The 57,671-nt window shown below is 48.0% G+C and carries 50 protein-coding genes and 1 tRNA gene (2 of these 51 only partly in view); 14 read left to right on the plus strand and 37 right to left on the minus strand.

Annotation, left to right across the window (positions count from 1 at the left end; all coding sequences use genetic code 11):
- On the minus strand, positions 1-97 hold the 5' end (the start) of the coding sequence (locus ACYVF1_RS23375) for a helix-turn-helix transcriptional regulator (protein WP_461083421.1). 938 nt of this gene lie to the left of the window's left edge; the window shows 97 of its 1,035 coding nt (coding positions 1-97); the start codon lies at positions 95-97; its stop codon lies off the left edge, out of view.
- 106 nt (positions 98-203) lie between these two features.
- On the opposite strand from ACYVF1_RS23375, the gene ACYVF1_RS23380 reads away from it, so the two are divergent.
- Entirely contained in the window at positions 204-1,730 is a 1,527-nt protein-coding gene (locus tag ACYVF1_RS23380) for an RtcB family protein (RefSeq protein ID WP_461083423.1), read from the plus strand.
- A 41-nt stretch (positions 1,731-1,771) separates the two neighbouring features.
- Here the strand turns inward: ACYVF1_RS23380 and ACYVF1_RS23385 are convergent, their stop codons facing one another.
- The 3 genes from ACYVF1_RS23385 to ACYVF1_RS23395 form a co-directional block, all read right to left on the minus strand.
- Positions 1,772-2,155 (minus strand): hypothetical protein, encoded by a 384-nt coding sequence (locus ACYVF1_RS23385; RefSeq protein WP_461083425.1) that lies wholly within the window; start codon positions 2,153-2,155, stop codon positions 1,772-1,774.
- Positions 2,156-2,188: 33 nt separating this feature from the next.
- Positions 2,189-3,064 (minus strand): extracellular catalytic domain type 1 short-chain-length polyhydroxyalkanoate depolymerase, encoded by an 876-nt coding sequence (locus ACYVF1_RS23390; RefSeq protein WP_461083427.1) that lies wholly within the window; start codon positions 3,062-3,064, stop codon positions 2,189-2,191.
- 227 nt (positions 3,065-3,291) lie between these two features.
- Positions 3,292-3,699, minus strand: coding sequence for an Hsp20/alpha crystallin family protein (locus ACYVF1_RS23395; protein WP_461083429.1), 408 nt, complete (start codon positions 3,697-3,699; stop codon positions 3,292-3,294).
- Positions 3,700-3,979: 280 nt separating this feature from the next.
- Here ACYVF1_RS23395 and hemC point away from each other — a divergent pair, with 280 nt between their 5' ends.
- The 3 genes from hemC (at position 3,980) to ACYVF1_RS23410 (ending at position 6,638) form a co-directional block, all read left to right on the plus strand.
- Positions 3,980-4,906, plus strand: coding sequence for a hydroxymethylbilane synthase (hemC, locus tag ACYVF1_RS23400; RefSeq protein ID WP_461083431.1), 927 nt, complete (start codon positions 3,980-3,982; stop codon positions 4,904-4,906).
- A complete protein-coding gene (locus tag ACYVF1_RS23405; protein WP_461083432.1) occupies positions 4,903-5,334 on the plus strand; it encodes a GNAT family N-acetyltransferase in 432 nt (143 codons plus the stop codon). The genes hemC and ACYVF1_RS23405 overlap by 4 nt, the downstream gene beginning before the upstream one ends.
- An 89-nt stretch (positions 5,335-5,423) precedes the next feature.
- Positions 5,424-6,638 carry an ABC transporter permease gene (locus ACYVF1_RS23410; protein ID WP_461083435.1) on the plus strand — a complete coding sequence of 405 codons (1,215 nt, stop codon included), beginning with the start codon at positions 5,424-5,426 and terminating at the stop codon, positions 6,636-6,638.
- Between the two features lie 239 nt (positions 6,639-6,877).
- On the opposite strand, the gene ACYVF1_RS23415 is transcribed toward ACYVF1_RS23410, so the two are convergent.
- The 6 genes from ACYVF1_RS23415 to ACYVF1_RS23440 all read right to left on the minus strand — a co-directional run bounded on the left by ACYVF1_RS23415 (position 6,878) and on the right by ACYVF1_RS23440 (position 15,980).
- Positions 6,878-7,351 (minus strand): hypothetical protein, encoded by a 474-nt coding sequence (locus tag ACYVF1_RS23415; protein WP_461083436.1) that lies wholly within the window; start codon positions 7,349-7,351, stop codon positions 6,878-6,880.
- A 76-nt stretch (positions 7,352-7,427) separates the two neighbouring features.
- A complete protein-coding gene (locus ACYVF1_RS23420) occupies positions 7,428-8,474 on the minus strand; it encodes an adenylate/guanylate cyclase domain-containing protein (protein ID WP_461083438.1) in 1,047 nt (348 codons plus the stop codon).
- Positions 8,471-8,851: a response regulator gene (locus tag ACYVF1_RS23425; protein ID WP_461083440.1), complete on the minus strand. Its 381-nt coding sequence runs from the start codon at positions 8,849-8,851 to the stop codon at positions 8,471-8,473. The genes ACYVF1_RS23420 and ACYVF1_RS23425 overlap by 4 nt, the downstream gene beginning before the upstream one ends.
- Positions 8,852-9,158: 307 nt before the next feature.
- Positions 9,159-11,351, minus strand: a complete 2,193-nt coding sequence (locus tag ACYVF1_RS23430; protein WP_461083442.1) for a sensor histidine kinase — start codon at positions 11,349-11,351, stop codon at positions 9,159-9,161.
- Between the two features lie 76 nt (positions 11,352-11,427).
- On the minus strand, positions 11,428-12,798 hold the full coding sequence (locus tag ACYVF1_RS23435) for a sensor histidine kinase (protein WP_461083444.1): 1,371 nt from the start codon (positions 12,796-12,798) through the stop codon (positions 11,428-11,430).
- Positions 12,795-15,980, minus strand: coding sequence for a cyclic nucleotide-binding domain-containing protein (locus ACYVF1_RS23440; RefSeq protein ID WP_461083446.1), 3,186 nt, complete (start codon positions 15,978-15,980; stop codon positions 12,795-12,797). The genes ACYVF1_RS23435 and ACYVF1_RS23440 overlap by 4 nt, the downstream gene beginning before the upstream one ends.
- 346 nt (positions 15,981-16,326) lie before the next feature.
- On the opposite strand from ACYVF1_RS23440, the gene ACYVF1_RS23445 reads away from it, so the two are divergent.
- Together ACYVF1_RS23445 and odhB are read left to right on the plus strand one after the other, a co-directional pair.
- Positions 16,327-19,077: a 2-oxoglutarate dehydrogenase E1 component gene (locus ACYVF1_RS23445; RefSeq protein ID WP_461083448.1), complete on the plus strand. Its 2,751-nt coding sequence runs from the start codon at positions 16,327-16,329 to the stop codon at positions 19,075-19,077.
- A 68-nt stretch (positions 19,078-19,145) separates the two neighbouring features.
- The gene (gene odhB, locus ACYVF1_RS23450) at positions 19,146-20,795 is read left to right on the plus strand and encodes a 2-oxoglutarate dehydrogenase complex dihydrolipoyllysine-residue succinyltransferase (RefSeq protein WP_461083450.1); all 1,650 of its coding nucleotides are present in this window, start codon (positions 19,146-19,148) and stop codon (positions 20,793-20,795) included.
- 118 nt (positions 20,796-20,913) lie between these two features.
- Here odhB and gpmI read toward each other — a convergent pair whose 3' ends face one another.
- The 4 genes from gpmI to eno form a co-directional block, all read right to left on the minus strand.
- The gene (gene gpmI / locus ACYVF1_RS23455; RefSeq protein ID WP_461083452.1) at positions 20,914-22,491 is read right to left on the minus strand and encodes a 2,3-bisphosphoglycerate-independent phosphoglycerate mutase; all 1,578 of its coding nucleotides are present in this window, start codon (positions 22,489-22,491) and stop codon (positions 20,914-20,916) included.
- A 91-nt stretch (positions 22,492-22,582) separates the two neighbouring features.
- Positions 22,583-23,098, minus strand: coding sequence for a low molecular weight protein-tyrosine-phosphatase (locus tag ACYVF1_RS23460; RefSeq protein WP_461083454.1), 516 nt, complete (start codon positions 23,096-23,098; stop codon positions 22,583-22,585).
- An 81-nt stretch (positions 23,099-23,179) separates the two neighbouring features.
- Entirely contained in the window at positions 23,180-23,491 is a 312-nt protein-coding gene (locus ACYVF1_RS23465; protein WP_461083456.1) for a septum formation initiator family protein, read from the minus strand.
- 45 nt (positions 23,492-23,536) lie between these two features.
- Positions 23,537-24,817 (minus strand): phosphopyruvate hydratase, encoded by a 1,281-nt coding sequence (gene eno, locus ACYVF1_RS23470; protein WP_461083458.1) that lies wholly within the window; start codon positions 24,815-24,817, stop codon positions 23,537-23,539.
- A 254-nt stretch (positions 24,818-25,071) separates the two neighbouring features.
- On the opposite strand from eno, the gene ACYVF1_RS23475 reads away from it, so the two are divergent.
- Together ACYVF1_RS23475 and recA are read left to right on the plus strand one after the other, a co-directional pair.
- Entirely contained in the window at positions 25,072-25,569 is a 498-nt protein-coding gene (locus ACYVF1_RS23475) for a hypothetical protein (RefSeq protein ID WP_461083460.1), read from the plus strand.
- Positions 25,570-25,744: 175 nt separating this feature from the next.
- Positions 25,745-26,839 (plus strand): recombinase RecA, encoded by a 1,095-nt coding sequence (gene recA, locus ACYVF1_RS23480; protein WP_461083462.1) that lies wholly within the window; start codon positions 25,745-25,747, stop codon positions 26,837-26,839.
- 98 nt (positions 26,840-26,937) lie between these two features.
- On the opposite strand, the gene ACYVF1_RS23485 is transcribed toward recA, so the two are convergent.
- The 5 genes from ACYVF1_RS23485 to galE all read right to left on the minus strand — a co-directional run bounded on the left by ACYVF1_RS23485 (position 26,938) and on the right by galE (position 32,499).
- Positions 26,938-27,978, minus strand: coding sequence for an SO2930 family diheme c-type cytochrome (locus ACYVF1_RS23485; protein ID WP_461083464.1), 1,041 nt, complete (start codon positions 27,976-27,978; stop codon positions 26,938-26,940).
- Positions 27,979-27,982: 4 nt separating this feature from the next.
- Positions 27,983-29,194 carry a parallel beta-helix domain-containing protein gene (locus ACYVF1_RS23490; RefSeq protein WP_461083466.1) on the minus strand — a complete coding sequence of 404 codons (1,212 nt, stop codon included), beginning with the start codon at positions 29,192-29,194 and terminating at the stop codon, positions 27,983-27,985.
- 163 nt (positions 29,195-29,357) lie between these two features.
- Positions 29,358-30,218: a glucose-1-phosphate thymidylyltransferase RfbA gene (rfbA, locus tag ACYVF1_RS23495; RefSeq protein ID WP_461083468.1), complete on the minus strand. Its 861-nt coding sequence runs from the start codon at positions 30,216-30,218 to the stop codon at positions 29,358-29,360.
- A 108-nt stretch (positions 30,219-30,326) separates the two neighbouring features.
- Positions 30,327-31,379, minus strand: coding sequence for a dTDP-glucose 4,6-dehydratase (rfbB, locus tag ACYVF1_RS23500; RefSeq protein ID WP_461083470.1), 1,053 nt, complete (start codon positions 31,377-31,379; stop codon positions 30,327-30,329).
- A gap of 70 nt (positions 31,380-31,449) precedes the next feature.
- Positions 31,450-32,499 carry a UDP-glucose 4-epimerase GalE gene (gene galE, locus ACYVF1_RS23505; RefSeq protein ID WP_461083472.1) on the minus strand — a complete coding sequence of 350 codons (1,050 nt, stop codon included), beginning with the start codon at positions 32,497-32,499 and terminating at the stop codon, positions 31,450-31,452.
- A gap of 130 nt (positions 32,500-32,629) precedes the next feature.
- On the opposite strand from galE, the gene ACYVF1_RS23510 reads away from it, so the two are divergent.
- Positions 32,630-33,505, plus strand: a complete 876-nt coding sequence (locus ACYVF1_RS23510) for a transglutaminase-like domain-containing protein (protein ID WP_461083474.1) — start codon at positions 32,630-32,632, stop codon at positions 33,503-33,505.
- A 122-nt stretch (positions 33,506-33,627) separates the two neighbouring features.
- Here ACYVF1_RS23510 and ACYVF1_RS23515 read toward each other — a convergent pair whose 3' ends face one another.
- Together ACYVF1_RS23515 and yihA are read right to left on the minus strand one after the other, a co-directional pair.
- Positions 33,628-34,137, minus strand: a complete 510-nt coding sequence (locus tag ACYVF1_RS23515) for a DUF5606 family protein (RefSeq protein ID WP_461083476.1) — start codon at positions 34,135-34,137, stop codon at positions 33,628-33,630.
- Between the two features lie 107 nt (positions 34,138-34,244).
- Positions 34,245-34,883: a ribosome biogenesis GTP-binding protein YihA/YsxC gene (gene yihA / locus ACYVF1_RS23520; protein ID WP_461083478.1), complete on the minus strand. Its 639-nt coding sequence runs from the start codon at positions 34,881-34,883 to the stop codon at positions 34,245-34,247.
- Positions 34,884-35,064: 181 nt separating this feature from the next.
- Between yihA and ACYVF1_RS23525 the strand changes: the two genes are divergently transcribed.
- Positions 35,065-35,547 carry a thioredoxin family protein gene (locus ACYVF1_RS23525; protein WP_461083480.1) on the plus strand — a complete coding sequence of 161 codons (483 nt, stop codon included), beginning with the start codon at positions 35,065-35,067 and terminating at the stop codon, positions 35,545-35,547.
- A gap of 68 nt (positions 35,548-35,615) precedes the next feature.
- Here ACYVF1_RS23525 and ACYVF1_RS23530 read toward each other — a convergent pair whose 3' ends face one another.
- From ACYVF1_RS23530 to tgt, 15 genes are all read right to left on the minus strand, one after another.
- Positions 35,616-36,818: a glycosyltransferase family 4 protein gene (locus tag ACYVF1_RS23530; RefSeq protein WP_461083482.1), complete on the minus strand. Its 1,203-nt coding sequence runs from the start codon at positions 36,816-36,818 to the stop codon at positions 35,616-35,618.
- Positions 36,815-38,284, minus strand: coding sequence for a heparinase II/III domain-containing protein (locus tag ACYVF1_RS23535; protein WP_461083484.1), 1,470 nt, complete (start codon positions 38,282-38,284; stop codon positions 36,815-36,817). The genes ACYVF1_RS23530 and ACYVF1_RS23535 overlap by 4 nt, the downstream gene beginning before the upstream one ends.
- Before the next feature lie 160 nt (positions 38,285-38,444).
- Positions 38,445-40,613 carry a bi-domain-containing oxidoreductase gene (locus ACYVF1_RS23540; RefSeq protein WP_461083486.1) on the minus strand — a complete coding sequence of 723 codons (2,169 nt, stop codon included), beginning with the start codon at positions 40,611-40,613 and terminating at the stop codon, positions 38,445-38,447.
- A 33-nt stretch (positions 40,614-40,646) separates the two neighbouring features.
- Positions 40,647-41,738: a non-hydrolyzing UDP-N-acetylglucosamine 2-epimerase gene (gene wecB / locus ACYVF1_RS23545; protein WP_461083488.1), complete on the minus strand. Its 1,092-nt coding sequence runs from the start codon at positions 41,736-41,738 to the stop codon at positions 40,647-40,649.
- Positions 41,735-42,823, minus strand: coding sequence for a Gfo/Idh/MocA family protein (locus ACYVF1_RS23550; protein WP_461083490.1), 1,089 nt, complete (start codon positions 42,821-42,823; stop codon positions 41,735-41,737). The genes wecB and ACYVF1_RS23550 overlap by 4 nt, the downstream gene beginning before the upstream one ends.
- A gap of 105 nt (positions 42,824-42,928) precedes the next feature.
- The gene (locus tag ACYVF1_RS23555) at positions 42,929-44,065 is read right to left on the minus strand and encodes a glycosyltransferase (RefSeq protein WP_461083492.1); all 1,137 of its coding nucleotides are present in this window, start codon (positions 44,063-44,065) and stop codon (positions 42,929-42,931) included.
- A 6-nt stretch (positions 44,066-44,071) separates the two neighbouring features.
- Positions 44,072-45,067: a glycosyltransferase family 4 protein gene (locus ACYVF1_RS23560; protein WP_461083494.1), complete on the minus strand. Its 996-nt coding sequence runs from the start codon at positions 45,065-45,067 to the stop codon at positions 44,072-44,074.
- The gene (locus tag ACYVF1_RS23565) at positions 45,068-46,375 is read right to left on the minus strand and encodes a hypothetical protein (protein ID WP_461083496.1); all 1,308 of its coding nucleotides are present in this window, start codon (positions 46,373-46,375) and stop codon (positions 45,068-45,070) included.
- Between the two features lie 25 nt (positions 46,376-46,400).
- Positions 46,401-47,648 carry a lipopolysaccharide biosynthesis protein gene (locus ACYVF1_RS23570; protein WP_461083498.1) on the minus strand — a complete coding sequence of 416 codons (1,248 nt, stop codon included), beginning with the start codon at positions 47,646-47,648 and terminating at the stop codon, positions 46,401-46,403.
- Between the two features lie 20 nt (positions 47,649-47,668).
- On the minus strand, positions 47,669-47,998 hold the full coding sequence (locus ACYVF1_RS23575) for a glycosyltransferase family protein (RefSeq protein ID WP_461083500.1): 330 nt from the start codon (positions 47,996-47,998) through the stop codon (positions 47,669-47,671).
- Positions 47,907-48,659: a CgeB family protein gene (locus ACYVF1_RS23580; RefSeq protein ID WP_461083502.1), complete on the minus strand. Its 753-nt coding sequence runs from the start codon at positions 48,657-48,659 to the stop codon at positions 47,907-47,909. The genes ACYVF1_RS23575 and ACYVF1_RS23580 overlap by 92 nt, the downstream gene beginning before the upstream one ends.
- Before the next feature lie 11 nt (positions 48,660-48,670).
- Positions 48,671-49,963 (minus strand): nucleotide sugar dehydrogenase, encoded by a 1,293-nt coding sequence (locus ACYVF1_RS23585; RefSeq protein WP_461083504.1) that lies wholly within the window; start codon positions 49,961-49,963, stop codon positions 48,671-48,673.
- An 8-nt stretch (positions 49,964-49,971) separates the two neighbouring features.
- Positions 49,972-51,060: a lipopolysaccharide biosynthesis protein gene (locus tag ACYVF1_RS23590; protein ID WP_461083506.1), complete on the minus strand. Its 1,089-nt coding sequence runs from the start codon at positions 51,058-51,060 to the stop codon at positions 49,972-49,974.
- A 4-nt stretch (positions 51,061-51,064) separates the two neighbouring features.
- A complete protein-coding gene (locus ACYVF1_RS23595; protein WP_461083508.1) occupies positions 51,065-53,386 on the minus strand; it encodes a polysaccharide biosynthesis/export family protein in 2,322 nt (773 codons plus the stop codon).
- 266 nt (positions 53,387-53,652) lie between these two features.
- Entirely contained in the window at positions 53,653-54,783 is a 1,131-nt protein-coding gene (tgt, locus tag ACYVF1_RS23600) for a tRNA guanosine(34) transglycosylase Tgt (protein ID WP_461083510.1), read from the minus strand.
- A 183-nt stretch (positions 54,784-54,966) separates the two neighbouring features.
- Here tgt and ACYVF1_RS23605 point away from each other — a divergent pair, with 183 nt between their 5' ends.
- The 4 genes from ACYVF1_RS23605 (at position 54,967) to ACYVF1_RS23620 (ending at position 57,469) form a co-directional block, all read left to right on the plus strand.
- On the plus strand, positions 54,967-56,160 hold the full coding sequence (locus tag ACYVF1_RS23605; RefSeq protein ID WP_461083512.1) for a glycosyltransferase: 1,194 nt from the start codon (positions 54,967-54,969) through the stop codon (positions 56,158-56,160).
- Between the two features lie 65 nt (positions 56,161-56,225).
- A complete protein-coding gene (gene rsmG, locus ACYVF1_RS23610) occupies positions 56,226-56,855 on the plus strand; it encodes a 16S rRNA (guanine(527)-N(7))-methyltransferase RsmG (RefSeq protein WP_461083514.1) in 630 nt (209 codons plus the stop codon).
- Between the two features lie 126 nt (positions 56,856-56,981).
- Positions 56,982-57,281 carry a hypothetical protein gene (locus ACYVF1_RS23615; RefSeq protein WP_461083516.1) on the plus strand — a complete coding sequence of 100 codons (300 nt, stop codon included), beginning with the start codon at positions 56,982-56,984 and terminating at the stop codon, positions 57,279-57,281.
- A 114-nt stretch (positions 57,282-57,395) separates the two neighbouring features.
- Positions 57,396-57,469 (plus strand) — tRNA-Asn (locus ACYVF1_RS23620).
- On the opposite strand, the gene ACYVF1_RS23625 is transcribed toward ACYVF1_RS23620, so the two are convergent.
- Positions 57,435-57,671, minus strand: partial view of a recombinase family protein gene (locus ACYVF1_RS23625; protein ID WP_461083518.1) — the final stretch only. The gene runs 1,311 nt beyond the window's last position; only the last 237 of its 1,548 coding nucleotides appear in the window; its start codon lies off the right edge, out of view — the gene reads right to left on this strand; the stop codon is at positions 57,435-57,437. The genes ACYVF1_RS23620 and ACYVF1_RS23625 overlap by 35 nt on opposite strands.

Raw genomic sequence — 57,671 nt, forward strand, 5'->3', positions numbered from 1 at the left:
TCTCAATCAGATCATCGAGTGTCCATTTGCGATGCCGATTTCGCAGGCACGCATCCAGTGTTTTATAACGTATCAGCGCGTTTCGATTAACTGGCATCAGGGTGTAGATTATAGTTTTTCAGAAAATTCGAGAAATTTTCTGAACTGCGCAAAAACATCGCGTAGTACGTTATAACCTTTGTGTCATACAAACTAAAATCCACATGGAAACCCTTATTTCGACCGAAGATTTATTACAGCTTGCTCCGATTCCCGACCACTTGCATGCTCCATTCCTGCGCGTAGCTAATGGTCTGATTCAACATGCTGATTACTCGAAAGAAAAAATCATGGGATTGCTGGCGCAGATGCTCTGGAATCCGAAAAAATGGGCTTACTCCCGAAATAAAGTCACGAACCTGGCCCGCGCCATTTATGACCTTAACAAGCAGGGAATTGCCGTACCATTAAGCGAAACGGGCAAAACATTTCTGCCAGCTGAACCGGCTCCCTACGTATTGGATACAGATGGAAAACAGTCTGAGCAGATGTTCGAACTACGGCCAGAAACGTTGCCTTACGCGATTTTCGGGCGGGAGTATATCGAAGAAGGCGCTCTGAAACAGATGGAAACGGCGGCTAGCTTACCGATTTCGGTAGCAGGTGCCCTGATGCCTGATGCCCATCAGGGTTATGGTCTGCCTATTGGAGGTGTGCTGGCTACGGACTCGAATACGGTAATTCCGTTTGCGGTTGGCGTCGATATTGCCTGCCGGATGTGCCTGTCGGTGTTCGATTTGCCGCCTGGGTATATGAAACGCGAGCCGCATCTGCTGAAAAAATCGCTGGTGGAACAAACCAAGTTTGGTATTGGCGGAGAAACCCGCGAAAAGTTTAATGAAAGCGTAATGGATCTGCCCGAATGGCAGGCTACCAAAGTAATTCGCAATCTTAAAGACAAAGCGTATCGGCAGTTGGGAAGCTCCGGTACTGGCAACCATTTTGTAGAATGGGGTATTGTGGACGTATACGAACAAAATACTCAACTGAACCTGCCGCCGGGCGAATATCTGGCGTTATTATCGCACTCCGGTTCGCGCGGATTTGGGGGCAACGTAGCAAATTATTATTCAAAACTGGCGATGCAGAAAACCCGTTTGCCGAAACAGGCGGCCCATCTAGCGTGGCTCGATTTGAATACGGAAGAAGGTCAGGAATATTGGATTGCTATGAATCTGGCGGGTGAGTACGCGTCGGCCAATCACCACGAAATTCACAATAAAATCTCCAAATCCATTGGGCACAAACCGCTGGTGATGGTTGAAAATCACCACAATTTCGCCTGGAAAGAAAAACTGGCCGACGGACGCGAGGTAATTGTTCACCGAAAAGGTGCTACGCCCGCCGGTCCCGATGTACTGGGCATCATTCCGGGGTCGATGACGCAACCGGGTTTTGTCGTAAGCGGTCGGGGAAATAGTGATTCGATTAATTCCGCATCACACGGCGCTGGTCGGCAGATGTCACGTACGCAGGCGTTCAACAATATTACTTGTTCGCAGTTGAACAAAGCGCTGCTAGAAGCTGATATTCAGTTGATTGGTGGCGATCTGGACGAAGCGCCGATGGTCTATAAAAACATCGAAACCGTGATTGGTGCCCAAAGCGATCTGGTTTCGGTACTGGCAAAGTTCACGCCTAAAATCGTCCGCATGGCCGACGCTAATCGGAAAGAAGGTCGTGAGGATTAATAAAAGCGAGAGTGGGTCAGTGCTCACTCTCGCTACGTTGTTTACGCATTATTTTGTCGCCGGCGCTCCCGGAATGTGTTTCGCATTTCCTCCCGAATTGCCTGATACTGTTTGAATTGATCGCTGGTCAGTACATCTTTCATATCTTTATTTTTGTTTTTCATAATTGACCGGGCTTCGCGTAGCGTTTTCAAATTTCGCCCGCCATTTTCCAGTAAGGGCTGCGCTTGCTGAGCGTATTTCAGGTTGATTTCCGACACGCTTTTCTCCTGATCAGGTGATAGGTTGAGCGCTTCTTTCATCCGAATCGTCTGCCAATTTGCCCGTTCTTCGGGTGTGCCAACCTGACGTTGCTGCGCTGAAGAAATTGTAGCAATAAAAAACAGAGAAATGCAAAGAATGAGCGTTGATACGTTGGTTTTCATTGATTTGGTGGGTTTTTGTTGGGAATTACGGCGTTAGTGAAGTGCGTATTTTTTGAAAAAATCCCAAATAATATCATTGTTCGCAAACGCTTCGGAAGGTGGATCACCAAGCATACGAACGCTTTTGTTACCGCCCGGCCACGAGTGACCACCATCAGACGTCAAATAATACTGAATCGCTACGTCGTTCTGGCAGCCTGTCCACTCATAAAACGTGTATTTATCCGACGATTTTGCTACTGGTTTTAGAGAAGTGCAGCCAGCCAATTGCGCGAAAACGGTCAGCGTACTGTCAGCCGACGGATTCCGTTGTTTGTTGATGCTTCTTGTGCCTACGCCACCGGCGGCTGGTACGTTCTTATCCTGTTGCGAGTGGATGTGCAAAACTGGCATTAAACGCGTTGGTTTACAGGGTTTCTGAAGTTGCATTGTCCCGGCATTGGCGGCAATGGCTGTTATTTTTTCTGAAAGCTCACACGCTAATCGGTAGCACAGCATTCCACCATTCGAGTGCCCTGTGGCAAACACTTTTTTCGAGTCGATTTGATACGTAGTGCTCAGTTTATCAATTAGTTTGCTAATAAATCCTACGTCGTCGATACGTTGTGTAGAAGCCACCTGTCCACAGCAAGCGCCCGCGTTCCAGGTTCGGAGACGTAGCACGCCCGGATTCTGAACACCATCCGGATAAACCACAATAAATCCCTCTCTATCAGCCTTATCGCTCCATTTTGATTGGATCGCAAACTGTTGTCCGCTGCCCCCGCCCCCATGCAGCGCAATAACTAACGGCAGCCTTGTTGTTTTCTGCGCGTACCCAGCGGGTAGATGGACCCAATAGATACGTAGCATACCATCGTGAAGCAACGTATCACGGATGTCTGTTTCAGCAGAATTAGCTTTCGTCAATGTTTTAAACGTAAGGCAAAAAAGAAATATAATAGCTAGTGAACGTAGTAAGTTAGGCATGCAAAGAAAGTGGAGATTGTAGTGATAACATTATCTTAAGCATTGAACAACAGGAGAGTAAATGGTTTAAAAGCTATAAAAATAAAAAAGTCGCTTCCGTGAAAGCGACTTAGTAATCATCTATAGGCAACAGGGCAAGTGAAGCCCCGGAAGGGAAATGAGGTACTCTACTCAAAAAGATTTTTTATATCGATTCGGCGGTGCATCTGCTCTTCATCTTTGAAGGGCAACGTAACGCGCACTTTACCATGTTCGTGAATAGCTTCAATCTGGTCAACATCCACAAAAGACGGAATATCTAGTACTCTCAGGAACATTGGCACAGCTAAACGTTGGGCTTGCCCATCCTCCTGCTGTTCTAATGTGCTGACCAGCAGCGTATATACAATAAGCTTATTGCCTTCTACCAATACGTTGAAGGAACTCGCCTTAACGCCGGGGGCCACCAGGGTAATAATCAGGCGATCCCCATCACGTTCTACGTTCATGGTTGTTTGACTCGAACCACCGTAGAGCGTGTTTAGCAGATCAATCTGACCGCCTGTTCCCTGAAACACATTTTCTATCGCTTTCATAGTGGAGGTTGTTTACTGTTCAACTACTAATCTTTAGACAAACCTCGTGCCTAAAGGTTTATTCCGCACTTTTACGCCAGCCTGTCAGGAAAAAAGCTGTAAGAAAACGGCTTATAATGCCGTTTTGACACTGTTAAGCAAGATTTCGGCATTTTTGACGTATACGCATAAAAAAATCAGACTGTTGCTTTTTTGGGGCTGAATGTGGTTGTCTTTCTACACTGCTATCTGTACAATTACACACGTAAAGCTGGTTTTCCTGCTGTATCTTTGTAATACCATGCACATTCGAATTGGAACACGGAGCAGTCGACTGGCCGTTTGGCAGGCTGAATACATTCAGGAATTGTTACGACGGGGCAACGTATCGTCGGAGTTAATATTTATTGAAACCAAAGGCGACGTAGTACTCGATCGTTCGTTGTCGAAAATTGGCAGTAAAGGCGTTTTTACGCAGGAACTGGAAGACCAGCTTCACGAGGGACGTATTGATATTGCCGTTCATAGCGCCAAAGATTTGCCATCGACGCTTCCTGCAGGTCTCGAAATCATAGCTTTTACCGAACGCGAACAGGCCAACGACGTATTGGTCAGCCGAACTAAAAATTTGTCATTAACCAGCGGGCAATCATTTAGAATCGGTACGTCGTCAACGCGCCGGGTAGCCATGCTACGTCACTATTGCCCGCATGTTACCACAGTCGATATGCGCGGGAACCTGCAAACACGCATCCGCAAACTTGACGAAGGACAGTGCGACGCCTTGTTGCTGGCCTACGCCGGGGTCCACCGCATGGAATACGACGATTTAATTGTGGAGCATTTGCCCATCGATCAATTTATTCCTGCTGTCGGTCAGGGCAGCGTGGCAATTGAAGCGGCTACGTCGCTGGATAAATCACTACGTCAAACGATTATACAGTTCATCAATCACGAACCAACGGCAGCCTGTCTGCGGGCCGAACGGGCATTTCTGGCCCGGCTCGAAGGCGGTTGTAGCATTCCTTCTTTCGCACTAGCCCATTGGTCCGACGAACGTAGCATCAGTCTGACGGGCGGTCTGGTGAGTTTGGATGGGAGTCAACTCATTCAGGAGACCCTAACTGGTACGTCGGCAGAAGCAACCCACCTTGGTCGTACGCTGGCGAGTAGTATTCTGGAATTGGGGGGCGACGCTATTTTACAGGAAATTCGTGCACAACTATGATCGCTAAAATTACCCAGTCTGATGCTGATATTCGGCGGTGCATACCCGCCATGCTGGCGCTACGTTCGCATCTGACGCCAGAAGAGGCTTTTGAACGTATCAAATTACAACAAGCCAGCGATGGTTTCGTGCTGGCGTTTATTGACAATGATGCCGCCGACGCGCCAGCCGTGGTAGGGTATCGTTACATGAATCTTCTGTATAGTGGCAAAACGCTGTATATTGATGATTTGTCAACCTTGCCCGAAGGTCGTGGGAACGGGTACGCTAGCGCTCTACTCGATTTTGTCATCGACGAAGCCCGAAAAGCTGGTTGCCAGTGTGTTTCGCTCGATTCTGGGCAAAATCCGGCCCGGTATGATGCCCACCGGCTTTATCTGAACAAACGATTCAATATTGTCAGTCACCATTTTAAACTGGACTTATAGATTGAAGTATGATGTAGAATGTATGATATATTCACCAGTCAGCATATATCATACATTCTACATCATACATTACTAACACTCTCTACACGATGAATCTGTTTCGAATCAGTTGGAGCAATCTGAAAGATAAGCCCTTAAGCAGTTTTTTAAGTGGCTTGCTGATGACGTTTGGTATTACCATTATTTCGTTACTGCTGCTGCTAAATAAGCAGTTGGACGATCAGTTTCGGCGAAATATTAAAGGCATCGACATGGTGCTGGGAGCTAAAGGCAGTCCACTTCAACTGATCCTGTCGAGTATTTATCAGATTGATTCCCCAACGGGTAATATCCCCCTCGACGAAGCCGAACGTTTGACCCGTAACCCGATGATCAAAACCGCCATCCCGATGGCGATGGGCGATAATTACCGGTCGTTTCGGATTGTAGGAACCAGTAAGCAATACCTCGATCATTTTGGGGCAACGGTCGGGCAGGGGAAACTCTTTGAGAAAAGTCTGGAAGTGGTGGTTGGTCCACGCGTAGCAGCTATTACGGGACTGAAACTGGGCGATACGTTCGCCAGTTCGCATGGACTCGATGGCGCGGGTGAGGAACACGGCAATACAAAATATAAAGTCGTCGGACTGCTGAATCCGACGAATACCGTTACCGACCAGCTCATTCTGACACCAGTATCGAGCGTTTGGGCGGTTCATGAACACGGCGAACATCACGAGGAAGGTGAAGCCCATGAAGAGGAAGATCATGAAGATGAGGGGCCACGCGAAATCACGAGTATGCTCATCAAATTTCGGAATCCGCTGGGTATGATGCTGGCGCGCGGTATTAACAACAACTCTAAACTTCAGGCGGCTCTCCCAAATATTGAAGTTAACCGTCTGTTTTCGTTATTGGGCGTAGGCGTCGAAACGCTACGTGGGTTAGCGATTGTGATCATGCTGATTTCGGGCATCAGTGTGTTTGTATCACTGTATAATTCGCTGAAAGAGCGGAAGTACGAAATGGCGCTGATGCTGTCGATGGGAGCGACTCGCCTGCAATTGTTTGGTATGCTCCTGCTGGAAGGGCTGGTGCTGGCCATCATTGGTTTTGTACTGGGCATTCTCCTGAGCCGCGTTGGTTTATGGCTGTTTTCAACCAGCGTTTCCGACGAATATCATTACAATCTGGCCGCGTTTGGCATTCTTCCAGAAGAATGGGGCTTGCTGGGTATTGCGCTTCTGGTTGGCCTGCTGGCCGCAGCTTTACCCGCGCTCGGCGTGTACCGCATGAACATCTCGCGAACGCTGGCGGAAGAGTAATTGGGGATGTAAGAAGTTTTAGGTATGATATATTTTTGTTCTTCCATAAAATAGATTGGATTATAATCATGCGGGCAAATAAAAAATCCACATTACAGATAGTCAAATCCACTGCTACTAAAAAGATAATTGTTTCGCGGCCCGACGGTAAACCCAGAGTCAAGATGGGTACTGGCAGAAATGTGCTCTTTATGTCGGATACTTTATTTGATGAGGATTTGAATTAATGGAAAGGTCTTTCAGAAATCTTCCTTACTTCGACTCATGACATTCTTGTAATATGCTTCCAACTCAGTGTACCAGCTGTTACTCTGATTTTTAACCTGAATACCTCTTCGTCTACCGTTACTTGCCCAAATTCCAGCGTTGACAAATAGTGCGGCTAATTGACTAGCAAGCTGAGCATTAGTATTACTCCACTTTAGATTTTCATAAAGAAATTTGCCTAGTCCTTCTTTCTCCTTTTTGTCCGGCAGTTTTGAAACGCTATTAGCCAAGACCGTCCATCCATTTTGTTGTACAAAATCTTGAATGGCCTGCAGATTATCAAATGATATTTTTTTAAAGTTGTCTCCTTTGAAGTCTCTTTGAATAGACAGTGAGTGATCTGGCTCAAGCTTCCACAAAAATTCTTTGCTTTTTCCGCCCAACGTATTATCTTGACACCACTCAGTAGATTGATTTTTTAGCTCATTTGACATAATTGTAGACATTTTTATTGACCTTCCAAATTCCAACAATTACTGAGCCAACAAAATACAATCTACATCACATATTCAGCATCGCACCTCACCCCACTACGTTATAAATTACCACTGGTTCGGCTTTATTTTTTAAACTCACTTCGCCAATACGTTCGCAGGTGAAAGATTCGGCGATTTGCTGCTGGGCTGATTCGGCAATGACGATCTGGCCGGGCTGCGCTACCGATTGGAGTCGCTGGGCCGTATTTACAGCGTCGCCAATGACGGTGTAATCCAACCGACGTAACGTAGTAGAACCAATGTTTCCCGATACCATTTCGCCACTGTTAATGCCAATCGATACTTCCGGGTGATACGTTAGATTATTCAGCAGATTATCTTCCAGTTTCGAAATCTGAGTACGTACTGCCAGTGCTGCTTCGATGGCACGGTCGAGGTGGTATTCACCCCGGAAAACGGCCATTACAGCATCGCCCATGAATTTATCGACTAGTCCTTCCTGGGCAATAATTTCCTTGACCATTACGTCGAAATAGCGGTTCACGAGTCGCACAACCGTATCAGGCGACTCGCGTTCGGAGATAGCCGTGAAGCCGCAGATATCAATAAATAGCACCGTAGCTACAACAACTTCACTAGCCGAAATGGCTTTCTCGAACTCGGGCCGTTGCATGAACGTCAACACCGATTCATCGACGTACATCCGTAAAATGTTGTTTTCCTTGATAGCCTGCAGCGTCTGGCGAAGTTGTGCTACGTATTCCATCGTTTTCTGCATGGTCAACTCCAGATCTTCGAAATTGACGGGCTTTGTCACGAAATCGAAAGCGCCCCGATTCATGGCCGTGCGGATGTTGTCCATGTCGCCATAGGCCGATACAATCACCGCTTTCAGCATCGGATTGTTTTCGTGCAGTTTCACCAATAGCGTTAGCCCATCCATACCTGGCATGTTGATATCGGTTAAAACCATGTCGATATCAGGCTGTTGCTCAAGCGTCTCGAGAGCCTCATGGCCGTCGTGGGCAAATACAAAATCATAGACCTTCTCCCGAATCTGCCGCCTGAATTTCTGTTTGATGAGTAATTCCAGGTCAGTTTCGTCGTCAACCACCAATATTTTCGCCGTCATGCCACCTCACGAAGTTTTTGTTTGAGAACCGCAAAATCGAGCGGTTTGGTCAAAAAGTCATTGGCCCCCATTTCCACGGCCTGATCGTGTGAATCAGCATCGCCGTAGGCTGTAATCATCATCACGACGGGCGGTGGGGGTTCCTGAAAATCTTCACGGATATGACGTAGCAGTTCAAATCCGCTCATACCCGGCATATTGATGTCGGATAAAATTAAAATGACTTCCGACGTATGATTGTTCAGATAATCTAGGGCTTCTTCGCCAGAATTAGCAAAGTCCAGCTCGAATTCACCGCTGCGGATTTCGCGACGAAATCGTTGCTCAAAGAGGTCTTTTACGTCTATTTCGTCGTCAACTACCAGTATTTTCATCATTATTTGGGGAGATGCCAAAGATAGAAAATTTACATAGTTTTCGATGTTATGTACATCTGTACTTTGCCAGCTGTACCTGACTGCTGCGTCGGTCGTCGAATGGACAGGCATGTCGTCATAGGGTTCTAAAAGTGTGGTAGACCGTTTTTGTTGAATGCATGTTCATGACAGATTTGTTGCGCAAATTCCTCTAACGTATCAATTGTAATTGTGGCGAATCTGAAGGCAAGAATTTTGACCCGGCGAGGCTTGGTTGTTACGTAAGTGGGTAATCAATACATAACAAAATCAATGTGTTACGTAGTGCTTAAGCTGGCAAGGTAACGGTGAAGGTCGTGCCCTGCCCCTCCTGACTCTCCACACTGATGGTGCCGTTGTGACCCTTGGTGATGATGTCATAACTCAACGACAAACCCAGTCCCGTACCCTGACCGGTGGGCTTGGTGGTGAAGAAAGGCTGGAAGATCTTCTGCTCGATCGCATCCGACATGCCTATGCCGTTGTCGCTCACCTGGATGACGGCCTGATTCTTCTCACAGCTGGTCTTAACCGCTACCATGGGCTGATAGCCGGGCTCTGGGTGGCTTTTCTGGCGTTGCTGAACGGCGTAGAAAGCGTTGGTGAACAGGTTGAGCAGTACCCGTCCCAGGTCTTGCGCCACGATGCTGACGGTGCCCAGGGATTGGTCGAAATCGGTGGAGAGGGTAGCGTTGAAGGTTTTGTCTTTGGCGCGCAGGCCGTGGTAGGCCAGTCGCAGGTATTCATCGGCCAGCGCGTTGAGGTCGGTGGGCTCTCGCTCTCCTGTCGACGTTCGGGAGTGCTCCAGCATGCCTTTTACGATGTTGCTGGCGCGCTTTCCATGCTGAGTGATCTTATGGAGATTTTGGTTTAAATCCTGGAGCAAATCACCCTCCAGTTCTTCGTCTCGATCAGCGCCTTTTGTCCGCTCTTCCTGCAACTCAGCCACCAGCTCATTACTCACTTCCGCGAAGTTATTGACGAAGTTGAGCGGGTTCTGAATTTCGTGCGCAATCCCCGCCGTCAGCTCTCCTAGTGAGGCCATTTTTTCCCGCTGAACCAGTTGATTTTGAGTTGCCTTCAGGTTCTCGAGCGAAGCTTTTAACTGCCGGGTACGTTCTTCTACCTGCTTTTCTAACAGTTCGTTCTGGCTGGCAATCAGGCGATTTTTTTCAATTTCCCGCTCTTTTTCGATTTGTTCCTTCTCAATGGCCTGCTGAACGATCTGTTTCCGGGCCAAATTATATCGGTTGAGTAAGGCTGCGGAAAAAACAATAATTAGCCATGTAAAACAGAACCCTTCTATATATTCGGACGAAGTTCCTAGGAATACGTGAAAATTGATCCCGAAATAATAGCCTAAAATTCTGGATGTCAGTGAGTAAAGCCAGTAAATCAGTAATGGTGTAATGGCCAGTAATGCATAACGGGCATCCACTACGTCCTTGTTCATCATTCTGATTGTCAGGGCAGTAAGTAGTATATAGGTAACACGAATTAAAATCTCAAGTATAATAGCAACATTGCTGAGTATCGAAACTGGAAAAGCGAACCGAAACAAAAGAATAATATCGAACAGAACGGTTACTATCAGGGCAACTGTAAGCGCTCGATTCAGTTTCAGAAACTTTATGGATGGCTGAACGAATTTTCGAATCGACTGAATGAAAAAGATAAAGAAAATAATGAAAAATAGATTACGAGCTATTATAAACGGCTGTGGGTATTCACTGAATAAAATTTCCTGAATTTGAGGGGACTTCCGGTCTAACCCGAAGAATAACAGACAGATGCTGAAGTATAAATAAACCTGGTCTTTTAGCGAGAAAAAAATCAGCAAATTATAACAAACGGCCAGCGCCAGAATGCCTAACGTAAGACCGTTTAAAAAATTGAACTGCCAATTTTCCTCCAGCAGCATTCTCTTGTAATACTCATTGGCGCGAGCCGTTTCTGTTTGCAATCGGGGTGAAAGATACAGAAGTGGCCACTGCCAAAAAGTATTGGCCGCCCGTTGATAAAGGGTAGTTTCCTGGCCGGGAAGTAACCGAAACAAAAGCCGATTACGTTCGATCTGGTATTGTTTCGTCAACTGACTTTTTGGCACCAGTTCACCCGTACGTTCGTGTATCCACTGCTGCTTGGCGTTCTGCCAGTATAAATCCAGGTAGCTACTGCTGAAATCACACAGGTAGAGATTCAGCGTATAAGGCAGTGTATTTCTGACCCGCATCCGAAGCCAGTACGTATATGACCGCCGATTTGGGTTATAAAATGAATCGTGGTAAAAGGACGTACTGCTTCGGACCTGATCAAACGATAAATTGCCGGTTCGGTCTTCCAGCAATTGAAAATACGTTGTGTCGAGCGTCAGCATCGACGTATCAGTTTTTATGTCAAACACTGGGGGCAGATTCTGCTGCGCCTGAAGTCCTTGGATAAAAGCAAAAAAGCCACAAAAAACGAGTAACCAGTTTTTCATGACTGATACTACGTCCACGCCTGTCTTCTGTCTGTTTCTTAACGATGAGTACACATTCTATACTTTAAAAGAGTGTTTACGCCGGCAAGGTAATGGTGAAGGTCGTGCCCTGCCCCTCCTGACTCTCCACACTGATGGTGCCGTTGTGACCCTTGGTGATGATGTCATAACTCAGCGACAAACCCAGTCCCGTACCCTGGCCGGTGGGCTTGGTGGTGAAGAAAGGCTGGAAGATCTTCTGCTCGACCGCATCTGACATGCCTATGCCGTTATCGCTCACCTGGATGACGGCCTGCTTGTGCGCACAGCTGGTCTTAACCACTACCGTGGGCTGATAGCCGGGCTCTGGGTGGCTTTTCTGGCGTTGCTGAACGGCGTAGAAAGCGTTGGTGAACAGGTTGAGCAGCACCCGTCCCAGGTCTTGCGCCACGATGCTGACCGTGCCCAGGGATTGGTCGAAATCGGTGGAGAGGGTAGCGTTGAAGGTTTTGTCTTTGGCGCGCAGGCCGTGGTAGGCCAGTCGCAGGTATTCATCGGCCAGCGCGTTAATATCGGTGGGCTCCCGTTGCCCATTACCCGCCCGCGAGTGCTGAAGCATCCCTTTCACAATAGACGACGCCCGGCCACCGTGATGCGTAATTTTCTGAAGATTCTGTTTTAAGTCTGAAAGTAAATCAGCTTCCAGTTCGGCGTCGCGTTCGGGTTTGGCTTGCTCTTCGGCTAGTTCGTCAATAAGTTCGATACTCACTTCCGAGAAGTTGTTGACGAAGTTGAGCGGATTCTGGATTTCGTGCGCAATCCCCGCCGTCAGTTCGCCCAGGGAAGCCATTTTCTCACTGTGAATCAGTTGGCTCTGCGTGGCTTTTAGATCGATCAGTGCTTTTTCCAGCTCCTCTTTCTGCTTTGTAATTTCGGCGGTACGTAGTGAAACCTGATATTCAAGTTCGTTCTTTTTCCCTTCAATAATACGGCGTTGCTCGGCTTCCTTCTCTCGCTCCAACTGGTCTATTTCCAGCGTTTTTTTCTGATTTCTGGCAATGATAATGAAGGTAATCAGCCAGATAAATACAAAAAAATTGGTGGCTTCAAGGTAAACAGAAATGGTCTTATAAAAACTCGGAATCAGAAATTTGATGACATCGCGGACGAAAATAAGGATTGCGTAGGGCGCAATGGCGATCAGAATAGTTCGGGCGGTGCGTAATTCGCGGAGTTGACGAGTGGTGTACGCAACGGCTCCGAAAACAATGAGCCAGAACCATACGCGCCAGGGGTCTGGGAAAATTTCGCCGAGTGCCATCAGAATGAACCCTGAAAGCCATACCTGTTTGAAATAATTATCCCACCTTGGCAACCGCGTCTGCGTGTCCAGAATCTTTCGAACCTGACCGATTAAAAAAGCGGCTGTTCCGATGGCTGCGTATGAATTCCAATCCGATAAGTTCATGCGCCCTGCTTGATTTGCTGGGTTGCCCCGTGGGTAATAACCTCATTTTGCCGACGGATACGGCCCGACAAACTCCGTACAATGCTACGTAGCACTTCACTACGTTCTTCCATCAGGTCGTAAAAGTCTTCCTGGTCGATACGTAGCAGTCGGACATCGGTAATGGCTTCGACGGTAGCCGACCGGGCTTCGGTATCGAGCAGGGCCAATTCCCCAAAAAAGTCGCCCCGGCTGAATCGGGCCAGTTCAGTTTCGCCGTCCAGAATAGCAACTTCGCCGGCGTAAATTACGTACATGCCCGTCCCCAGATCGCCTTTATGAAAAATCGTGTCGCCCGCCGAATGGGCTTCTTCCCGCATGATAGGCGTAATGCTGGCCAGTACGTTGTCGGGGGTTTGGGAAAACAGACTGGTACGTGCCAGCAACAGGACGCGGTCGTAGGCCGAAATCTGGTCGACTGATGAAGTTGAATGACTCATGAGCAAAGGTGGTAAGGTAGGAAAGCGTAACGCCAGCGAATCCTGGGCAGCCAGGGCTTCGTCGGCAGGCAAACTACGTAACACAACGCTGATTGTCCAGGCCGTAAAAACTGTTTCGCCGGTACGTAAGATAAAATCCCGGATGGATTCACGCTCGGCAAATGGGCTTAGTTCGGCATCGAGAATACGTATTTTTTCGGAACGAGGCAATTCATCGACAAGCACTTGTAATGTTTGATACGTTGCTCGGGGAATCAGATTATCAAGCATTTCGAGCGCATTGGCCCGACGCTCGCGTGCGGGATGGCTAATTCCCATCCGAGAGCCCGCGATCGTATCGGACGGATAGAGTTGCGTGAGAATATCGAACAAGCGCTGGATCAGTACGGATAACTCATAATCCAACGTTTCGGCCAACTCTGGACTGGTTAAGCTACCGTGTAACAAGCGTTGTGCCAGCGCAATTTCTTCGTGCATGAGCGCCCGAAAAATCGCATCATCGTTGGGCTCATCCGGAAACCGACGTAGTGCCCGTAGCACAGCTCCCCGCAATCGGAGGTCGGTACTTTGCGCCAACTGGTTCAAAAGCAGTCGGCTTTCGGGTGTGAAAATAGCTCCGCAGATAGCCGCGATACGTTCCAGCAACAATCGATTTTCGGGCGATTGCTGCACCTGTTTTCGGAGCATAGGAACCAGCGAAGGACCACGGTCTTTCAAGGCATCGAGCACACGCCGGCCCAGTGTTTTATCGGTGAGGTGATTGAGCAGATACGTAGTAAGTTCGGCATTAGCTAACCGCCCGGCAGCTCGGATGGCGGCTTTTGCTACGTCTGGATTCGAGCTCGTCAAACTATGGTTAACCTGCGGAGCCAGATCGCTTAAACGGAGCGAAGCAATCAGATTCAAGGCCATTTCCTGACGAGCAGGGTCTTTATCAGTAGCTAGTTCTGTGAGAGCACGCTGAGCAGTAGGATTATGCGGATTCAATTCCAGAATCCCTTTGATAACTCCCCGGCGAATGTGCAAATCAGAATGGTGCAGGAACGGCGCTAATTCGGCGGGTTCGACGTTAATTTGACGTCCTAGCAGGTAAGCAGCCTGCTGACGTAGCGCGGGTTCCGTATCGGTCAGGGCGATGAGATTCAGTTGCTTGTTAGGTACAAGATGTTCAAGACGGGCGGCTGCCAGCATGGTACGTTCCCGAACGCTCGCGCTGGTATGATTGAGGAGCATAGGCGTTTGCTGCGCTAGTTCAGCTGGATTATGCACACTCAGCCAGTCAATCGCCGTCACTACGTCGTCCGGGTTTGTGCTTTTTAATTGATGCACCAAACTTTTCTGAGCTGCGGTCGGCATGGCTAACTGATCGCGTTCCAGAAATCGTCGTCCAATGGCGTCGTTCAGTTCGGCCAGGTATTTACGGTACGTTTGCCGGAGCAGCCATATAGCGCTGACCATCAGACCAACCCACACCAGCGGCACCCATGAATCGAGCGTAGCGTGTAGGGCAAAAATCAGGAACCCGGCCACTCCCAGGCCGATTGGTTCGTACAAACCTTTAGCCAGCGTGTGCCCTTTAAGACGCTGGGGTGGCAACAGCGGCTGAAATAGCACCAGAAAAACCGGGTCGAACAGAGCACGACGTATCACCTCGAAAACCAGATAAAGCCCGCAGAAGTAAACCAGGAGCACGGTTTCGCTGGTGACAAACTGATTCATGACGGTTAAGCCAGCCAGCCCAACCAACGCCATCCAGGGAAGCACCAGTAGCGAACGTCGGACCCCAAACCGGTCGAGCGCCTGACGTGATAGCAGCAGTTTAGCCAGCATCGCCAGCCCATACGTCAGCGCCAGTACGTAGCTAACGTATTGAATGACATCGGTTTGGTTATGAAAGCGGTGCTTTACGTTAATGAAAAAATTATATTCTATTTCGGTTGCCACAGCAGCCAGCAGCGCCAGACTAAGGCACATATAGAACACGAGTTCGCTCCCGCCAAACCGCTTTCCAATCAATTGGGATGGCTCCCTTCCCACCGCTCGATTGCTCTGATGGGGCGCATGTACATCGTGCGATTGAATAGTCAGGTGCAACACGTAGAGGGCGGCCAAAAATGCGCCAAACGCCACAATCAGCAGACGTAGTACGTCGGCGTGGGCGTGTACCAGCGCGGCCAGAATCGCACCGGCGGCTTTGGCTGGCATATCGCCCGAACTGATAACACCAAACAGTCGCTTACTCTGCCGCGTATCGAACACCACCGCTGATACGCCCCAGAATTCGAGATTAGTTAATAGATAGATAATTCGATACCCCGTCATGATGGCAACGGCAGCTACCACCGAATGCCCTACCAGCACCAATATGGCTACAACAATGGTCATGACCACAGCCGCGATCAGCACCCGTACTGCCAGCTTACGTAGCACCAGGTGATGTTCGAAATAAGCGTAAATACGCCCTACCAAAATCATCGATCCAGCCGACGCTACGTAGGCGAGGGGCAGACTGGTTTCGGGATGATTTTCGAGCAGGATGGCGTTGGCTGCTACGTAGATCAGGATAGTGCCAATGCCTAGCAAAAAATTATGAATAAAAAACAGCCACACTGTCTGACCTTCTTCCGGTCGGATGCCCAGAGCACGCTGGCCCCGTTGTACGAGCGAAGAAGGCGGATAGGTAGAGTCAGGGCGAACGGTCATAAACTGGGTACTCGCACGATTTATCGTCAAATATAAGCAGTGGCCTAGCTTGACGATACGTTTTTGCCTTGTAAGTTATATTGAGAAGTTGTAGAGTAATGAAGTTGTAAGGCTATAAAGTGTTACGGCACATGAAACCAACTTTACAGACCTATACCCTTATAACTCTATAACTTCCCACACTTTAGGGCGGAGGTTTGAGCACTCAACTAAAATGCGCTTTCTGGTGTTGTTCGTGTAAGGGCGTCATTCCTGTAAGAAAAGCAAATAAAAACAGAACGTTTTGCAATAAACTGTTTGGGCGATACGCTACCTTTGCAGGTCAAAACAACGACGCGCCCCCGTCATGGATCAGTATTCATATATAGCCAATGCCGACGCGGCCTACGTGGATCAACTTTATCAGTCTTATAGGCAAGACCCTCAATCAGTTGACCCAAGTTGGCAGCAATTTTTCAAAGGATTCGAATTCTCATTAACCTACGGTGAAAAAGCCAACGGTGCTCCTACCAATGGCAACGGAAAAGCGGTTGCCAGTAAGCCAGTAGATGCTTCGCATGCCGAAAAGGAAGTGTCGGTAGCGAGTTTGATAAAAGCCTATCGTTCGCGTGGTCACTTATTGGCCAAAACCAACCCCCTGAAAGACCGTAAAGATCGTCAGCCACGTGTTGACCTGCCTGATTATGCGCTTTCTGACGCTGATCTGGATACCGTTTTTGAGTCGGGTAAGCTGCTGGGTATCGGGCCTGCTACGTTGCGGGTGATTATGGAGTCGTTACGTAAAATTTACGCGGGCGATATCGGTTTCGAATACATGTACATCCGCGAGCTGGACGTAAAGAACTGGCTGCGGAATAAAATCGAGAAAGAAGCGCTGGTTTTCGAACCGACGCTCGACGAGAAAAAACGCATCCTCGAAAAACTGAACGAAGCGACCGTCTTCGAAAACTTTCTGGCCACTAAGTACTTAGGACAGAAACGCTTTTCGCTGGAGGGTGGCGAAGTTACTATTCCGGCGCTCGATACGATCATCAGTCAGGCAGCCGACATGGGCGTTGAAGAAGTCATGATTGGCATGGCTCACCGCGGCCGGCTGAACGTGCTGTCTAATATTCTGGGCAAATCATACGAATCGATCTTCGATGGGTTTGAAGGTAACGTACCGGATCAGGTACATGGTGATGGCGACGTAAAATACCACCTCGGATATTCGAGCCTGACCGAAACCAAATCGGGTAAGCAAATCAGTGTGAAGCTGGCTCCTAACCCATCGCACCTAGAAGCGGTCAACCCGGTTGTGGAAGGCTTCGTGCGGGCGCAGGCTGACGAGGAGTATAACGGTGATTTTAAGAAAATTTTACCAATCCTGATTCACGGCGACGCAGCTGTGGCGGGTCAGGGTATCGTATACGAAGTGACGCAAATGGCTAAACTAGCTGGTTATCAAACCGGCGGTACGGTCCATTTTGTGATCAACAACCAGATTGGTTTCACGACCGATTTCGAAGACGCCCGTTCGTCGATCTATTGTTCCGACGTAGCAAAAATTGTTGATGCTCCGATTTTCCACGTCAATGGCGACGATCCGGAAGCCGTGATTTTCTGTGCTAAACTGGCCGTTGAATTCCGCGAGAAGTTCAACCGTGACGTATTTATCGACATGGTTTGTTACCGTCGTTATGGCCACAACGAGTCGGATGAGCCGAAGTTCACGCAGCCAACGATGTACAACATCATCGATAAACACGCCAATCCGCGTGAGCTGTACAAAGACCTGCTCATCAAACGGGGTGACGTGGATGCTGAACTGGCGCAACGGATGGACACCGAGTTTAAGCAGCAATTGCAGGACCGTTTGGACCGGGTGAAGCAAAAAGCGGAGATTCCGTATAAACCGCTACGTCTCGACCTCGACTGGGCTGAACTTCGTTTCAGCGAACCTAATGATTTCGAAAAATCGCCGGAGACGGGTGTCGCGGCTGATACGTTGGCAACGATCGGACAGGCGCTGGTGAAAGTGCCAGAGGGCTTTAAGCCGCTGAAGCAGATCGACAAGCTGCTGAAAGACCGCAAAACGATGCTCAACGACACCAAAATCGTGAACTGGGGCACAGCCGAATTGCTGGCTTATGGATCGCTTTTGCTGGAAGGTCGGCCCGTTCGATTGAGTGGTCAGGATGTGCAGCGCGGTACGTTCTCGCACCGCCATGCCGTTTTGCACGATGCTGAAAGTAATGCTACGTATTCGTCGCTCGATTTCATCAGTGAAGGCCAGCAGAAGTTTCAGGTGTATAACTCGCTGTTGTCGGAGTACGGTGTGCTTGGTTTTGAGTATGGTTATGCCATGGCGAACCCCCATGCACTGGTTATCTGGGAAGCGCAATTCGGAGATTTTTCGAACGGTGCTCAGTTGATTATCGACCAGTTTATTGCGGCTGCCGAATCGAAATGGGGTATTCAGAACGGCGTTACGTTGCTGTTGCCACATGGTTACGAAGGCCAGGGACCAGAGCACTCCAACGCTCGGCCAGAACGGTATCTGCAACTTTACGCTGAGTATAATATGGTGGTTGCGAACGTATCGACGCCCGCTAACCTGTTCCATATTATGCGTCGACAACTGGCGTGGCCGTTCCGTAAGCCATTGGTTATCATGTCGCCAAAGTCGTTGCTACGTCACCCAAAATGTGTTTCGCCATTGGAAGACCTGACCAAGGGTTCTTTCCAGGAAATCATTGATGACAGTTACGCGCAGGCTAAAAAAGTAAAACGCGTTCTTCTCTGTACGGGTAAAGTTTATTACGATCTGCTCGAAAAACAGCAGGCCGATCAGCGCGACGACGTAGCAATTGTACGTATCGAACAACTCGCTCCGCTACCGAAAACACAGTTGGAAGCGATATTGGCGAATTATAAAAAAGCTGAAGTGTTCTGGGTGCAGGAAGAACCCGAAAATATGGGCTACTGGACGTATCTGCTACGTGTAGGTATGAACTGGCCGATTATTTCGCGTAAAGCTGCGGCATCACCAGCAACAGGTTATCCCAAAATTCATACACAAGAACAAGCCGATATCGTTCGGAGAGCGTTTGAATAAAAAACAGTCGATAGTCGTCAGCTATTAGTTTCTATTGACTGACGACTATCGACTAAGAACTAACATCTATGGCCGTTGACATGAAAATTCCTCCTGTGGGGGAGTCGATCACTGAAGTAACAGTAGGCACCTGGTACAAAAAAGAAGGTGACCAGGTAAAAATGGACGAGGTACTGTGCGGACTCGACTCCGACAAAGCCACGTTTGAATTAACGGCCGAAGCCGATGGTATCCTGCACATTCTGGCTCAGGAAGGCGACGTATTGCCAATTGGTGCTCCGATTGCCAGTATTGAGACAGGTGATGGTGCGTCAGCTCCTGCTCCGGCGTCTGCACCCGCTAAAACTGAAGCTCCTAAACCAACTGAACCGGCGGCTCCAGCTCCAACGCCTGCCGCTCCGGTAGCGGCTGAACCAGCTAAGCCAGCCGCCAGTAGCACCCAAGTTATTGACGTAAAAGTGCCCGCTGTTGGTGAATCAGTTACCGAAGTGACCATTGCTTCCTGGAATAAGAAAGACGGTGACCAGGTTGCTCTTGACGAAGTTCTCTGCGAGCTTGAATCGGACAAAGCTACGTTCGAGCTTCCTGCCGAAGCTGCCGGAACGCTACGTATCGTAGCGCAGGCTGGCGAAACGTTGGCCATTGGCGCGCAAATTGCGAAAATTGAAGTAGGTGCATCTTCGCAGGCTGCGTCTACTCCCGCTACGCCATCTTCCCAACCGACAACTTCCAGCACACCTGCTTCTGAACCGGCAGCCTCGAATGGCCAGAACGGGTATGCTGCACATCATGCATCACCTGCTGCGGCCAAAATTCTGGCTGAGAAAGGAGTTGATACGCAGCAGGTGCAGGGAACGGGTCTAGAAGGACGTATTACGAAAGAGGATGCGATAAAAGCGACGCCTGCACAAACGGCTCCGTCGGCTCCTGCAACGCCAGCTACTCCACCATCGACACCTAGCGTTCCCGCAGCACCTAAAGCAGCTCCTGCCACTCCTGCGCCTGCCGCAGCGGGAAGCCGGAACCAGCGCCGTGAAAAAATGTCTTCACTACGTCGGACGGTAGCTCGCCGGTTGGTGGCTGTGAAAAATGAAACGGCCATGCTGACTACCTTCAACGAGGTAGATATGAAGCCGATCATGGATCTGCGGAACAAATACAAAGATAAATTTAAGGAGAAAAACGGCGTTGGTCTCGGCTTCATGTCGTTCTTCACGAAGGCAGTTTGTATTGCGCTGAAAGACTTCCCGGGTGTGAATGCCCAGATTGATGGCGATCAGATCGTTTACAACGATTTCTGCGATATTTCCATTGCTGTATCAAGTGATCGCGGTCTGGTAGTGCCCGTTATCCGAAATGCCGAACAACTGAGTTTCGCTGGTATCGAGAAAGAAGTCGTTCGCTTAGCTGGCCTCGCCCGTGATAACAAGCTGACAATCGAGCAAATGACGGGTGGTACGTTTACGATCACCAACGGAGGTATCTTCGGGTCAATGCTGTCAACGCCGATTATCAACGCACCTCAGTCGGCCATTCTTGGTATGCACAACATTGTAGAACGGGCTGTTGTAGTAAACGGCGAAATCGTAATTCGTCCGATTATGTACGTAGCACTTTCCTACGATCACCGGATTATCGACGGAAAAGAATCGGTTAGCTTCCTGGTACGTGTTAAACAAATCCTGGAAGATCCTGCCCGGATTCTATTTGATATGTAACGTAGCGTTTGGTACGTTACTAAAAAGCCGCTCTGGAATTTCCAGAGCGGCTTTTTATATGACAATAGAGCAGACGGTTAGTAAAATCAGATCCTCAAATCTGACTCGACATAAAGGACTACTTCTTAATTAAACTAACGCCACCCATTTCAGTGGGTTGCGGTATACCCATAAGTTCTAAAATAGTGGGCGCGATGTCAGCAAGCTTTCCGTCATTTAAAGCAGGGTGGTAATCGTTATCGACCAGAATGCACGGAACCAAATTCGTGGTATGGGCTGTATTTGGCGTTCCGTCGTCGTTAATCATGTATTCGGCATTACCATGGTCGGCGATGATGATGGTTGAATAACCGTGTTTAAGGGCCGTCTCTGTTACGTCTTGTGCGCATTTATCGGCAGCTTCGGCAGCTTTCACAACGGCTTCGAACACACCTGTGTGGCCAACCATGTCCGTATTGGCAAAGTTGAGACAGATAAAATCAGCTTCCTCTTTTTCCAGCTCTGGAATAATGGTGTTACGTATGTCGTAAGCCGACATTTCGGGAATCTGGTCGTACGTTTTTACCGGAATGGTCATTTCGACACCTTTATCATCACGTACCACCATTTCTTTGGGGGATGGACAAAGAAGTCGTTTTTCACCCGCGAACGGCTCTTCGCGACCACCGGAGAAAAAGAACGTAACGTGCGGATATTTTTCAGTTTCGGCAATCCGAATTTGCTTCCGTCCTACGCTGGCCACTACTTCGCCCAACGTATTGACCAGATTATCTTTATCGAAAATGACCTTTACACCAACAAAATCATTGTCGTAATTGGTCATGGTGATGTAATTGAGCGAGAGTTTTTTCATGCCCTGCTCCGGAAAATCTTTCTGTGTCAGCGCTTGAGTGATTTCGCGTCCCCGGTCGGTGCGGAAGTTGAAACAGAGCACTACGTCATTGTCTTCAATAACAGCTACAGGCGAACCGTCTGAATTTTCGACAATGATGGGCTGTACAAACTCGTCTGTTACGTTGGCGTCGTAAGAATCCTGTAATGCTTTTGTTACGTCGGTAGCGGCTACTTTCTTACCCACGCCCTGCACCATAGCATCGTAAGCTACTTTAACACGCTCCCAACGATTGTCGCGGTCCATAGCGTAGTAACGACCCACAACGCTGGCAATCTGGCCTGTTGTTGCAGCCATATGTGACTGTAGATCGGTGATATACCCAATACCACCTTTGGGGTCAGTATCGCGGCCATCGGTAAAAGCATGTACGAAAACGTTAGTCAATTCGTGCGCATGCGCAATAGAAAGCAAACCTTTCACATGGTCAATGTGGGCATGTACGCCACCGTCGGAAACCAGGCCAATGAGATGAACTTTCTTTTTGCTTTCTTTGGCGTAGTTCAGTGCATCGACCAGCACGGGTTCTTTATCGAGCGTGTGTTCCTCAACGGCTTTGTTGACTTTCACCAGATCCTGATACACCACTCGACCGGCCCCCAGATTCATGTGCCCCACTTCGGAGTTACCCATCTGGCCTTTAGGCAAACCAACGGCCAGCCCCGACGCTTCCAACGTACTGTGTGGATATTTTGGGTACAGCGAATCCATAAAGGGCGTGTGAGCCGCATTTAAAGCGGATACCTCCGGCTTGAGCGGAATGCCCCAGCCATCGAGAATAATGAGGATTACTTTTTTGTTCATAAAGAGTGAAAGAGCGAAAGAGCGAAAGAGCGAAAGAGCGAAAGAATGAAAGAATGACTGCTTATGAGATAACTTTCTCCGACTGTGGCAGTCACTCTTTCGCTCTTTCATTCTTTCGCTCTTTAAAGTTTTGTTCAACTAAATAGGTTAGCAATTGCCGGCAGCAACGTAGCGAAATCTGATAGACTTCTTCGAATACGTCGGGGCCTTCGTAATAGGGGTCTGGTACGTCGGGTTGGTCGTTGATGTCCGGGTCGAACTCACGTAGCAGAAAAATCGTGTCGTTTGTATATAATCCTGTACTTCGGTAGTTCAGTTTTTCGATGGCCTCCAGATTTTTTTCATCCATAGCCACGAAATAATCGAACTGCGCGATGTCTTCGCCCGTAACGCGTCTAGCACGATGTGTGAGCGTTAGCCCATGTTCAAGCGCATTCGCTCGCGTGCGATGATCAGGAAGCTGCCCGATGTGATACGATGACGTACCTGCCGAATCGCACTGAATTTGATCTTCCAATCCCGCTTCAGCTATTAACTGCTGAAAAACACCCTCCGCGACCGGCGACCGGCAAATATTTCCTAAACAAACGAAGAGAATACGTAGCATAATACAGAGAGCATGGGGAAGGGCAGAAGGCAGAAAGTTTGGCCGGAGTTTTACCCTCTGCCTTTAACCTTCTGCCCCACGCTACTTCTCCAGTGGCTCGTTGTTTTCATCGACAATCACAAATACGTCTTCGTCGGCTTTTTTCATTAGGTATTTCTCTCTGGCGAATTTTTCCCGAAGACGCGCGTTGCCGAATACTTCCCGCCGTTCTTTCTGTATTAACTGAATCTGATCTTTATAAAACCGGATGTCACTTTCCAGTTTACGTAACTTCCACCAGTTTCGCGCTTGCGTCGGTAGATCGTTGGCGTCAAAAAAAGTCATCCAGGCCAACAGGCTCAGGCCCGAAGCCACGTAAAAATTCCGACAGTAACGAAGCAGTTTTTGCAGCATGGGGCAGGGGACAGGGGGCGGAGATTCTACCCCCGCCCTCCTGCATTAAAACTTCACGCCTGGGAAATAAGCAGCCTCACCCAGTTCCTCTTCGATACGTAGCAACTGGTTGTATTTTGCCATCCGGTCAGAACGCGACGCCGAACCGGTTTTAATTTGGCCGGTGTTCAACGCAACCGCAAGGTCGGCGATCGTAGCATCTTCGGTTTCGCCCGAGCGGTGCGACATTACGCTTTTGTACGAATTGCGATGTGCCAGATTCACGGCATCAATCGTTTCGGTTAGCGAACCGATTTGGTTTACCTTCACAAGAATGGCGTTGGCGATACCTTTGTCGATACCTTCCTGAAGGCGCGTTACGTTCGTTACGAACAAATCATCGCCTACAAGTTGCGTCTTCTTATCTTTCAGCAGGTCTGTTTGCTCTTTCCAGCCGCTCCAGTCGTCCTCGGCCATACCATCTTCGATCGACAGAATCGGGTATTTATTAACCCATTCTTTCCAGTAATTTGCCATCTCACTCGAAGACAGTTTGTCGCCGGTCGATTTTTTGAAGTGATACATTCCACTTTCGGCATCATAGAACTCTGACGAAGCGGCATCCATCGCTATCCAAACATCTTCGCCTGGACGGTAGCCTGCTTTCTCGATAGCTTGAATAATGGTCTGGATGGCTTCCTCGTTCGATTTGATGTTTGGAGCAAAACCGCCTTCATCACCTACGTTGGTAGCCAGACCCATTTTCTTCAGAACGCCCTTCAGCGTATGGAAAATCTCGGTACCCATACGTAGCGCTTCCGAGAAACTAGGCGCGTTGGCCGGCATAACCATGAACTCCTGGAAATCAATCGAGTTATCAGCGTGCGAACCACCGTTCAGGATGTTCATCATCGGCACGGGCAACGTATTGGCATTTACACCACCGATGTAGCGGTAAAGCGGCAAACCTGCTTCCTGTGCAGCGGCTTTGGCAACGGCCAGCGAAACACCCAAAATGGCATTAGCGCCCAGACGGCCTTTATTCGACGTACCATCCAGTTCAAGCATAATTTTATCAATCATGCTCTGGTCGAAAACCGAAATACCGACCAGTTCTGGATAAATCAGTTCATTAACGTTGGATACGGCTTTCAGGACGCCTTTACCCATATACACTTTTTTGTCATCGTCGCGGAGCTCAACCGCTTCGTGGGTACCGGTCGATGCACCTGACGGTACGGCTGCGCGGCCAAGAAAGCCGGTTTCGGTACGAACGTCTACTTCTACAGTCGGGTTGCCGCGCGAATCCAGAATCTGTCGGGCATGAATGCTTTGAATGGTACTCATTTTTGAGAATAAGAAGGGGTTAACAACGAATTGCTCGTTTTATCAGGTTTGACAACCAAGCGCTTAGGTTAAGCGCCAATCGGGCGCAAAGTAACGAAATTGGGGGCAAACTTTAGAACAGGAATGCGAAAAGAGAGTTTCTAAAAGCGTGACGAATGGACTAATTTAAAGTCTTCCTATTGCCGAAAACGAACGTATTCAAAAAAATTTGTCTATTTGCGTGCCACTAAGCCGCAACTAAACCAACCATACTCATGCGAGCACTACTCTATTTTCTATTGTTTCTGTTAATTGTTTTTGGCGTGCTTTACGCGCTGACGGGCTGGAGCTACAGCGATGGCGAACGGGCCGGAACTGTATCGAAATTCAGCCGTCGGGGCTTTGTTTTCAAAACGTACGAGGGCGTACTGAACGTAGGCGGCTTTTCGGGCGAAACCGGTTCGCTGACACCCCAATATTTCGATTTTTCGGTGAAGGACGAGAACGTAGCAAAACAAATTACGGACGCCGTTAAAACCGGTCAGCGCGTGACGCTTCACTACGAAGAAAAAATCGTTAGATTTCCCTGGAACGGTGAAACGAAATACTACATCACTGCCGTCGAAATAATCGGTCCGCCCGCTCGTCCGTATGGTGATACGTCTGCTTATCCGGGCAATCAGCCTGGGCAGCCACAGGCTGGTCAGGCTTCTCCACCTGCCTCTCAATCGACACCAATTCCGGAGCCAGCCGTTCCTGATTCGGTGCAGTAGACGGGACGATTGAATTTTGTAAGTAAATAGCTAGTAATGAGCAGATTGCCGATTGGTTTGATTGTCCATTTTTTTGGTAAAAAATCACCGTCAAAAACCCTCAACTATTTTCTAGAAGTGTTTGGTAATCCGGGCATTTTTGGGTAATTTTATATGCTTAAACAACCATCCTAACATGGCAAAAACAGATACGGCGCAAGCCACAGCATCTGCTAATGACAGTAAATTAAAAGCCCTCCAAACCACCATCGAGAAACTCGACAAAGCATTCGGTAAAGGCACCGTGATGCGCCTAAGCGAAAGCAAGGTTGTCGATGTTCCGGTTATATCAACTGGTTCACTAGGTTTGGATTTAGCCCTTGGTATTGGCGGTATGCCCCGGGGCCGTGTCGTTGAAATCTACGGTCCTGAATCGTCGGGTAAAACTACGCTGACGATGCACTGCATCGCCGAAGCGCAGAAAAGTGGCGGTCTGGCAGCCTTCATCGACGCCGAACACGCTTTCGATCGTGTTTATGCCGAGAAACTTGGTATTGATACAAAAAATCTGCTTATCTCCCAGCCTGACAATGGCGAACAGGCTCTTGAAATTGCCGAACACCTGATCAGCTCCGGCGCTATCGACATCTGCGTAATTGACTCCGTAGCTGCCCTTGTACCTAAAGCTGAGATTGAAGGTGAGATGGGTGAAAGCAAAATGGGTCTGCAAGCTCGTCTTATGTCGCAGGCGTTACGTAAGCTGACCGGTACGATCAACAAAACCGGTTGCTGCTGCATTTTCATCAACCAGTTGCGGGAGAAAATCGGTGTGATGTTCGGTAACCCCGAAACGACTACCGGTGGTAACGCGCTGAAATTCTATGCATCAGTACGTTTGGATATCCGACGTATCGGTCAGATTAAAGAAGGTGCCGATAACGTAGTAGGTAACCGGACCAAAGTGAAAGTGGTGAAAAACAAACTGGCGGCTCCCTTTAAAGTCGTTGAGTTCGACATCATGTATGGTCAGGGTATCTCAAAAGTTGGCGAGGTGCTTGATTTAGCTGTTGAGATGGAAATCGTGAAAAAATCAGGTTCCTGGTTCTCGTATGGCACAAGTCGTTTAGCCCAGGGTCGTGACGCTGTTAAAGAATTGCTGCTCGATAATCCTGAGTTAATGGGCGAGATAGAAGGCAAAATCCGTGCGAAGATCGCCGAAGACGAAAACGCCCTGCTCGATCCCGTTCTCGAAGGCACCGATGCCGACGATGAAGGCTTGCTCGATGATTAATTAAACTGATTTATTTAGAAAGTTGCAGATGTTAATCAAAAGCGGTGCTAGTGAAAACTGGCACCGCTTTTGGTTTGTAGCGCGGACAGTCGACCGCGCTACTTCATCGCTTTTATCCAGTCCCGAATCAATTCAAGGCTCTCGCTATGAACCGTTTTTCTCCCAAGTTCAGGCATCATTTCGCCGGGATCCGTCGATTCAAGTCGATACGTTAGAATAGATTCTTCAGGCTTACCGGGAACAATATCGAATGGGCGACCACCTGAACCTCGTCCGGCGGCAACGGGTGTTTTTTGAATACCGAGCGCTGTTAAATCCGTGGCCGAAATGCTCAGGTTTAGGCCGGAAGTCATGGCTGGGCCATTTGGATTGTGGCAATGGGCGCAATTGATATCGAGCCAGGCGCGCGCCCGATCGTTTAATGAGCCCGTTTCCGGTTTGTTCCAAACGGGTGTTTTGGGACATTTATCCAGCGCTGGCATACCCGAAAGCATTTTCGCTTGCTGCCAATGTAGTAACTGATTTTCTGGCTTGCCTGCTACGTTATACGTTAACTCGCCGTTGAGTTGACGTATGGATGGACCAATTGGAACCAGCGCTTCATTGCGGTTATGGCAGCCTTTGCACTGATTCAGGTTTGGAATGGTGTAGTTATGCTGACGATTTTTACCATTTGCATCAACGTAACGAACTGTTTTCGTGTCGCCCGCGACTTCCAGAAAAGCGTCTGTCTGTTCATCATTCCAAACATAATCGAACGCTTTCCAGCCTTCTGACTGATGAACTAATAACCGCGTTTCCATCAATCGACGGCCTTTCGTTACGTCCCGGAAATCGTTGGGATAATAAAACGTTTTAATAAGCGTCGAACCAACCGGGAAATTTAAGACAGACGTATCATTGTAGGCCACTGATTTTCCTTCAGGCAATTTAATGAAGCGCAGTTTTTCAGCATAGTCTGAAAACAAAGGCGTATTGAGGGCATAGGGAACTACACCAGCGGTTGGTTGCTGTTCAGCAATTGAGCCGGTAAAAAAGCCGTAATCGGATAATTTTTCGGGTATAGCAACCGTTTGCCAACTTCCCAGTATTATCCAGCCAAACGCCAGTAATGAAGCCCAAAAAAACCAGATGCGCATTGAATCAGCGGGGATTTGACGACGTCGTTTTTAGCGGCTCTAACTGACAATCGAATGTAGACGTGTTAAACGAGACGTTCTTAAAACCTCGCCCAGCGTCCAGATTGACAACACTTTGATTTTTATTGTTACGTATGCAGATTCGCTTCTCGGGCATAGGCTGGCCGGTCTTATCTAACGTAGCAGGGTCGGCAATACCATCGTAAATAATGTGCGGTACGTCCTGCCCCGGCTTCAAAACCATATCAAAAATCTTGTTGTACCGCCCGCGCTGGCTGACCGGCCCCGCGTTACGTTCGTAGACGTTATCGTGGATTGAAATTGCTGTCGCAAAAGGATAATACGCCTTGTCGTTGATAGGTCGTTCTGTCATTAGGTAACTAATAATGCCTGTTCCTAAAGTCTGGTTTCGGATAAAGCGGTTGTTAAATACTTCTACACCGTTCGCTGCCAGAATCATTAAACCTGTTCCATCGGATACACTGGCAACAATATTTCCAGCAGGCGCGAAATTCGGAAAGTTATTATCGTGTACATAATTGTTGAAAACGCGCACATTACCGCCCTGTTTTTGCGCTAAATCGGGCAGATCGAATACCAGAATACCGCCCGTATTCTCGTAAGCTTCGTTATCGAAAACATCAGCGTTACGTGAATTCTCGATTTCGATGCCCGCTACGTTGTGGTAAGCCTTACTATTCTTCACCACAATCCCGCGTGACTGACCGACATAAATGCCCGCATCGGAAGCGCCAATAGCCGTACAACCGTCAATCACTACGTTATCGCACTGCACCGGATAGAGTCCGTAGCCGCCATTTTCGGCTTTAGGTTGTCCTGTCCATTCCACTTTCACGTTCCTGAACGTAATACCTTTTACGTTCATCGTTTTGATACCATCACCTTTTGAATCCTGAACAGTTAGATTTTCGATGACAATTTCTTCACCATTGGAAACACGCAGTCCTTCGGCGCCGTCGGTCTGGCCTTTAAAGCTCAAAATGGTTTTGTCAATGCCTTTGCCACGTATCACGATACGTTTTTTGTCCTGTAATGATAAGCTTCCTGTGAAGGTAAACGTCCCCTGATCCAAGTCGATCGTGCTGCCATTTTCGGCCATGATGAGCTGGGTTTGATAGCGTTTTTGTACAGCGGGCTGCGCCCAGGCTATCTGAGCTAGTAGAAAAATTAGGCTTAGAAAGGAAAGGGCTTTCATAGGAATAAGGGGAAGAATCACACTACGTAAATTTACGAAACTCCTTGGAATAAACGTATTAGCTGTTTGTCACGAATGAAAAAGCCCCGGCCTATTTTATATAAGCCGGGGCTTTTACTTGTGCGGACAAAGTGCTGGGATGCCTACCCGGCCACGTTACGTGTTATTTCAGCAAATTCAACAAATAAGCACCGTATCCGCTCTTCACCAATGGCTTAGCTATAGTCGCCAACTGATCGGCGTCGATGAACTTCATGCGGTAGGCAATCTCTTCTGGGCAGCCGATTTTCAGCCCTTGCCGTTCTTCAATGACGTGTACAAATTGACCGGCCTGCATCAACGACTCGAACGTACCGGTATCGAGCCAGGCTGTACCCCGGTCCAATACGCCAACTTTCAGTTTGCCTCGCTCCAGATAAACCCGGTTTACGTCCGTGATTTCAAGCTCACCACGTGGCGATGGTTTGATGTTTTTAGCGATGTCTACTACGTCGTTATCGTAGAAATACAATCCCGGTACAGCGTAATTCGACTTCGGTTTTTCGGGCTTTTCCTCGATGGACAATACGTTGAAAGCGTCATCGAATTCAACAACGCCGTAACGTTCGGGGTCGTGTACCTGATAGGCATACACAACGCCACCGTCGGGATCATTATTCGCCTGGAGCAGTTTCGATAAACCGGAGCCGTAGAAAATATTATCGCCTAAAACGAGCGCAACTTTATCGTCGCCAATAAATTCTTCACCGATGATAAACGCCTGCGCGAGTCCATCGGGGCTGGGCTGAACGGCATAGCTGAATTTACAACCCAGTCGCTCGCCATCACCGAGTAGTTTCTCGAAATGCGGTAAATCATGAGGAGTCGAAATAATAAGAATCTCGCTAATGCCGGCCAGCATCAGAATCGACAGCGGATAGTAAATCATCGGCTTGTCGTAAACCGGCATCAGTTGTTTTGAAACCGCCAGCGTGAGCGGGTGAAGGCGTGTGCCGGAGCCCCCGGCAAGGATAATTCCTTTCATGATTTAAAGAGTGAAAGAGTGAAAGAGTGAAAGAGTGAAAGAGGAGTTGAGCTGCCGGACGGCTTTCGCTCTTTCACTCTTTCATTCTTTCGCTCTTTAAAACTTTCTTTATCTATTCGCGTACATTCCTTGGTAATAACTCTGGTAAGCGCCCGACGTAACGTTGTCGAGCCACTGCTGATTTTCTAAGAACCAGTCGACGGTTTTTTCGAGACCTTGCTCGAACTGGAGCGAAGGTTCCCAACCGAGTTCCTTCATAATTTTATTCGCGTCGATCGCGTAGCGAAGATCGTGGCCTGCTCGGTCGGTTACGTATGTAATGAGTTTCGCTGATGTACCTTCAGCACGGCCCAATTTCCGGTCCATGATCTGGCACAGCAAATGAACGAGATCAATGTTTTTCCACTCGTTAAAACCGCCGATGTTGTACGTCTCGCCCAGTTCTCCTTTGTGGAAAACCGTATCAATGGCGCGGGCGTGGTCAACCACGAACAGCCAGTCGCGCACATTTTCGCCTTTTCCGTAGACGGGCAATGGCTTGTTCGTCTGGATGTTGTGAATCATCAGCGGAATCAGCTTCTCGGGGAAGTGATTCGGGCCGTAGTTGTTTGAGCAGTTCGACAGCACGACCGGCAGTTTATACGTATTGCCGTAAGCCCGTACAAAGTGATCCGATGCCGCTTTGGATGCCGAATAAGGCGATTGCGGGTCGTAATGGGTTTCTTCGGTGAAGAATTCTTCTGGATTGTGCAGCGAACCGTATACTTCGTCGGTCGATACGTGGTAGAACCGCTTGCCTTCGAATGCGCCAGCCCAGCTATTTTTAGCTGTGTTGAGCAGATTGACCGTGCCTACTACGTTGGTCATTACGAACGACATAGGGTCGGTAATAGACCGGTCCACGTGCGACTCAGCTGCCAGGTGAATTACGCCATCGAAACCCACTTCGGCGAACATGTCTTCCAGGAATTTCGCGTCGGTGATGTCGCCTTTGACAAAGGTATAATTAGGAGAGTTTTCGATGTCGGTCAGGTTAGCCAGATTACCGGCGTAGGTGAGCGCATCGAGATTATAAATCTGATATTCAGGATATTTGGTGACGAATAGCCGGACAACATGTGATCCTATAAATCCAGCCCCGCCAGTAATAAGAAGTTTCATTTTTTGAACGTTATTAATTTATACGAGTCATGAATGCCAAAAGCGTACCAATACGTATGGCAACACACCATTAAGATTCGGAAACTTTATTGCTCACTTTCTGCTGCCATTTCCAGGCGTCGCGTAACGATTCCGCCAAACTACGCTGTGCGGTCCAGCCCAATACGTTCTTCGATTTCGTTACGTCGGCATATACCTTTTCTACGTCGCCGGGACGACGCGGGCCAATTTGATAGTTCACCTTTACGCCCGTAGCCTCCTCAAACGTATTGATGACATTGAGCACCGTTTCGCCACGGCCCGTACCAATGTTGATCACATCGTAGCTGGACGTATCATCAGACTCATTCAGCTTACGTAGCGCTTCTACGTGCGCGTCGGCCAGATCCATTACGTCGATGTAGTCACGTATACACGTACCGTCGGGCGTGTTGTAATCATTACCATAAACCGTAAGACTAGGGCGAATACCGGCGGCCGTTTGCGTAATGAACGGAACCAGATTGGCCGGAACGCCGAGGGGAAGTTCACCAATCTCAGCAGATGGATGCGCTCCAATCGGGTTGAAGTAACGTAGTGCCAGTGCTTTGACCGGAATTTGTGCCTGCACCGCATCGCGAATAATATCTTCGCCTATTGCTTTCGTATTGCCATAAGGCGACTGTGCGGGTAGCCGTGGCGTTTCTTCCGTAACGGGCAACTGTTCGGGTTGCCCATAAACCGTACAGGACGACGAAAATACCAGATTTGCTACGTTGTATTTCGGCATCAACTCCAGCAGCAGCAGCAGTGAATCGAGGTTGTTGCGGTAGTATTTTAGCGGTTTGGCTACCGATTCGCCAACTGCTTTAAATGCCGCAAAGTGAATAACGCCAATGGGTTTCTCGCGCTCGAAAACATTGGCCATGGCTGCGACATCGTTGCAGTCGATGTCATAACACATTACATCACGGCCCAAAATAGTTTTCAAGCCTTGAAGAACTGACCGTTCTGAATTGGAGAAATCGTCGACGATAATTGGCTCAAAGCCAGCGTTAATCAGTGAGACAACTGTGTGAGAACCAATAAAACCAGCCCCACCCGTCACTACGATTTTGGAAGAATTGCCTGAGGAAGTCAAACCGTTTTTTATGAAAATTTTGTTGCTACTTTAGCATAGCAACTCGTAAAACCACACAAAAGTAGTATATTCAGGAGGTATCTTCAACCAGTTTTTATTGTGGGGTTATCTCGTCATGGGGGACAAGTATATGAATGACAATGAATTGAGAGCACTTATTTCGCTCTTAGACGACGAGGATAAGGAAGTTGTAGAACACGTTGAACAGCGAATCCGTCAAATGGGCGGGCAAATGATCCCATTATTAGAGTCGGAATGGGAAGGCAGCTTTAATCCATCTCTGCAAAAACGTATTGAAGAAATTATTCACGATCTTCAATACGAAGCCGTACTCGAACGCATCCGTGACTGGAAAAACGGGGGCGCAATGGACTTGCTGGAAGGGCTCTGGATAGTATCAACGTATCAATACCCAGACCTGTCGCTGCCCAAGCTCCGGCAGGACGTAGAGCAGTTGTTTTACGATGTCTGGGTCGATTTTAAAACGGATATGCATCCGGATGAGCAGGTGAAGGCAATGAACAGTGCTTTCTTTTCAAAGCTAAAATTTGCGCCGAATACCAAGCATTTTCATTCGCCAGCCAACTCGATGATTAATCAGGTGCTCGAATCGCGCCGGGGTAATCCGATTACGCTTTGTGTACTGTATATGCTCATCGCCCGGCGGTTGAACCTGCCTGTATATGGTGTCAATCTGCCGAATTTGTTTGTGCTTACCTACAAAAACAATAGTGGCGTACAGTTCTACATCAACGTATTCAATCGCGGCCTGATTTTCACCACCAAAGATATCGATCAGTACATCGATCAGTTGAATATCAAGCGCTTAGATACGTTCTATCAGCCCTGCACCAACACTGATATTGTTCGGCGCGTGCTACGTAATCTGATGCTTGCGTTCGAAAAAAATGGCGACACGGAGCGGGTGAAGGAGGTAGACAGAATTCTCAACGCCATTCGGGAAGACGGCGATGGTTTACCGCTTTCAGATTATACGCAACGGTAGAGCTTGTCGAAAGGACAAAACACTAAAAAGCCGCGAAACCAAGGGTCATCGCGGCTTTTTTGTCCTCACTGAAAATGAAAAATTTTACGTGTTATAGCCTATCTATACTATAACAAACTGATTTAAGCTTTTTGTGTTTTCTGTTTTTTAGGAGCTTCGGCAACTGGCTCTTCTATTACGTCCGACGGTTCCGCTTCCGCAACCTCTTCTGTTTTAGGCTCTTCGGCCGCTACGTCGAACACATCGGGAGCATATTGACGTAGTATGCTGTACCAGCTCACTAGTTTTTTAATGTCGCTCGAACGAACCCGCTCTACGTCGTAATTCGGTACAACGGCTTCCATGAAATCGGCGAGCTCGTTGTTTTCGCTTTTTGGGTTAACCGGCAACGTATCACCGTATTTATCAAGAATTGACGTCAATACGTTGCTCAGCGGAATAGACTGCTCATCGTCGTCGGTTACGTAGATCGAAATGTCGTTCAGCACCGATACGCGGGCTGTTGGGCCCATCATGGTTTTGGCTTTTTTATCGTCTAATGATTCGACAATAACACCGGCCCGACCGGGTTTCAAAATTCGATAAAGGCCGCTGTAACCGGCAACGTTTGCAATCTGTTTTAATGCTTCCATAAACTGACTTTGTAAATAGGTAACGTGGTTTTGAGTGGGTGTATTGCCTCTTTAAAGGTTTAATAACTGTTAAAAGCGAATGAATAATTGCTTAAAAAAGGGCCTGACTATAGCTTTTTGCCTTTCGTTTTTTCTTTTTTACGATCGTTCACGTAGTCCTCATTGAGCGGTCGGATAAACGAAAGAATCTCTTCGCGACCGGCCGCCGTAGTTGCCGACGTAACGAAAAATTGGGGAGCTTCTTCCCAGGTTTCCAGCAATTTAGCACGATACGTATCGAGTGTTTGCCCGATTTTCGTGGAGCCGAGTTTTTCAGATTTCGTGAAAACAATTACAAAGGGCAAACCTCGTTCACCAAGATTGGTGATGAAATCGAGGTCGATTTTTTGGGGAGGAATCCGCGAATCGACTAATACGAAAATACACAGCAAATTTGGGCGACTCGTCAGGTAACCATCAATGAGCGCTGCGAATTTCTCCCGCTCTGTTTTGCTGACCTGCGCATAGCCGTAGCCGGGTAAATCGACCAGATACCAAGTATTATCAATCAGAAAGTGATTGACTAACTGCGTTTTGCCCGGTTTGCCAGATGTTTTCGCCAACGACGTACGGCCCGTCAGCATGTTTATAAGCGACGATTTACCTACGTTGGAACGGCCAATGAAGGCGTATTCGGGCCGGTCGGGAGGAGGACACTTGGCCGGATCGGAGTTGCTGACCAGAAATTCAGCTTGTTTAACAGGCATGATTATCGACTAAAGCGGGCACAAAGTTCGGAAAGATTATGCAGAATGGCACATGATTTGTAATTTGTGACTCAGTTCGATAGCCTACTGCCAAACAAGTGAAGGCGCAGGAAACGAAAATAAGGAGTTGACACGTTATTACCACGAAAAACCTAAAGACTACCGGAATGCCGGTTCGACTATGAAAAAATTATTTTGGCTGATGGCCGTGCTGCTCGGGTTTTACACAGCATCGACGCTGGCGGTTGCTCTTCCCGGCCGAATCCACGGGGGCGGAGACAACAAACCAACCGTTAAATCCAGCGAAGAAGGAATTCAGTTTACCGAAGCGGCCTGGCGCGACATTTTGAAAAAAGCGAAAGCCGAAAAGAAAGTTATTTTCCTGGACGCTTACGCCAGTTGGTGCGGTCCCTGCAAAATGTTGCAGAAAAACGTATTCACGAAAAAAGCCGTCGGTGATTTTTACAATGGAAAATTCATCAACGTAAAGATGGACATGGAAAAAGGTGAAGGTCCCGCACTGTCGCAAGTGTATCCGCTTGAAGCCTATCCAACGCTGCTTTTTATCGACGGTAACGGCCGCGTTTTGAAGAAAGTTTTGGGTTATCAATCGCCAGAAGATCTGATTGCCATTGGCAAAAGCGTGAAATCAGCAAATATGTAATCACGTAGCAACAACTTGATTACCGTATAAACCAGTGCCGATTTCTGAGAAATCGGCACTGGTTTTTTTTATGCTTTCTGCGCATTTTCCAGTGTAATAAGAATGAGTTGCGCCATGGCCTCGCAGATGGTGCGTCGTTGAAATCTTCGAATAAACTCCGGACGAAATTCGGTGCGATAGGGCGTGCTGCGTAGTTGGCCAACCAACGATGCTACGTCGCCCGGTTTGAACAGCAGACTATTGGGAATGTGCTGATTCACAAACGAAGCTGCGTAGCCCGTTACCCCTGCCAGAATGGGTTTGTCAGTTGCTCCGTACTCAAATAGTTTCGACGGCAAGACCCGTTTGCAGGTTTCCAGATTATTCAGATGCACAAACAGATAATCAGCCTTTTGGTATTCAGCCAGCAGTAGTTGGCGGCTGGTAGGCTGACGAATGTGGACGTTCGTAAGTCGTTCTTTTTGAATGGCTTCCTCCAGCTTTTGTCGCGCACCTCCATCGCCAATCACGACGAATTGATACGCTGTTCCTAATTGCCGTGCGGCCTCTGGGATAATGTTATGCAGCCCTTGTCCATCGCCAATGTTACCGGCATATAGCAACGTCTTTGGTTTGTAGGGTTCTGCTGGCTCAGAATGACTGGCTGGTAGTGTCAGAAATAAATCATCAATTGCATTTGGATAGTAGCTGTACGTAGCCTTGGAAAATGATTGGAAATAAGACCGAAACCCCTCCGAAACCAGATTAATGTGGTTGGCCGAGTTGAACGTATAGCGTTCGACCAGTCGTAAAAGTGGGTTCAGGGGTAAACGAATCAGCGGGTTTTTGATAACGCCTAGAATGGCTTCACGAAAAACATCGCGTATGTCCAGAAATAGGGGAATTTCTCGCCGTCTCGCCAAATTAGCGCCTAGAAATGCAGTGAACAGCCGTGAAGATGAAGCCACTACTAAATCATATGACTGCTGACGAGTTAGCTCGCAAACAGCTCTGAAATAACCGTAAAATGAACGTATCTGGTCTAAAAAACCACTTTTGTGGCTTGAAATCCGAATTCGTTTGATTGTAATCGGGCAACCTCGTTCCTGACGGATCTCCTGATCAAAAGCATTGGGTTTGTACGAACTATATCGGTTCGGAAACGTCGTGATGACATGAATCGAATCATCAGAAGATAGCTGCCGAGCCAGTTCGTGAACCAATGCCGTGTTGCGGAACGGGCCGGGGCCAATGTCGGGTTCAAAATAAAAAGTTAGGTAAAGAATTCTCATTCAGAAATAACTAGCACGGTTTCCAACTGCCCTTTAAATGCAACTTCAAGGCATTGAGCTGGTTGCCTTTGATTGAAACCCTGCGCCATGTCATACTCTATGACGCGAAAATCTGATTTGGTGACAGGGTTAAAAGAAATTTTTGCTGAACCAATTCGTGCTTTGTTACCGCCTATTTGGATGGAAAGGGAAGGATGGGCATGAAAACGGGCAATTCCTGACTGCGTATGAGCCACTTCATTATTCCTGTCCAGTAACCGGTCTACGATTCTTATTTGATGATCGCCAACAGTCCAGCTTCGTTCATGTAGAATTCCTAATGACTGATAACCATCGTGATAGGCTACCAGAAAAGTAGGAGTATCCAGCAATACGTTGACGCGCGCCCGCCGACCAACCCGAAAACCAGCCCAAACTTCAGATGAATTTAGCGTATTGATACTGACTGTATTGTGAGCCATAGTGCTACGTTCCCAATCCCGGGTAGCGCCAATTTGATACGTCGATATGCCGGGATCGACTAGCACCGGTTGGCTGTGAACGTAGAGGATAAACGAGAACGTATCGGCATGAGCGTGCCCCGGCTGATGGTCAGGACCAACTGCCCCCACATCAATAAACAGCTCATAAGTTGGCCGACGGAACATGCGATAGCCGCTATCATTACGGTCTGTATTATTTTCGGATGCTACGTTGCCTGATTTATCAACTGGCTTAATCAGGCTGGTTATATCGGGCAGATTGAGCTGTGTAGCTTTCCGACGTATTTGTGCTGTTGTTGGCGCCATGCCGAACGTAGCATCATTAACCATCGGTACATCGCCGTTGCGAAACGTAACGCTATTGAGCCAGGTCAGCATCTGGTTCGCTTTTTCTGAGAGAAATTCACTAAGCAACTTATCAGGTTGCCAGGTATTGTTGTGAACCATCGCCCAGACGTTGAGTAGCTGGTCCAGCAACAGTTGGTGATACGTTACGCTACGTTCGTTATGGCTTCCATCCGGCAAAATCTGGCTTGATAGCTCTTTTTTAAGGAGTTTACCAGCGTAATTATGCCAGTTGGTCTGCCGAAAATAAAGTGACGCAGCCAAGAGTGCGAAACCATTTTCGAGGAGGTGATTTCCCATCAAATGATATTCGGGTCGCTGGCGGAGTAAGGTTGCCTGTGCGTATAGATGAGCGTTAATCGCTTCATCCTGAATGCGATGTCGGCTCAGGAATTGCACCCAGTTAATGATACGTAGTGAGGTCGGATAGGATTCGAGGCCATCGCGTAATACGTTCGTTTGAGCTATAAAATCACGTATCAGGGCTAGGCCCTCTTTTGGCGCTACGTTGGGTTGATTCAGGTAATCAAAATAATTGAGGTGATACGTCCAGAGTTTGCCGTAATGGGAATAATTCCAGTCTATAGAATCTTCAAAATCAACCGATTGATTCAGGAACGTAAAGGTTTGATTGTCCACGATACAGGTTTGTCGGATTCAAGAATCAGGAGAAAATAGGCTGGTGGAATTGATCGGGGCCGTTTTAGCCGCGGTTTTAGCTGAAGTCGATGTATGACTTGAAATAGAATTTGCCGAAAGGTGAGGTGTTTTACGGTACGCCACAACAGGCCTGGATTGTTCATCGTTGAGTTGAGATTAGTGGAGGAGTCAACCCAACTGTTGCTACGTTCACCCATCTGGTTTCGCGCATACTTTGCAAAGCGGCCAGTGTAGTTTGAGTCGTATTGATAAGTTCGGCGAAAGGGATCAGCGGCTCGCCACCTAGCTGAATTTGCCGAATGAATTGCCTTATTAATTCAGTATGTCCCTTCTCCTGACGCCCTGACATTCGCGAAAAATGACGAAAACCGTAGCCGTTCAACTGCCGGAAATTGTCCAGCACCAGCGTCCGTTCCTGCGAAAACACCTCTATTCGCTCTTTCGCGTAGGCTTTGCTGCCATTACTGAAGTAGTTTATAACACCTGTGGAGCCATTTTCGTACTGTAACAGCATCGACGCTGAATCGGTGGTTTCGGTGGGATGCTGGCCCATGGCATTCATACACACACGGGCAACGCAACATCCCGTCAGAAACGTAATCAGGTCGACAAAATGACAGGCTTCTCCTAAAATACGCCCTCCACCTATAGCCCGGTCATGCACCCAGTTATCGGCTGGAATGGCGCCTGCATTTACAGTGATTACTACGTTAATGGGCAGTTTATCAGAGGAGTATCCACCCAGAAGACTTTTCATTTTCTGTATATAAGGCGAAAACCGACGGTTAAAACCGACCATTACCGTTTTTTGGGCCGATTGGTGCGTTTGAATCAGATCTGCGAGTTCATGCGTGTAAATCGTGAGGGGTTTCTCCACAAAAACGTGCTTACCCGCCCGCAACGCTTCGATGGCCAGTTGAGCATGGCTGTTGTGTCGGGTTGTAATAATGCACAGATCGATTTTGGGGTCGTTAATGATACGTCGGTAGTCGGACGTACTTTGATGGATTCCATATTTTCTGGCGAGTAACGTAGCATTCAGACCTTTTGCGCTGGCGATTGTTTTCAACGTAGCACCTGTTTTTTTCAGCGCCGGTAATAGAACCGTCTGCGTGAAATTGCCAGCTCCAATCAGGCCAACAGTAGCAAAACCGAGTTGTGGCGGTGGGTCGAAAAGCTGGACAATAGTCTTTACATCAGGTTTTTCCGGATAGCAGAGTAGCGACGCAATTTGATTCGATGCGTTCAGATGGTTGTATATTTTTCCGAATTCAGCCAGAGGAATACGCGACGTAATAAGCGATTCAACATCGAGGTGGCGATCTGCTAATAACTGAATAATTGTCTGGAAATTACGGTTTTCGGTCCAGCGCACGTATGGCAGCGGGTAATCCTGACCTTGCTGCTCATACGTATCGTCATACCGACCGGGGCCATACGAGCAGGATACCTGAAACGTCAGTTCTTTTTTATAAAAATCGTCACGCTTCAAATTGAGTCCAACAACTCCAACCAGAACAATACGTCCTCGTTTCCGGCTCATCTGAGCGGCCTGGGATATCAGTTCATCAGTTTGGGTCGATGCCGTAATGATAACGCCATCAATACCTATGCCATTGGTTAATAGCTCGATACGTCTCACTACGTCTATATCCATAGTTGGGTTTACAGACGTTATGCCACGTTGTTCGGCAAGTTTGCATTTGACCGAGTCAATGTCCACGCCAATAACCCGGCATCCGTTGATACGTAGTAAATCGGCGGTCAGTATACCAATGAGTCCCAGACCAATAACGACAATCGTTTCGCCCAACGTCGGGTTTATGAGCCGAATGCTTTGTAGGGCAATCGCTCCAATAACCGTGAAAGCGGCTTCATCATCACTCAGATTGTCAGGCACTGGAACCACTAAATTTCGGGGCACACAAACAACTTCGGCATGGGGACCGTTGGAGGCCACCCGGTCGCCGGTACGTAAGTCATTGATGCCTTCGCCCACAGCCATCACTGTGCCGACATTGCAGTAGCCTAGCGGCAACGGTTGATCAAGTTTCCGAAAAACAGCTTCTATTGTTGGACGCAACCCATCCGACTGCATTTTTTCGAGTACCTGCTTGACCCGGTCGGGCTGCTGACGAGCTTTCGCCAGCAGGCTCGCTTTGCCAAATGCCACCAGCATTCGTTCCGTTCCGAGCGATACCAGCGACCGGCGCGTCTGGATAAGCACCTGCCCTCGGCCTACCTGTGGCACTGGCACATCTTCGAGTCGGGTTTCACCGGTTTTAAGATGCTGGATAAGTTGTTTCATACTACGTTATTGAGGTGGTTACGCTACGGTGGGCTAACAGGCTCGAATAATGTCGGCGATACGTTCGGACGCGTGCCCATCCCAAAGCGGAATAGATACTCTTTGTCTGGGCTGATTATTCAGCACCTGAGCAACTTTATCGGCTACCAGTTCTGGGTTTAATTCTGGTACCAACTGATTCGTACCCAGTTCAATAGTGATCGGTCGTTCGGTTGAGTTGCGGAGAGTAAGGCAGGGAATGTTCAGGTACGTTGTTTCCTCTTGAATACCGCCTGAATCAGTAAGGACAATTGCGGCTTGCTCCATCAGATTCAGGCTTTCCAGATACCCCTGTGGCTTTAAAAAATAGGTATTTGGGATAGAAATAAGCTGAGGTAACAGATTGAAATTGACCAGATTTGCATGCGTTCGTGGGTGTAGCGGCAATACGACTGGTAGCTGCTGAGCCACCGTTGCGATGATAGTAATAAGCCGCTGGAGACTCACCACTGTATCGACGTTGGCAGGCCGGTGTATGGTCATGAACGCATACGAACGTTCGGCCAATCCTAGCGTATTGGCAATATGTAAAGCCGATACGCTAGGATGGTGCTGCACCAGCGCGTCAATCATTACGTTGCCAACCAGATGAATACGCTCCGCCGAAACCCCTTCACGTAGCAAATTTGTCCGGCCGGCCGGCTCGGTCACGAGTAATAAATCTGACAGGTTATCAGTCAGTATTCGATTAATTTCTTCGGGCATTTGTCGATCTCCGGAGCGCAGACCAGCCTCTACGTGGGCTACCCGAACACCCACTCGGACGGCTACCAGCGCACACGCCAGCGTACTCGTTACGTCGCCAACAACTAGCACCCAATCAGGCTTTTCGTTAGCCAGCACTTGCTCAAATTTGAACATAATGTCGGCCATCTGCCGGGTTTGCGAACCGTTTACTACATCGAGGTAGAAATCCGGCTTCGGCAGGTCGAGCTGGGCGAAGAAAATGCCGCTCATGGTTGCGTCGTAATGCTGGCCCGTATGCACAATTTTCGAGTCGATATCGGGGAATTTCCCGAAAGCACGGTGGAGAGGAGCTATTTTTATGAAGTTTGGCCGCGCTCCCACTACGTTCAGGATCTTCATAGGTTACTAATGGAAAGAGATGGAATATTCCGCTGACTATCAGCTATTAAATTGGCTATCTCCTGCCGAATCCAGAAGCGGGCAGTCGATTGACGGTAACGTATTTTGTCGCGAATAAATAACGTCAATAGGGTAGACAGCTCTACTTCCGCCCAAGCCCGGTTCGGCTGGCAGAAGGGTTGCATAATCGCTCGTTCGTGTCCGACATCTTTAGGCGAAAAGCGCCAGGTTTTTCGGTGTGTCCCCTGCCAGACAGTCATTTGTCGGAAATCATTAATCTGGGCGATAACATCATTGTACTGTACGTTGATAAATTCGCGGATACCCTCGAAAGGCTCTGAACGGGATGTTAACTGAATAGAAATGAGATCGTGCTGGTCGGTGGTTAATGTTACGTTCAGGTTGTCGTCGGGCTCAATTGGATTTGCCCAAGCTAGTTGAATATCAATCCATTCGGGTAAGCTGCGCCAGGCCAGTATGTGAATGGTGAGGTCAATCCAATGGCTAAGGTTGCCACAAATACGTGTACCTTCGTTGGGGTGGCGATACCAATGATCGGATGGGATTAAATGACCATTGATGACGTAACAAAGACTGAATGAACCTGCCTGCGAAGAATCTGCTACGTAGTGTCGTAACTGTTGGATGGCCTCAGCATATGGTCGGTTATACCCAGCAAATGCCTTGCCCGTTGATTGATCGATGGCCCGCTTCAGTTGTAACAGTTGTTCCCGACTGACTGAAATCGGTTTCTCGATATAAACGGTTTTGTTACGTTTTAGCCCCGCAATGGCGTAGGGAGTGTGCGAGGCATGATTAGAGGTGACATATAAAACGGCTAGTTCAGGGTGATCCAGCAGCGCGTCAGGCGAGGGCGCGATTTCTCGAAAACCGTAATAGTGAGCTAGTGACTGCGCTTGTTCAATGAGTGGGTCGAAGACAGCCAGGAACGTAGTACTACCTTGTTTTTTCAGGAAAAAACAGACTGTACTAAACGCAAATTGTCCGCAGCCAATCAGCCCGACACCCGCTTGTCCATATCGACTAATTGGTGTCGCCCACACCTGCAACCGTGAGCGAGCCATGACTTTAGTAATCGCTCTTAGCCAGCCGTGAATCTCGGCAAAGCGGAGAATTTTTTTTAAGTAATAAATTACCATTCAGCTCAATAAAGAAATTGAGCAACGGCATCAGGAGAATAGCATCCGATATTTTTCGCCTAATTGTTGCTCATTAACGTACTTTTCAACGATTGAGCGGGCACCCTCTGAAAGCGTAGTATAGACGTCATTGCCCATTGCGACAGCTTGCTTCAGTACGGAAAACCAATGTTGTTTTTGGAGAGGAATATCCCAGCCAGCTTGCCGGGAGACTAATTGTTGCCAGGGCGTTTGGTCACTGATGATGACGGGAACCCCCACAGATAACGCTTCAAAAATGGCGTGGCCAAAGCTTTCGCTATGCGTTGGAAGAATAAAAAAATCGTAGTTTCTTAACGTAGTATTGACCTCCTTGTGCGCCAGCACACCTCGATATGTTACAGAACAGTTGGGCGTGAGCTTTGCCAAGGCGTTCTGACAAGTCCGCCAGTATGCTTCATCATCAACGGGGCCGAAAATGTCCAATTCGATAGAGAGTTCACGAATGGACGCCAGTACGTCGAACAGAAATAACAGTCCTTTCACGGGCGTAAGCCGCGCTATGAAAACCAATTTTGCTACTCCCGTCTGCTTCTGATACGTTGAGCGCGGTTGTAATTGCCTGGGTGTATCGGGAGCCAGCACGACCGGCGCTACGCCTATCCGCGAAGCTGGAAAAAGGTTGCGAATCGATTTTTGCTCGACTTCATTTGTCGCGTGCCAGGTAATTTGCCCGCGCGAGATTGCCTTTATGATTCGCACAAACGGGTATTTCTTGTAATATTTCAAACGTAATGCCCCCGGCTGTAACTCTCCACGCGGGGCGATAATAATACGTCGACCAGTTAGGCCGGAAAGTAATAACAAAGCGTGCGTAAGTTTTCCGAACAGGCTATTTGCGTACACAAAATCGAAGGCCGACGATTGCCCTAACGTATACACTAAACGTAACGTGAGCTTATCGGGCGAACAGTACATAATTCGGTAACTTTCTCCATCCAGCCACTTATTGCTGACAATGGTTGGATAGGCTTCTGTGTCCAGAAAATCCCGATCGCGGGTAACTACGGAAATGTCGTAATAAGGATGCAGAATGCCAATGAGATTCGCCACCGACTGAATGGGGCCACCCCATTTATAGCCGGGTAAAAAATATTCGACGAAAATCAGTAAAGTAGGCTTCCCCATTTTTAACTATAACAAACTGCCGTATAGAGCTTTGTATTCTGCTGCGACAGATTCACTAGTAAAATTTGCTACGTTCTCCCGGCCGGCCTGAATCAAATTGTTTCGATACGTTTCATCTTGGCAGATGCGCTCGATGCCCGCCCGAATTGCCGTTACGTCGGTCGGGTCGACGTAGCAGGCCCCTGATCCGCCGATTGCTGTTAGTGGACTGATATGACTAGCTAAAACGGGTCTTCCAACAGCCTGAGCTTCAAGGATAGGCATCCCGAAACCTTCGTAAAGCGAAACAAAACAGACCATATCACAACGTTGATACAAACGCACAATTTCTTCCTGATTCAGGTTTTGGTAATGCTCGTGAGGTATATGACGGAGAAGAAGCCGTTTGGTAATGGTATCAGATAGGGGACCGACCAAAATTAATTTTGCAGACTGATTTTCCAGAGCGTCAATCAGGCGAAGTACGTTTTTGTGGGAAGCTGTACCGATCTGTAAGAGAGTGGGTTGCGTTGTGCAAAAGGTGTGTTGCTGATACGTGAAAGCGGGGTGGACGGCATTAGGAATGACTCGAATTTTTTCGGCACTACGTCCGACCAATCGCAGGAGCTCCATTCGGGATTTTTCAGAAATGGTCGTAACGACGCTTGCCCGGCGGATAGGTGCGTAATACCAAAACAGCCAGAAAAAGGCGTATCGAAGGGGGAACAGACGATTTTTCTGGAGAAGAATACAGTCGTGAATAGTTAGGATAGTGCGGTTACCGGGCAAAGCTAGGGCAACGTAGTGGATGTCGCCGGTTATGTGAAATAATCCGTTATGTTGCTGTCGGGCCGCGAAACGAAGATTTTTCCAAATAGACCGAAACCCTTTGCTGATGTGAGGCATTCGAATTATCGACGTAGTAACATCCGTGTGGTTAGCCAGTCCACTTCGAAGTGTATCAAAAACTGTTTCTATGCTATGACCCGTGCCGCAACTCCGCAGCAAATACTTTATAAGCATTTACAGGAGAATGTTTAGTTGCCGAAGCGACCAATAAAGAAATGAAATAAACATGCTGACATTCAACAGGCTACCCCAGACCGATAGAATGTCGGTTTCCATGGTCAGGCAGCCGAAAAACAGGGCTGGTATCCAGAGAATAACGGATGGAATTTTTTCAGAAAGGCGAATCAGGAATTGGAAGACGTAGCCAAGCAGTCTACCCCACATCAGCGAAAAAAGAATGCCTCCGAATCCGAAATTGACGTACCCTTCGCCCAATGGCGATAGATTCATGCTGGTGTTTTCGTTCTGCGGCAGGCTGGTAAAACGTCGGATGTTCTCATAGCCCCCGGTCTGTGGTTTATCCGTCCAGATAAATCGCGGCACTAGCGGAAAAAGGAATGATAACAACACTTCGCCATTTGCAAAATTCTCATGTACAGGCACTTTCGCCATTGCGCTACCAATGAGCAAGCCTTGATTGAACCGGATAAAAGCGCTGAAAAGATGCTGAATATTTAAAACTTTCTCTGGATTTGCCAACCGATCAGTAATGAGCTCGCCCATCAAACCGGCATTCCCGCTTCGTTCACTACGTTGATGACCCCACGTATTCAGGCGATATTCAACTTTGATAGACTGAATAACGAGTAATGTAACAAACGCCAGCGCCACAAAAACAGCTTTTTGCCGGGCATTTATTCGGTACTGAATACCGGCTGTAACCAGCAACGTAATGAGAATGGTCCACAAAAATAGATCGCCAAACATGCCTTGCTGGATGGTGTAAGTGCTCACAACAAGCAGAGCAACTGCACTTATAAACAGAAATAAAGGACTTCTGGAATAATAAGCGTACAAAAGGCTGATAAATAAGCAGTGGGAGGGCAGCAGGCCAACAAACGTAGGGGCTGCTGGAACAATCATTTTAACAGCGAATCCCCCTAACCCAATAAAAAATAGTATAAGACTGGCTTGCTGTTTGTCTTGTAAATACGTAGTAACTGCCTGAATGTATACGTAGTGCGGGCGCGTAGTCGAAGCGGGTTGCGACCAATTGAGGCCAACGACAAATGCTACGTAGGCTGGTAGGGCGTAGCGGAAATAGGCATTCGATTCGATGGGCATCGATACCGGAAACACCCAGTACGTAATGGCAGGAATGAGCAGAATTTCCAGGGCGGCAATAAAACCAATGCATTCGGGTAAGGCAAACCGCTCGCCAATACGTTGAAGAAAAGTAAGAAGGCTGTGTGCTGAAAACCCGATAGCAGCGGCTTCCCACCACGTAGCGCCCTCAACTGAAACCAGGGTAAGCAGAACCATAAGACAACCCGCTATCCGCTTCATGCTACGTCTTCCGGAAAAACAGGTTTAACACGACCAGGAACTGCACAGCGAACCCCAGCAACGTAGCCACTGCTGCACCAACGATACCTAAATGAGGAATTAACATCACATTCAGTGCTACGTTGACGACGGCTCCAATCATGGTATGCCAAAGGATGAACCGTGTTTGTCCGTAAGCATACCATTTGATTTCCAATACCTGAATGCAGGTCAGAAACAGATAGCCAACTGCCACAATGGGCCCGACTTTAAACGCAGGCTCATAAGCCGACGAAAGAAACGTAAGGCCAACTCGCGGATACAACAACCAAAATAGCAGACATAAAAAGCTGGCTATCAATATGTACTGTTTAAGATAAGGTAGAAGAAACTGATTGACATGTTCGGCAGGTTGTCCGTCCGACTTAAATCCAAAAATGATAGGGGACAGGAAAACAATCAGTGGAGCTACCAGCAGCAGGAATTTCGATCCGAGGCTGTAGCCCATGGTATACTGGCCCACATCGGTAGCGGTCATATAGTGTCGAATCAACTGACGGTCAGCATAATTAATAAGCCAATTCCAAACAGACAGACTCATTAATGGCCAGACGTAACGGCAATATTGACGTAATAAATCGGGCGAGTACAAGTCCGAAAATCGTTGAAATCGAAACGTAGCGCCCATCTGCATCGCTTTCCTTAGCGACACCACTGCCAATGTTATGTTCAGTAAAGCCAGGTTTAAAAATAGCCCCAGCATCGTAGAATGGTCGAAACCAACGACAATAATACCGAACAGAACTAGGTTGCTAAGCGCGTATAACAAGATTAGTTTTGAATACACCCGGTAGCGGCCCGTTATGTTCAGATAGTCATTACTAAAGTTGTAAAATCCCTGACCAACAGCAGAAAGCCAGGCCGTTATCCATAACCAACCGTTATACTGAAAGCTGGCTACAAGTCCAGCAGCCAATAGTGAAACCGCATAAATTAGCATCAGTACGAGGCTATAAACAGAAATGACAGTGCCAGGGGAGGGGCCTGCCACTGCGGCTTTGAACGATTGAATTGTGGGCGTAATAATAAAACCATGCAACAGAAGCACGAGCGTCATCATGAGGCTATAATTTCCCCATTCGGCTGGCGGAATATAGAGGGCCGTAAGTTTGCCGTATGCTATGTTAGCCAGCGCCACTACTGCCTGCCCACTCATCAGAATGGTGAGGGGATGATAGCGCGATTTCAGCAAAAGACTGCCGTACTTCATTATACTACGTCGGGAAATGGCTATTGAATGATACGTAGCATGTCCAATATCCGCGTATCGAACGTGTGGTGTTGTTGAAAGTGCTGGTATTGTCTGGCAGCGATTTCATGACGTTTGGAAGGGTGGGCGAGATAGTAACGGATTTTGTCAACAGCCTCACTCATAGTTCGATAACTGATAGATTCGCTAGCTACAGCGGAGTATTCATCCAGGGTTGGCTTGTAATCGGAGAGTTGAAAACCGCCGATCCCGTTTATCTCAAAATACTTCTGATTGACCGACGTAACTTCGGCGTAATGGAACGTATTGACGACAACGCGCGCCAAAAAGCAGTTGGTTCTTCGCTTCACCAGTAAGGTATTGCTTTCGAAAAGCCGACTTTACGGGTGGGCTGATATATGGTCCTGCAGTTCCGAAAACAGCTACGTTCAATCCCGCGCGTATCAACTGTTCGATCATGCGCGCCCGGTAAGCGTACAAACTACCAAATACCAGCACATCGATATTGGTTGTCCGCTCTGCTTCGGCTTTATCAACAGCGGGTTTTTTGTGTATGCGTGGGTTGAAGCCTTCGGGCAGATAATGGGCGTTCAAACCTGCCTTATCACGCATGAACTGAGCGATATACGGTTCTTTTGAGAAATAGCAATTGAAATCAGCCGCTAGAATCTGTTGTTTTTCCAGGTTCGAAAGCGCATCGGGATTCACTTGTACAATCACTACGTCAGGAAGTTTTTTTCTCATTTCAGAGACCAATACGGGATGCAGATTTCGATAAACGACCACCACTACGTTAGGTTTCCACGCACTCATCTTTCGGGCGAGGGTCAGGGCAATAGACCGTTCATACGATTCGATAAATCGGGATGCCCAATACGTAATTTTTGTTGGCAATAGGGTAGCATCGGTTACGTCGAGTGTCCGAACCTCGTGGCCCAGTGCACATAATGAATCGGCCAGATTGTATTCCAGCGAATCGAAAAGTTTACTGCCTATTATCCCAACTTTCATTACGTTACGGTTTACATCCGCCAGTAGTCAATTCCTTCATTAAGTGATACGTTGTACAATCCCTTGATATCTAATAATATAGGGTTATCGTTCATCAACGATTTAAGGTATGCTACGTTTAACGCCCGATACTCTTCATGTCCCACGGCTACAATAATGGCGTCGTAATGGGTAGATGGTGAATCCATAAGCGTCATCCGGTATTCATGGGCTACCTCGTTCGGCGACGCGCGCGGGTCGACCAAGTGCACGTTGATGGCGTATATCATCAATTCACGCACTAATTCGACTACCTTCGAATTTCGGATGTCAGATACGTTCTCTTTGAACGTCAGGCCCATAACCAGGACTTTGCTCTGACGTGGGTCTTTGTTTTGCCGGATGAGCATCTGGAGCAATCGGGTCACGATATAGGCTGGTACGCCGTCGTTAATACGTCGGCCCGAATGAATCACCTGCGGGTCGTAGCCAAGTTGACGCGCTTTATAAAGTAGGTAATACGGGTCGATACCAATGCAGTGACCGCCCACTAGGCCGGGTGTAAATGGCAGAAAATTCCACTTCGTGCGAGCCGCTTTCAGCACTTCGTGCGTATCGATCCCCATTTTGTCGAAAATAATGGACAGCTCGTTCATGAGCGAAATATTCAGATCGCGCTGTACATTCTCAATTACTTTGGCGGCCTCAGCCACTTTAATGGATGGCGCTTCATACACACCCGCCCGGATAATAGCTCCGTACACCTGCGCAATTTCCAGACAGGCTTCCTGATTATTACCAGACACAATCTTCAGAATATCAGCAAGTTTTCGCTCCTTGTCGCCAGGGTTGATACGTTCAGGTGAGTAGCCGATTTTGAAATCGTGCCCCAGTCTAAGGCCCGACGTTTGTTGCAGAATGGGCAGGCAATCATCTTCGGTACAGCCCGGATAAACTGTTGATTCATAGACGACATAATCGCCTGATTTTAGGGCTCGGCCAACAGCTTCGGAAGCCCGCTGGAGTGGTTTTAGGTCAGGAACCTTGTACTCATCAACAGGCGTAGGAACCGCTATCACAAAGAAATGCGCTGCTTTCAGGTCATCGGCGTTATCCGTAAACCGAATGTCAGTATTCTCAAAATCAGCGTAGTTCATCTCCCTCGACGGGTCTTCGCCACGTTGTAACATAGCAACGCGATCGGGGTTAATGTCGTAGCCAATTACCCGAAACTGCCGGGCAAAGGCCAGCGCAACCGGTAAGCCAACGTAGCCTAATCCAATAACCGCAACCTGTTTTTTCTTTGTGATAAGTGCGTCGAACATAGATGTGTTTAGGTTGATGAGGATTGAATTGTAGCACGCAATTTGGGCAAGATACCTGCCTGCTGCATCATTAAACTAGCTAATCCGACAGATAAACCGATTCCTGTGTAAACCAGCACCAATACAGTACGTTTAGGCGAAGTCCGTTTAAGGGGAACTTTGGGCGGTTCAAGTACTTTAAAGACGGGTGTACGCTCCTGTACTTTCAACTTGGCCTGCTCAAACTGCCTCGATAATTCCGTGTAAACCGTTTGTGCAATCGTCAATTCCGATTCAATACGTTGTTTTTCTATGGTGGCAGCCTGTACTACGTAGTATTTGTGCTGGTCATTGTATTGAAATGCAACGTATTGAGCGGTCTGATAACGTCGACGCGCTTCCCGAAGCCGTTGCGTATAAAACTGTAAATCCTGCCGGGCTTTTTCGGTTCGGTAGCTTGTTACGTAGTTCGTTAGGTACGTCATAGCTAATTGCGCTACGTTAGCCGCTACGTTCGCATCGGGCATCTGGGCCGTGATGGTAATAATTCCCGATCGTGTATCGAGTTTAGCACCTATCCGCTGACTAATGTCGTCCAGTAAATCTTGTTGCTGTCTGGTCAATTGGACGGGTTTTCCAGCTACTTGGGTAGGTAATCGACTATCAGTACGTCCCTCATCACTGAACCAGTTCATAAATGGCCAATTAGTGTGATACGTTAATAACTTAGCTACTGTAGTTGGTTGATTTTCCTGCGTCATTACGGGTTGGTTGAGCAGGTAAAGGCCAAACGGCGAACTTTGTAATACGTTCGGGTATAAGTCCGGACGCACGGCATCAACGTCGTCGGCATCCGACAAGTCCAGCCCGGCGAAACCTGCCACCGAAGCCAATCGTTTTACCATATCGCTCGAACCACCATTCATTTCCGGCATAATCCGGGCCTCCGCCGTAAATTCGGGTTGAGTCAATAAGGCCATAATTATCCCCATTAAGCCAAAAAAAGCTGTAGTTTTTACCAGCCGGATCCGACCCTGCCAGGCCGTTCGGAAAATATTTTCCGCCGACAAGTCTAGCCAGAACTTTGGCTGTGTTGGGTAAGTGGGTGGCGCTATCATTGAGTTAATTTGTAAAAAGTCGTACGGCAGTCAGAATGACGGCTAATCCTGATCCAATCACTGTCAATAAGGCGGCTCGCTCGGTAGGTGCAAGCCGGTTCTGGTCGGTGGGTGGTTGCGCTGGAACGACAATTTCCATACCTCGTTCGGGTTTTGGAAAACGATGAAATCCTAAAAAAGATTGACTCGGCTGAATTTTGCCGTTGGCTAAAATGGCATATGTTTTCCGGCGAATCGCTTTTTTCGTAAATCCGCCTGCTTCGTTTAGATAGGCACGAAATGACTTCTTCGCTTCGAAATCAACTGTGGCCGGGTTAAGAACTTCGCCCCGTATTCGAACAATATCAGGTCGTTGGGGAATAATTAACGTATCGCCATCGTGCAGCAGTAAATTACCCGAAACCTCGGGGTTGTTCATTAATTTTTCTAGATTAATGGAGATGGCTTCCTGTCGTCGCTGAAAGCGGGCTGCTGGTAGATATGCTTCTGATTTTAAGCCTCCTGCGCGAGCGAGTAAATCCGTAACATGATCGGTGGAGGTGCGAATGGCATACGCCCCCGGATAGTTCACTTCACCCAATACCACAACGCTTTTCTGAGGCTCATATCGGGGCGACGTTCGCACAAAAACCTGATCGAAAGGACGGAGCGTTAGTTGGGCATCGGCCGGATTTAAACGTAGATTTCGATCAATCGCAAACGCGAAAAGCTGAACGCTCTGCCCGTTTGCCAATCCCGACGTATCATCCTGAACGCGACGAGCAATTTCCATTCTCGATGAAATCGCGCCATCCGAAAAGCCGCCCGCCAGCACAACTAGCTCAGCGACGGTCATACTATCGGCAAAATTGAACGTACCGGGCTGGTTAACAGCGCCCTGAATAGAAACAATACGTTGCTGACGCAGCTCGCCGAACGTACTGACTTGCACGACATCTTCGCGCTGAAGCACTACGTCGGGAATTTCACTACGTAGTACTTTCCCGATATCCACCGACATCAGTTCGGGGTCTAGGTTTGGGCGTAATCGGTGGATGATCGCCCGATTCAGGAACGCGTCTTCGCGAAGTCCTTCAGCATTCTTAATCAAGGCTTTCAGCGTCCGATTTTTCTCTAATGAAAATTCTCCCGGTCTAAACACGGCCCCCCGAATGGTCACCCTATTTTCGATCCGGTCAAGAATAGAACTAACAACGTAGCGGTCTCCTGCTTTGGGAATAAACGTAGTAATTTCACTCTCGGAAACGGTAACGATCTGTTGTTCATTGGGGGTGTTTCGGTAAAGTGTGATGGATGCCGAATAGGCCTGTTCGGCAAATCCACCAGCGAAATTCAGTACGTTACCTAGCGTTTCATTCGGGCGAATTTCGTAAACCCCGGGTTGTTTCACCTGGCCGGTCAGCTCGATTCGGGTGTGGTAATGATCGATGAAAATAACGTCCTGATCGAGCAGGCGAATGTTGGCTTTCTGATCGGCTCGAAGCAGAAAATCGTAACAATCTATCGTTCGGATAAGTCGATTACTTCGGTAAACGCGAATGTTACGAAACGACCCTCGGGTGGCATCGGGGCCACCAGCGGCATAGAGGGCATTAAAAACCGTAGCCAGCGACGATAGCGTGTACGTTCCTGGCCGAACTACCTGCCCCAGCAACGTAACATGGATACTTCGAACACTGCCCAGCGTCAGTTGAGCACGTATCCCGCTTCCTGCCGTATTCAATCCCTGAAAAATCGTTCGTAGCCGGTTAACGATACGTTGCTCAGCCTGTTCAATGGTTAACCCATTCACGTAAACGGGGCTCAGATTTTCGATACGGATGCTGCCTTCCGGGCTTACTTTCGGGCGATACGTTTGCTGAGCGTTACCAAACACGTCGATAATGAGCTCATCGTCAGGGCCAATAACGTAGTGGCGGGGAGTAGCAATGCGTAGATTGGGTTCGAATGAGAGATTTGTATTGGTAAACAACGTAGCGCCAAAAACCGCTGGTTTGGTTTGTGTTGCTGGTAACGTAGCGCTTTCAGGTGGTGTTGGCGTAGGGGGCTGTGTTCGTGTTACGTTGGTTTCGGCTGATTGAGCAGATTGATTTCTGGATAATTCTACCTGATTCATTCGCTCGCGCATACGACTGATGTCGGCAGGTGTGAAGCCGCGCGACAGAGCTAGCGATTCAATTTGAGCCTCGCTCATGCCCGATGATTTGACCTGTTGCAAAAATTGCTGTACCTGCTCATCGGTTAAATGCTGCACCGCCTGCGCGAGAGCAGAAACGCCAATAAACCAGCCAAAGATGAAAATCAGGTACGTTAATCGAGCAAGCACTTCTCCTTAAATAAGTTACGTCCTATAACTGGTCAATGAGACAGTTTACGACAATCAGAACTTATCCTAAGACGGAAGTGAGGTCAAAAAGTATCTAAAAAATCATAAGACTATTGCCACACGGATGTGCGGAAGGGAAAAGAAATTCATGGAAATATAAGCTTGTACTGCTATAAAGTTTTACTACACGAAAAATCAACACTATACCTTTACAACTGTATGGCTTTATAACTTCTCAGTTAATCACTAGCGGCTTTTCGTTACGTTTATAGTCGTTGCATTAAGGGGCCTACCATTCTGTCCTTCCACGACCGAAAATCGCCCATTTCTATGTGCATACGAGCCTGGCGGACAAGCCACAGATAAAACGTTAAGTTGTGCAGACTAGCTACCTGAGCGCCAAGTAATTCCTCAGCCTTAAACAGATGGCGGAGATATGATTTTGAGTAGAACGTACTGGCATAACCGCCTAGATTCGCGTCGATTGGGCTAAAATCGCGACTCCACTTTTCATTTTTTATGTTGATAACCCCTTCCGTCGTAAACAGAATGCCATGCCGCGCATTACGTGTGGGCATCACGCAGTCGAACATATCGACACCCAAGGCGATAGCTTCCAGGATATTAGCTGGAGTGCCAACACCCATCAGATAACGAGGTTTATCGATAGGCAGAATTCCGTTAACCAGCTCGATAGTGATATACATTTCTTCGGCTGGCTCACCTACTGCCAGTCCGCCAATGGCATTGCCTTCCCGTTCTTTGCTGGCGATGTATTCGGCCGATTGTCGGCGTAAATCGGCGTATGTGCTACCCTGAACAATCGGAAAAAGCGTTTGCTGATAACCGTAATGCCCTTCAGTTTCATCAAAACGGCGGATACAGCGGTCGAGCCAGCGGTGTGTCATTTCCATCGACTGGCGAGCGTATCCGTATTCGCAGGGGTAAGGCGTGCATTCATCGAACGCCATAATAATATCGGCACCGATAATCCGCTGAATATCCATGACACCCTCAGGCGTGAAGGTATGTTTTGAGCCGTCGATGTGCGATTTGAACGTAACGCCTTCTTCTTTGATCTTACGCGTATCTGACAAAGAATAGACCTGATAACCACCCGAATCCGTCAGAATAGGCCGTTTCCAGCCATTGAACGCATGCAAACCACCCGCCTGACGTAGCACGTCGAGTCCCGGTCGCAGATAGAGATGATACGTGTTTCCCAGAATAATTTCGGCCGCAATGTCGGTTTCGAGTTCGCGTTGGTGGACGGCTTTCACCGTTCCTGCCGTGCCAACGGGCATAAAGATTGGCGTTTGAATCGTCCCATGATCAGTCGTCAGTACACCTGTTCGGGCTTTCGACTGCGAATCGTGGGCAGTAATCGAAAATGTCATACTACAAAGATAAGTGGCAGGGGGCAAAGGGCATAAGGTTAGGGGGCGAGGGTGGACGTAAAGGGAGTGGATTATGAATTGATATGGGCAATTCGCCCGTAGCCCCTTGCCCAATACCACATGCCGCCTATCTTTGCCGCTTGAATCAAAATCAGCGCATTAGCGAGTAAACGTTTACGCTTTGTGATCACTACATTACTGATCCTCTGGCTACTTGCAGTCAGTATTCAGCTTGTTTATATCCTTTTTATTTATTCCCGAACGGCTTTCTACCGACAGTCGGAGATTACTGACTTCGACATTGAAAACGCTACGTTGGTGCCCGGTGCTACGTTAGGTGTGACGATTGTGGTATGCGCTCGCAACGAGCTGGAAAATTTAAAAGAGTTGTTGCCTCTGCTGGACGCGCAGGAATACCCGAATTTTGACGTATTGGTGATGGACGACCGCTCGTCGGATGGTACACAGCAGTACCTCGATAGTGTTGTGTCGCAGTTGCGCTACGTTCGCCATATTCGTATCGACAAAGAGCACGAGCACATCACGCCCAAAAAATACGCGCTGACCATTGCCCTTAAAAAAACAGCCAACCCCATTGTGCTCCTAACTGACGCCGACTGCCGCCCGGAAACCACCCATTGGTTAGCTGGAATGGTTAATCCTCTAGGGCACAGTGAAAAAGCTATTACGTTAGGGTATTCTCCTTATTACTACCAACCGGGATTATTGAATCTGCTCATTCGTTCCGAAACGTTGTTTACGGCGGTCCAATATTTTTCACTGGCATTGGCAGGCCGACCATACATGGGAGTGGGGCGAAATTTGTCTTACCGAACAAGCCTTTTTTTTGCGAACAAAGGCTTTTACTCGCACATGAACGTAACGGGTGGTGATGACGACCTGTTTATAAACGAAGTCGCAACCGGACGTAACACGGCTGTTTGTATACATCCTGATACGTTTGTGTGGTCGGAGCCGAAGAACACGTGGTCTGAATGGCGTCGGCAGAAACAGCGCCATCTACACGTAGGGCGGTATTACAAATCAGGAAATAAGTTTCGGCTAGCTATTTTGGTGGGGTCACATGTACTGTCATGGATGTTCGCACTCGCCATTAGTGGGGTCTTTCTATATCACAAACTGAAGGCCGTTGCATTCTCCCCGAACGAATGGCTACTTTTGCAAATAAGCGCAGGCGCGTTTGCTTTTCGACTTCTTGCATTCTGGGGTATTGTCGGACGTATCAGTTATCGATTGGCGCATACGGTTCATTGGGCATTTATGCCATTTATGGACGTAATGCTGGCAATGTATTACGGGCTGGCATCGCTGAAAACACTTATTACTCGCCCGAAAAAGCGGATTTATTGGCGATAGAACGATATATAGAAATGCAAAGGCTATAGAATAGTATAGCTTTTCGTCAGGTGGTTTTCTAAAATATGGATATTGATCTCATTTTAAAATATTTCCCGGATTTAACGCCACTTCAGAAAGAACGTTTTGCCGCTCTGGATGGAATTTATCGCGATTGGAACGCAAAAATTAACGTTATTTCTAGGCAAGATATCGATGCCTTGTACGAGAAGCACATTCTGCATTCGCTGGGTATCGCTAAAATCGTTTCGTTTAAACCCGGTACCGAAATTCTGGACGTAGGAACGGGGGGCGGTTTTCCGGGTATACCACTAGCCATACTATTTCCATTAGTCGATTTTCATCTAGTCGACAGTATTGGTAAGAAAATAAAGGTAGTGCAGGAAGTGACGGATGCGTTAGGGTTAACGAACGTGAAAGCTGAGCAAATTCGGGTTGAGCAGTTAAAGACAACGTACGATTTTGTAGTGAGTCGGGCCGTTACACGCTTGAAGCCGTTTTTAGGATGGGTGCGTTATAAAATTCATAAAGCTGGCAACAACGACCGTCCCAACGGAGTTTTATATCTCAAAGGGGGCGACCTAGCCGAAGAACTAGCTGAAGTGACTGACCGTTACCGCGTTTATGAACTCTCAGACTATTTCGACGAGCCCTTTTTTGAAACGAAGAAAGTGATATATATACCAAAAAAATAACCAGATGGCTGAACCAGGATGGTAGCAGGATTTTAAAGATTTTACAAGGGTACTGACGCACTCAATATATCAAGAAAATCTTTAGAATCCTGCTACCATCCTGGTTCTGAAACCGGTTCAAACACAATGGCAGAGAAATTCCGTAGTAGTAGTTTTAAAGACCCAATTCGTTACGACGAGGTCGTTTTCGACGATAAAGGTGTTACTTTTCGCATTCGTAAGCTGATTGGAGGGACAGACAATTTTGTTTTCTATTCCGATATTTCGGGGGTAGAAATTGATAATGGTTTATTCTTTGCCACCATACGAGTTATTCCTCGGGCTCGCCCTGAGATAGTCATTCAGAATTTCACAAAAGCTGACGCGCGGAGGATAAAGGAGTTAATTCTGCAGAATGTTCCCAGCCACCGCCCTGACGCGTTATAAGTTTTTTGTTGTTGATTACCACTGAATTGGTAAGTAAGGGCAAAAATTTTTAACAAGATTATTTGTGTAATGGCCGAAAAGCCACTACTTTTGCCCCACGATCAACCGACACACTCCCGAATAGCTCAGTCGGTTAGAGCATCTGACTGTTAATCAGAGGGTCGCTGGTTCGAGCCCAGCTTCGGGAGCCCAAGTGGGCAGATTATGCAAAAGCATGGTCTGCCCTTCTTTTTTGCCTTTATTATCGACTGGAAATGAGCGCATTAGCTCAATAAAGAAGTTTGTTTCAGTGGTTCGATACTTTCCATCGTCATAAATCAGCTTTCCGGGGAATATCGAACCAACTATCTTTTGTTGTACTGCTAAAGGTGATTGTTCATAGTATTTAGG

It is taken from the genome of Spirosoma flavus (assembly GCF_054778555.1).

Bases quoted from the DNA above. Each gene is read 5' to 3' on its own strand.
- ACYVF1_RS23510 (WP_461083474.1), top strand. From the start codon at position 32,630: ATGAATGACAATGAATTGAGAGCACTTATTTCGCTCTTAGACGACGAG.
- ACYVF1_RS23530 (WP_461083482.1), bottom strand. From the start codon at position 36,818: ATGAGAATTCTTTACCTAACTTTTTATTTTGAACCCGACATTGGCCCC.
- gpmI (WP_461083452.1), bottom strand. From the start codon at position 22,491: ATGAACAAAAAAGTAATCCTCATTATTCTCGATGGCTGGGGCATTCCG.
- ACYVF1_RS23565 (WP_461083496.1), bottom strand. From the start codon at position 46,375: ATGGTTCTGCTTACCCTGGTTTCAGTTGAGGGCGCTACGTGGTGGGAA.
- wecB (WP_461083488.1), bottom strand. From the start codon at position 41,738: ATGAAGATCCTGAACGTAGTGGGAGCGCGGCCAAACTTCATAAAAATA.
- ACYVF1_RS23465 (WP_461083456.1), bottom strand. From the start codon at position 23,491: ATGCTGCAAAAACTGCTTCGTTACTGTCGGAATTTTTACGTGGCTTCG.
- tgt (WP_461083510.1), bottom strand. From the start codon at position 54,783: ATGACATTTTCGATTACTGCCCACGATTCGCAGTCGAAAGCCCGAACA.
- ACYVF1_RS23405 (WP_461083432.1), top strand. From the start codon at position 4,903: ATGATCGCTAAAATTACCCAGTCTGATGCTGATATTCGGCGGTGCATA.
- ACYVF1_RS23440 (WP_461083446.1), bottom strand. From the start codon at position 15,980: ATGACCGTTCGCCCTGACTCTACCTATCCGCCTTCTTCGCTCGTACAA.
- rfbA (WP_461083468.1), bottom strand. From the start codon at position 30,218: ATGAAAGGAATTATCCTTGCCGGGGGCTCCGGCACACGCCTTCACCCG.
- ACYVF1_RS23445 (WP_461083448.1), top strand. From the start codon at position 16,327: ATGGATCAGTATTCATATATAGCCAATGCCGACGCGGCCTACGTGGAT.
- ACYVF1_RS23585 (WP_461083504.1), bottom strand. From the start codon at position 49,963: ATGTTCGACGCACTTATCACAAAGAAAAAACAGGTTGCGGTTATTGGA.
- ACYVF1_RS23475 (WP_461083460.1), top strand. From the start codon at position 25,072: ATGCGAGCACTACTCTATTTTCTATTGTTTCTGTTAATTGTTTTTGGC.
- hemC (WP_461083431.1), top strand. From the start codon at position 3,980: ATGCACATTCGAATTGGAACACGGAGCAGTCGACTGGCCGTTTGGCAG.
- ACYVF1_RS23395 (WP_461083429.1), bottom strand. From the start codon at position 3,699: ATGAAAGCGATAGAAAATGTGTTTCAGGGAACAGGCGGTCAGATTGAT.
- ACYVF1_RS23540 (WP_461083486.1), bottom strand. From the start codon at position 40,613: ATGAAACAACTTATCCAGCATCTTAAAACCGGTGAAACCCGACTCGAA.
- ACYVF1_RS23380 (WP_461083423.1), top strand. From the start codon at position 204: ATGGAAACCCTTATTTCGACCGAAGATTTATTACAGCTTGCTCCGATT.
- ACYVF1_RS23580 (WP_461083502.1), bottom strand. From the start codon at position 48,659: ATGAAAGTTGGGATAATAGGCAGTAAACTTTTCGATTCGCTGGAATAC.
- ACYVF1_RS23420 (WP_461083438.1), bottom strand. From the start codon at position 8,474: ATGACGGCGAAAATATTGGTGGTTGACGACGAAACTGACCTGGAATTA.
- rfbB (WP_461083470.1), bottom strand. From the start codon at position 31,379: ATGAAACTTCTTATTACTGGCGGGGCTGGATTTATAGGATCACATGTT.
- ACYVF1_RS23550 (WP_461083490.1), bottom strand. From the start codon at position 42,823: ATGGCTCGCTCACGGTTGCAGGTGTGGGCGACACCAATTAGTCGATAT.
- ACYVF1_RS23415 (WP_461083436.1), bottom strand. From the start codon at position 7,351: ATGTCTACAATTATGTCAAATGAGCTAAAAAATCAATCTACTGAGTGG.
- ACYVF1_RS23590 (WP_461083506.1), bottom strand. From the start codon at position 51,060: ATGATAGCGCCACCCACTTACCCAACACAGCCAAAGTTCTGGCTAGAC.
- ACYVF1_RS23485 (WP_461083464.1), bottom strand. From the start codon at position 27,978: ATGCGCATCTGGTTTTTTTGGGCTTCATTACTGGCGTTTGGCTGGATA.
- ACYVF1_RS23435 (WP_461083444.1), bottom strand. From the start codon at position 12,798: ATGAACTTATCGGATTGGAATTCATACGCAGCCATCGGAACAGCCGCT.
- ACYVF1_RS23385 (WP_461083425.1), bottom strand. From the start codon at position 2,155: ATGAAAACCAACGTATCAACGCTCATTCTTTGCATTTCTCTGTTTTTT.
- ACYVF1_RS23515 (WP_461083476.1), bottom strand. From the start codon at position 34,137: ATGGAAGCATTAAAACAGATTGCAAACGTTGCCGGTTACAGCGGCCTT.
- ACYVF1_RS23560 (WP_461083494.1), bottom strand. From the start codon at position 45,067: ATGCTTATAAAGTATTTGCTGCGGAGTTGCGGCACGGGTCATAGCATA.
- ACYVF1_RS23490 (WP_461083466.1), bottom strand. From the start codon at position 29,194: ATGAAAGCCCTTTCCTTTCTAAGCCTAATTTTTCTACTAGCTCAGATA.
- ACYVF1_RS23425 (WP_461083440.1), bottom strand. From the start codon at position 8,851: ATGATGAAAATACTGGTAGTTGACGACGAAATAGACGTAAAAGACCTC.
- rsmG (WP_461083514.1), top strand. From the start codon at position 56,226: ATGGATATTGATCTCATTTTAAAATATTTCCCGGATTTAACGCCACTT.
- ACYVF1_RS23555 (WP_461083492.1), bottom strand. From the start codon at position 44,065: ATGGGGAAGCCTACTTTACTGATTTTCGTCGAATATTTTTTACCCGGC.
- ACYVF1_RS23525 (WP_461083480.1), top strand. From the start codon at position 35,065: ATGAAAAAATTATTTTGGCTGATGGCCGTGCTGCTCGGGTTTTACACA.
- ACYVF1_RS23570 (WP_461083498.1), bottom strand. From the start codon at position 47,648: ATGAAGTACGGCAGTCTTTTGCTGAAATCGCGCTATCATCCCCTCACC.
- recA (WP_461083462.1), top strand. From the start codon at position 25,745: ATGGCAAAAACAGATACGGCGCAAGCCACAGCATCTGCTAATGACAGT.
- ACYVF1_RS23460 (WP_461083454.1), bottom strand. From the start codon at position 23,098: ATGCTACGTATTCTCTTCGTTTGTTTAGGAAATATTTGCCGGTCGCCG.
- ACYVF1_RS23615 (WP_461083516.1), top strand. From the start codon at position 56,982: ATGGCAGAGAAATTCCGTAGTAGTAGTTTTAAAGACCCAATTCGTTAC.
- yihA (WP_461083478.1), bottom strand. From the start codon at position 34,883: ATGCCTGTTAAACAAGCTGAATTTCTGGTCAGCAACTCCGATCCGGCC.
- ACYVF1_RS23430 (WP_461083442.1), bottom strand. From the start codon at position 11,351: ATGAAAAACTGGTTACTCGTTTTTTGTGGCTTTTTTGCTTTTATCCAA.
- ACYVF1_RS23410 (WP_461083435.1), top strand. From the start codon at position 5,424: ATGAATCTGTTTCGAATCAGTTGGAGCAATCTGAAAGATAAGCCCTTA.
- odhB (WP_461083450.1), top strand. From the start codon at position 19,146: ATGGCCGTTGACATGAAAATTCCTCCTGTGGGGGAGTCGATCACTGAA.
- eno (WP_461083458.1), bottom strand. From the start codon at position 24,817: ATGAGTACCATTCAAAGCATTCATGCCCGACAGATTCTGGATTCGCGC.